The sequence below is a fragment of the Rahnella sp. CJA17(1/100) genome (genome assembly GCF_963881615.1).
Lineage (GTDB): Bacteria > Pseudomonadota > Gammaproteobacteria > Enterobacterales > Enterobacteriaceae > Rahnella > Rahnella aceris.
Window position 1 is genome coordinate 400172 of record NZ_CAWOJA010000011.1, and the last position, 57671, is coordinate 457842.

49 protein-coding genes (2 of these 49 running past the window's edge) are annotated in these 57671 nt (G+C 52.9%); 22 read left to right on the top strand and 27 right to left on the bottom strand.

Annotation, left to right across the window (positions count from 1 at the left end):
* Positions 1–1196, bottom strand: the 5' portion of a protein-coding gene (locus AACU55_RS08160) for an anion permease (RefSeq protein ID WP_013578286.1). 316 nt of this gene lie to the left of the window's left edge; the window shows 1196 of its 1512 coding nt (coding positions 1–1196); its start codon is at positions 1194–1196; its stop codon lies off the left edge, out of view.
* Positions 1197–1935: 739 nt separating this feature from the next.
* Between AACU55_RS08160 and AACU55_RS08165 the strand changes: the two genes are divergently transcribed.
* Positions 1936–4713 (top strand): flavocytochrome c, encoded by a 2778-nt coding sequence (locus tag AACU55_RS08165; RefSeq protein ID WP_134705387.1) that lies wholly within the window; start codon positions 1936–1938, stop codon positions 4711–4713.
* Positions 4714–4737: 24 nt separating this feature from the next.
* On the top strand, positions 4738–5700 hold the full coding sequence (locus tag AACU55_RS08170) for an FAD:protein FMN transferase (RefSeq protein WP_134705388.1): 963 nt from the start codon (positions 4738–4740) through the stop codon (positions 5698–5700).
* On the opposite strand, the gene dcuR is transcribed toward AACU55_RS08170, so the two are convergent.
* The 3 genes from dcuR to AACU55_RS08185 all read right to left on the bottom strand — a co-directional run bounded on the left by dcuR (position 5694) and on the right by AACU55_RS08185 (position 8586).
* On the bottom strand, positions 5694–6413 hold the full coding sequence (dcuR, locus tag AACU55_RS08175; RefSeq protein WP_014416701.1) for a two-component system response regulator DcuR: 720 nt from the start codon (positions 6411–6413) through the stop codon (positions 5694–5696). The genes AACU55_RS08170 and dcuR overlap by 7 nt on opposite strands.
* A complete protein-coding gene (locus AACU55_RS08180; protein ID WP_134705389.1) occupies positions 6410–8029 on the bottom strand; it encodes a sensor histidine kinase in 1620 nt (539 codons plus the stop codon). Before AACU55_RS08180 ends, dcuR begins: the two co-directional genes overlap by 4 nt.
* A gap of 239 nt (positions 8030–8268) precedes the next feature.
* The gene (locus AACU55_RS08185; protein ID WP_013578291.1) at positions 8269–8586 is read right to left on the bottom strand and encodes an RcnB family protein; all 318 of its coding nucleotides are present in this window, start codon (positions 8584–8586) and stop codon (positions 8269–8271) included.
* A gap of 329 nt (positions 8587–8915) precedes the next feature.
* Between AACU55_RS08185 and AACU55_RS08190 the strand changes: the two genes are divergently transcribed.
* A complete protein-coding gene (locus AACU55_RS08190; protein WP_013578292.1) occupies positions 8916–9821 on the top strand; it encodes an SDR family oxidoreductase in 906 nt (301 codons plus the stop codon).
* Positions 9822–10135: 314 nt separating this feature from the next.
* Complete coding sequence (locus AACU55_RS08195) at positions 10136–10357, top strand: hypothetical protein (protein WP_013578293.1); 222 nt, start codon at positions 10136–10138, stop codon at positions 10355–10357.
* A gap of 205 nt (positions 10358–10562) precedes the next feature.
* Here AACU55_RS08195 and AACU55_RS08200 read toward each other — a convergent pair whose 3' ends face one another.
* Positions 10563–11471: a MurR/RpiR family transcriptional regulator gene (locus tag AACU55_RS08200; RefSeq protein ID WP_013578295.1), complete on the bottom strand. Its 909-nt coding sequence runs from the start codon at positions 11469–11471 to the stop codon at positions 10563–10565.
* Positions 11472–11814: 343 nt separating this feature from the next.
* On the opposite strand from AACU55_RS08200, the gene AACU55_RS08205 reads away from it, so the two are divergent.
* The 3 genes from AACU55_RS08205 to AACU55_RS08215 all read left to right on the top strand — a co-directional run bounded on the left by AACU55_RS08205 (position 11815) and on the right by AACU55_RS08215 (position 16890).
* Positions 11815–13944 (top strand): TonB-dependent siderophore receptor, encoded by a 2130-nt coding sequence (locus AACU55_RS08205; protein WP_134705391.1) that lies wholly within the window; start codon positions 11815–11817, stop codon positions 13942–13944.
* 37 nt (positions 13945–13981) lie between these two features.
* Positions 13982–15073 (top strand): ABC transporter substrate-binding protein, encoded by a 1092-nt coding sequence (locus AACU55_RS08210; protein WP_013578297.1) that lies wholly within the window; start codon positions 13982–13984, stop codon positions 15071–15073.
* A gap of 263 nt (positions 15074–15336) precedes the next feature.
* Entirely contained in the window at positions 15337–16890 is a 1554-nt protein-coding gene (locus tag AACU55_RS08215; RefSeq protein WP_013578298.1) for a peptide MFS transporter, read from the top strand.
* 69 nt (positions 16891–16959) lie between these two features.
* On the opposite strand, the gene arsC is transcribed toward AACU55_RS08215, so the two are convergent.
* From arsC to AACU55_RS08230, 3 genes are read right to left on the bottom strand one after another with little or no spacing between them, the layout of a single operon-like run.
* A complete protein-coding gene (gene arsC / locus AACU55_RS08220) occupies positions 16960–17391 on the bottom strand; it encodes a glutaredoxin-dependent arsenate reductase (protein WP_037032937.1) in 432 nt (143 codons plus the stop codon).
* A 51-nt stretch (positions 17392–17442) separates the two neighbouring features.
* Positions 17443–18732 carry an arsenic transporter gene (locus AACU55_RS08225; protein WP_112151381.1) on the bottom strand — a complete coding sequence of 430 codons (1290 nt, stop codon included), beginning with the start codon at positions 18730–18732 and terminating at the stop codon, positions 17443–17445.
* A gap of 44 nt (positions 18733–18776) precedes the next feature.
* Positions 18777–19097: a metalloregulator ArsR/SmtB family transcription factor gene (locus tag AACU55_RS08230; protein ID WP_013578301.1), complete on the bottom strand. Its 321-nt coding sequence runs from the start codon at positions 19095–19097 to the stop codon at positions 18777–18779.
* Between the two features lie 279 nt (positions 19098–19376).
* Between AACU55_RS08230 and AACU55_RS08235 the strand changes: the two genes are divergently transcribed.
* Positions 19377–20711 (top strand): glycoside hydrolase family 10 protein, encoded by a 1335-nt coding sequence (locus AACU55_RS08235; RefSeq protein WP_049804369.1) that lies wholly within the window; start codon positions 19377–19379, stop codon positions 20709–20711.
* Between the two features lie 70 nt (positions 20712–20781).
* On the opposite strand, the gene fhuE is transcribed toward AACU55_RS08235, so the two are convergent.
* Both fhuE and AACU55_RS08245 read right to left on the bottom strand, forming a co-directional pair.
* Complete coding sequence (gene fhuE / locus AACU55_RS08240) at positions 20782–22992, bottom strand: ferric-rhodotorulic acid/ferric-coprogen receptor FhuE (RefSeq protein WP_134705392.1); 2211 nt, start codon at positions 22990–22992, stop codon at positions 20782–20784.
* Between the two features lie 219 nt (positions 22993–23211).
* On the bottom strand, positions 23212–24606 hold the full coding sequence (locus tag AACU55_RS08245) for a M24 family metallopeptidase (protein ID WP_134705393.1): 1395 nt from the start codon (positions 24604–24606) through the stop codon (positions 23212–23214).
* 134 nt (positions 24607–24740) lie between these two features.
* Here AACU55_RS08245 and AACU55_RS08250 point away from each other — a divergent pair, with 134 nt between their 5' ends.
* On the top strand, positions 24741–25373 hold the full coding sequence (locus tag AACU55_RS08250; RefSeq protein WP_037032943.1) for a helix-turn-helix domain-containing protein: 633 nt from the start codon (positions 24741–24743) through the stop codon (positions 25371–25373).
* A 52-nt stretch (positions 25374–25425) separates the two neighbouring features.
* Here the strand turns inward: AACU55_RS08250 and AACU55_RS08255 are convergent, their stop codons facing one another.
* Positions 25426–25815 carry a YebG family protein gene (locus AACU55_RS08255; RefSeq protein WP_134705394.1) on the bottom strand — a complete coding sequence of 130 codons (390 nt, stop codon included), beginning with the start codon at positions 25813–25815 and terminating at the stop codon, positions 25426–25428.
* Between the two features lie 194 nt (positions 25816–26009).
* Here AACU55_RS08255 and AACU55_RS08260 point away from each other — a divergent pair, with 194 nt between their 5' ends.
* Positions 26010–26474 carry a GNAT family N-acetyltransferase gene (locus AACU55_RS08260; protein WP_134705395.1) on the top strand — a complete coding sequence of 155 codons (465 nt, stop codon included), beginning with the start codon at positions 26010–26012 and terminating at the stop codon, positions 26472–26474.
* Positions 26475–26589: 115 nt separating this feature from the next.
* Here the strand turns inward: AACU55_RS08260 and AACU55_RS08265 are convergent, their stop codons facing one another.
* A complete protein-coding gene (locus AACU55_RS08265) occupies positions 26590–27465 on the bottom strand; it encodes a LysR family transcriptional regulator (protein WP_134705396.1) in 876 nt (291 codons plus the stop codon).
* Positions 27466–27579: 114 nt separating this feature from the next.
* Between AACU55_RS08265 and AACU55_RS08270 the strand changes: the two genes are divergently transcribed.
* Entirely contained in the window at positions 27580–28569 is a 990-nt protein-coding gene (locus AACU55_RS08270; protein ID WP_134705397.1) for a nitrilase family protein, read from the top strand.
* Between the two features lie 43 nt (positions 28570–28612).
* Here AACU55_RS08270 and AACU55_RS08275 read toward each other — a convergent pair whose 3' ends face one another.
* Both AACU55_RS08275 and AACU55_RS08280 read right to left on the bottom strand, forming a co-directional pair.
* Complete coding sequence (locus AACU55_RS08275) at positions 28613–29011, bottom strand: YybH family protein (RefSeq protein WP_013577715.1); 399 nt, start codon at positions 29009–29011, stop codon at positions 28613–28615.
* 3 nt (positions 29012–29014) lie between these two features.
* Positions 29015–29740 carry a sulfite exporter TauE/SafE family protein gene (locus AACU55_RS08280; protein WP_134705462.1) on the bottom strand — a complete coding sequence of 242 codons (726 nt, stop codon included), beginning with the start codon at positions 29738–29740 and terminating at the stop codon, positions 29015–29017.
* A 107-nt stretch (positions 29741–29847) separates the two neighbouring features.
* Between AACU55_RS08280 and AACU55_RS08285 the strand changes: the two genes are divergently transcribed.
* A complete protein-coding gene (locus AACU55_RS08285) occupies positions 29848–30738 on the top strand; it encodes a LysR substrate-binding domain-containing protein (RefSeq protein ID WP_134705398.1) in 891 nt (296 codons plus the stop codon).
* On the opposite strand, the gene AACU55_RS08290 is transcribed toward AACU55_RS08285, so the two are convergent.
* The 11 genes from AACU55_RS08290 to AACU55_RS08340 form a co-directional block, all read right to left on the bottom strand.
* Positions 30729–32399, bottom strand: coding sequence for an alpha,alpha-trehalase (locus AACU55_RS08290; protein ID WP_013577718.1), 1671 nt, complete (start codon positions 32397–32399; stop codon positions 30729–30731). The two genes, AACU55_RS08285 and AACU55_RS08290, sit on opposite strands and share 10 nt — an antisense overlap.
* A gap of 27 nt (positions 32400–32426) precedes the next feature.
* Positions 32427–33833: an alpha,alpha-trehalose-phosphate synthase gene (otsA, locus tag AACU55_RS08295; RefSeq protein ID WP_037032955.1), complete on the bottom strand. Its 1407-nt coding sequence runs from the start codon at positions 33831–33833 to the stop codon at positions 32427–32429.
* Complete coding sequence (otsB, locus tag AACU55_RS08300; protein WP_191996262.1) at positions 33830–34624, bottom strand: trehalose-phosphatase; 795 nt, start codon at positions 34622–34624, stop codon at positions 33830–33832. Before otsB ends, otsA begins: the two co-directional genes overlap by 4 nt.
* A 180-nt stretch (positions 34625–34804) precedes the next feature.
* Entirely contained in the window at positions 34805–35170 is a 366-nt protein-coding gene (locus tag AACU55_RS08305; protein ID WP_013577721.1) for a DUF2493 domain-containing protein, read from the bottom strand.
* Between the two features lie 31 nt (positions 35171–35201).
* Positions 35202–36875, bottom strand: a complete 1674-nt coding sequence (locus AACU55_RS08310; RefSeq protein WP_134705399.1) for a Na/Pi cotransporter family protein — start codon at positions 36873–36875, stop codon at positions 35202–35204.
* A 121-nt stretch (positions 36876–36996) separates the two neighbouring features.
* Entirely contained in the window at positions 36997–39711 is a 2715-nt protein-coding gene (gene mgtA, locus AACU55_RS08315; RefSeq protein WP_134705400.1) for a magnesium-translocating P-type ATPase, read from the bottom strand.
* A 308-nt stretch (positions 39712–40019) separates the two neighbouring features.
* Positions 40020–40265, bottom strand: a complete 246-nt coding sequence (locus tag AACU55_RS08320) for a hypothetical protein (RefSeq protein ID WP_013577724.1) — start codon at positions 40263–40265, stop codon at positions 40020–40022.
* A gap of 345 nt (positions 40266–40610) precedes the next feature.
* Positions 40611–41291, bottom strand: a complete 681-nt coding sequence (locus AACU55_RS08325) for an oligogalacturonate-specific porin KdgM family protein (RefSeq protein ID WP_037032959.1) — start codon at positions 41289–41291, stop codon at positions 40611–40613.
* 68 nt (positions 41292–41359) lie between these two features.
* A complete protein-coding gene (locus tag AACU55_RS08330; protein WP_134705401.1) occupies positions 41360–43528 on the bottom strand; it encodes a right-handed parallel beta-helix repeat-containing protein in 2169 nt (722 codons plus the stop codon).
* A gap of 85 nt (positions 43529–43613) precedes the next feature.
* Positions 43614–45179 (bottom strand): MFS transporter, encoded by a 1566-nt coding sequence (locus tag AACU55_RS08335; RefSeq protein WP_134705402.1) that lies wholly within the window; start codon positions 45177–45179, stop codon positions 43614–43616.
* A gap of 385 nt (positions 45180–45564) precedes the next feature.
* Positions 45565–46545 (bottom strand): VirK/YbjX family protein, encoded by a 981-nt coding sequence (locus AACU55_RS08340; RefSeq protein WP_051930974.1) that lies wholly within the window; start codon positions 46543–46545, stop codon positions 45565–45567.
* Between the two features lie 296 nt (positions 46546–46841).
* Here AACU55_RS08340 and phoC point away from each other — a divergent pair, with 296 nt between their 5' ends.
* The 4 genes from phoC (at position 46842) to AACU55_RS08360 (ending at position 49065) form a co-directional block, all read left to right on the top strand.
* A complete protein-coding gene (gene phoC, locus AACU55_RS08345) occupies positions 46842–47579 on the top strand; it encodes an acid phosphatase PhoC (protein ID WP_013577729.1) in 738 nt (245 codons plus the stop codon).
* A 168-nt stretch (positions 47580–47747) separates the two neighbouring features.
* Positions 47748–48239, top strand: a complete 492-nt coding sequence (locus AACU55_RS08350) for an Hcp family type VI secretion system effector (RefSeq protein WP_013577730.1) — start codon at positions 47748–47750, stop codon at positions 48237–48239.
* Positions 48240–48251: 12 nt separating this feature from the next.
* The gene (locus tag AACU55_RS08355) at positions 48252–48776 is read left to right on the top strand and encodes a DUF2778 domain-containing protein (RefSeq protein WP_134705403.1); all 525 of its coding nucleotides are present in this window, start codon (positions 48252–48254) and stop codon (positions 48774–48776) included.
* Positions 48754–49065 carry a hypothetical protein gene (locus AACU55_RS08360; protein WP_013577732.1) on the top strand — a complete coding sequence of 104 codons (312 nt, stop codon included), beginning with the start codon at positions 48754–48756 and terminating at the stop codon, positions 49063–49065. The genes AACU55_RS08355 and AACU55_RS08360 overlap by 23 nt, the downstream gene beginning before the upstream one ends.
* A 51-nt stretch (positions 49066–49116) precedes the next feature.
* Here AACU55_RS08360 and AACU55_RS08365 read toward each other — a convergent pair whose 3' ends face one another.
* A complete protein-coding gene (locus AACU55_RS08365; RefSeq protein WP_134705404.1) occupies positions 49117–50199 on the bottom strand; it encodes an oxidoreductase in 1083 nt (360 codons plus the stop codon).
* 221 nt (positions 50200–50420) lie between these two features.
* On the opposite strand from AACU55_RS08365, the gene AACU55_RS08370 reads away from it, so the two are divergent.
* A complete protein-coding gene (locus tag AACU55_RS08370; RefSeq protein ID WP_134705405.1) occupies positions 50421–51488 on the top strand; it encodes a sugar ABC transporter substrate-binding protein in 1068 nt (355 codons plus the stop codon).
* Between the two features lie 9 nt (positions 51489–51497).
* Positions 51498–52745: an LVIVD repeat-containing protein gene (locus tag AACU55_RS08375; protein WP_134705406.1), complete on the top strand. Its 1248-nt coding sequence runs from the start codon at positions 51498–51500 to the stop codon at positions 52743–52745.
* 20 nt (positions 52746–52765) lie between these two features.
* Here AACU55_RS08375 and AACU55_RS08380 read toward each other — a convergent pair whose 3' ends face one another.
* A complete protein-coding gene (locus tag AACU55_RS08380) occupies positions 52766–53689 on the bottom strand; it encodes a DMT family transporter (protein WP_037032964.1) in 924 nt (307 codons plus the stop codon).
* 140 nt (positions 53690–53829) lie between these two features.
* Between AACU55_RS08380 and AACU55_RS08385 the strand changes: the two genes are divergently transcribed.
* The 4 genes from AACU55_RS08385 to AACU55_RS08400 form a co-directional block, all read left to right on the top strand.
* Complete coding sequence (locus AACU55_RS08385) at positions 53830–54552, top strand: 2-phosphosulfolactate phosphatase (RefSeq protein ID WP_134705407.1); 723 nt, start codon at positions 53830–53832, stop codon at positions 54550–54552.
* A 129-nt stretch (positions 54553–54681) separates the two neighbouring features.
* Positions 54682–56127: a DHA2 family efflux MFS transporter permease subunit gene (locus AACU55_RS08390; protein WP_134705408.1), complete on the top strand. Its 1446-nt coding sequence runs from the start codon at positions 54682–54684 to the stop codon at positions 56125–56127.
* 50 nt (positions 56128–56177) lie between these two features.
* Positions 56178–57068, top strand: coding sequence for a dihydrodipicolinate synthase family protein (locus AACU55_RS08395; protein WP_134705409.1), 891 nt, complete (start codon positions 56178–56180; stop codon positions 57066–57068).
* A 243-nt stretch (positions 57069–57311) separates the two neighbouring features.
* Positions 57312–57671 carry the 5' portion of a hypothetical protein gene (locus tag AACU55_RS08400; RefSeq protein ID WP_013577740.1) on the top strand. 48 nt of this gene lie beyond the right edge of the window, so the window shows 360 of its 408 coding nt (coding positions 1–360); it begins with the start codon at positions 57312–57314; the stop codon falls past the right edge of the window.

Genomic DNA, 57671 nt, shown 5'->3' on the forward strand with positions numbered 1-57671 from the left:
GCAATTGTCGCCGCGCCCGGGGAGATACCGCCCATCAGTGCTGCGCCTTCTTTACCCAGCCAGGCGATGAAACCGGTGCGGGATAAGCCGTCAGCCAGCGCTACCAGCGTGGCGAACCAGGCGAAGGTATTCCAGGCCGGTTTGTTGCTGGTGATGTCGTTCCAGTTCAGAACGCCGGTCCACAGCATCAGTACTACGACCAGCAAAGCAGCCATGGCCGGTTCGATAAAGCTCGCAGCGAAAATCCACATCGCCAGCGCACAGCAGACGAACACCAGCAGCAGGATTTCGTGACGGGACATTCTGCCCAGTTTTGCCAGTTCTGCGGTTGCCCAGCGCGGCACTTCGTCATTGATTTTCACTTCCGGCGGGTAGAACCAGTACGCCAGCAGCGGCATAGTCAACAGAAGCAGCAGACCGACCGGCAGGAAGGCGATGAACCAGGTGCCCCACGAAATGTTGATACCGGTTACGCTGTTCACGATACCCAGTGCCAGCAGGTTAGGCGCCAGTGCAGACAGGAACATTGAACTGGTGATACAGGCTGCGGTGATCGCCACCCACATCAGGTAAGAACCGATTTTACGTGCGCTCGGGTCGTTCGGTTTTGAGCCATACAACGGCGGCAGGTTAGCAATGATCGGGTAGATCGTGCCGCCACTGCGCGCGGTGTTGGACGGTGTGAAGGGTGCCAGTAACAGATCAGCAAAGGTGATGGCATAACCGAGCGTCAGGCTGCGGCGGCCAAGATATTTCACCAGAATCAGCGCCAGACGGCGGCCGAACTGGGTTTTATCGTAGCCGGCGGCAAACATGAACGCGCCGAAGATTAACCATACCGTGGAGTTGCCAAAACCACTGACCGCCCATTTGAAGGACTGTGCTGCGGTTTTGAATTTAGGATCCGCCAGCTCAGCCGGGCTGAAAAGCAACCACTGGCTGAAAAGGGCGATGACCACCACACCGGTTAAGCCGATAACGGCCCCCGGCAATGGCTCGAAGATCAGACCGATAATGACGCCCACAAAGATGGCGAAGAAGTGCCAGGCATGAGGTTCCAGACCGGCAGGTACAGGAACGAGCAGCAACAGCACGGACACCAGCACGGGAAGTACCATAAAGATCCAGCGATTTTTTTTGCCGGATTCGGCTTTTTTCGCTGGTTCTTTCACCGCAGTTTTTGATATTTCGCTCATAATATTTATCTTAGGTAGTTAGGAATATTGTGATGATGCATAGGTAAGATGTCGTTTGGTTTTTTTAGTTACTTAATCTTTTTTTTAATTATTCAATAGTGGCATGTTAATTGCCTCGTTATTGTTATTTTTGTTAAGTGCTTACTATTCCCCGTAAGAGGGAGGAAATGTTTATATAATGCGTTTTCTCTATTTTTAACTGTTGATCTTGATCAACAAAATACGGTGCTGAATTCTTTTTTAAATCGGATGAAACCGTTATGCAGAGCCTGCCTGATTAATTAAAGGGCAATTTGTGACGGGGGTATCTTTCGGGGTAACGGAAAGCAAAAAATGGAGTAGGGCAAAATGAGAGTCATTCACAGCCACATTGCCTCATCAGGCGATCCGCCACCTCTTGCCAGCGGGCGGGTTCCGTGATCTGCCGAAGGGAAAAGCCCGGAGGATGTAATAATCATCTCATCAGTTAAATACAAATAAGATTGTAGTTTGCATTAATGTGATTATTTAATTTAACAGTTAACATAATTTTAATATAACAGGTGTTAAGTTAATAGATAAATAGTTAATTAACTAATGTAATAAGTTTTGGAAGTAAAAATAAACTTATATTAATAGCATGACATCGGCATTGAAATAAAAACAACGAATAATAAATCAATACTCCATTGCGCTTATCTCAAATAGCGCGCCGATAACGAATTCAGAATTTAAAACCTTAAAGTTTGGAGTAATTATTATGAGCACCAACCACCTGTTATTAAGTCCGTTCACTCTGCCCAATGGTACTGAGTTGAAAAACCGCATTCTGATGGCGCCAATGACCACCTGCACCGGCTTTTACGACGGCACCGTCACCAGCGAGCTGGTTGAATATTACCGCGCCCGTGCTGGCAGCATCGGCACCGTGATTGTTGAATGCTGTTTTGTCGATGATAAAGGTCTGGCATTCCCCGGCGCTATCGGTATCGATAACGACAGCAAAATCGACGGTCTGGCAAAAATCGCCGCAGCCGTGAAATCTCAGGGCTCAAAAGCCCTTTTGCAGATTTATCACGGTGGCCGCATGAGCGAGCCAAAACTGATTGGTGGCCAGCAGCCGGTCGCGCCAAGCGCACTGGCGGCACCACGTGACGGTGCGGCCACACCGGTGGCACTGACGGCAGATGAAGTTGACGGCATGATCACCAAATTCGGTGAAGGCGTGCGTCGTGCGATTGAAGCCGGTTTTGACGGCGTGGAAATCCACGGCGCGAATACCTATCTGATCCAGCAATTCTTCTCGCCGAATTCCAACCAGCGTGACGACAAATGGGGCGGCAGCCGCGAAAACCGCGCCCGCTTCCCGCTGGCTGTTCTCGATATCACCCATGAGATGGCGAAGAAATACGCCGATTCCTCTTTCATCATCGGCTATCGTTTCTCACCAGAAGAGCTGGAAGAACCGGGGATCCGTTTTGCCGACACGATGTATCTGCTGGAACAGCTTGCTGCCCGCGGGCTGGATTACCTGCATTTCTCCCTCGGTTACTCGCTGCGTCCTTCCATTGTTGATACCACGGATCCAACGCCACTGATCGACAAATATGTCACGATGCGTTCCGACACACTGGCCAAAATTCCGGTGATGGGCGTGGGCGGTATCGTGAATAAATCCGATGCGGAAATGGCGCTTGAACACGGCTATGACATGATCGCCATCGGTAAAGCCTGCATCGCTTATCCGGACTGGACTGACCGTATCGCAGCCGATCAGAAACTCGACCTGTTTATTGACAGCACACAACGCGAAGCGCTGACCATTCCTGAACCGCTGTGGCGTTTCTCGCTGGTGGACGCGATGATCCGCGACATGAGCATGACCTCGAAGAAATTCAAAGCCGGTGTGTTCCGGGAAAAAGTGCAGGATCCTGCACATGAACTGGCCGTTAACGTCAGTCTGGAAACCGACCGCATTACGGATATCGCGCTGGAAGCGGGCGCGGACACGGATGTGGAATTCACCACCAGCTTTGAAATTATCCGCAGCCGTATTCTCGACGCTAACAGCCCGCACGTCGATGCGGTGACCGGCGCAACGGAACAGAGTGAAGCGGTGAAAAAAGCCGTTTCCAAAGCCATCGCCAAATCCTGCAAAGCGCAGTTGCTGGAAGAGGGCGGCAGCCTGAATGAACCACAAAACTACGACGTTGTGGTCGTCGGCAGCGGCGGTGCCGGTCTGGCGGCAGCGATTCAGGCCTGTGACGAAGGGGCGAAAGTCCTGATCGTCGAGAAAATGTCGACCATCGGCGGTAACACCATTAAAGCGTCGGTCGGTATGAACGCCGCGGAAACCCGTTATCAGCGCCTGAAAGGTATCGAAGACAGCAAAGAGCTGTTCTATCAGGAAACCCTGAAAGGCGGTCAGTTCAAAAACAATACTGTGCTGCTTAAAGAGTTCATCGAACGTGCGCCGCAGGCGGTGGAATGGCTGGCCGATCACCATATTGAACTGAGTGACATCACCATTACCGGCGGGATGAGCATCGACCGCACGCACCGTCCGGCGGACCGCAGTGCAGTGGGCGGCTTCCTGATCAGCGGTCTGGTGAAGAATCTTAACAAACGTAATATCGACGTGATGCTCGATACGTCGGTCACTGAAATCCGTTATGCCGATGGTGCGGTACAGGGCGTGCAGTTGCTCAATGACGACAATGAAGTGCTGATGATTAATGCCAAAAGCGTGATCGTCGCCACCGGCGGTTTCAGCGCCAACCGCGAAATGGTGGTGAAATATCGCCCTGAACTGGACGGTTTCGTGACCACCAACCACAAAGGCGCCACCGGTAGCGGCATCGCCATTCTGCAGAATATTGGCGCAGGCACGGTGGATATGGGCGAAATTCAGATCCACCCGACAGTTGAACAAACCACGTCTTATCTGATTTCAGAGGCCATTCGTGGCGGCGGGGCGATTCTGGTCAGCCAGGCGGGAAAACGTTTCTTCAACGAAATGGAAACCCGCGACAAAGTATCGGCGAACATCATCGCATTGCCGGAGAAATTTGCTTACGTGGTGTTTGACGAGCAGGTGCGCCTGAACAATAAAGCGGCTGATGAATACATTGCGAAAGGGTTTGTTATCAGCGGCAGTTCACCACGTGATCTGGCGGCGAAACTGGAAATGAACTCCGATGCCTTCCTGGCAACGCTGGAAAGTTACAACGTCGCCGTGGATAAACAGCACGACACGGAGTTTGGCCGTAAAACTGCGCTGCGTCACCCGATCAATCAGGGGCCGTTCTATGCTATCCGTATCGCACCCGGCGTGCATCACACCATGGGTGGCGTAACCATCAACACCGAAACCTGCGTGCTGGACGCGCAGCAACAGGTGCTCGGCGGCGCATTTGCGGCGGGTGAAGTGGTTGGCGGTATCCACGGCGGCAACCGTATCGGCGGTAATGCCGTTGCAGATATCATTATCTTCGGTATCCTTGCAGGGCAAAACGCCGCGAAATTCGCGATGCGGTAACCGTTTATCACGCAGGGTATTACAATGACGCCAGACGATCGTGTTTATGCTTATTCCGCTGTTTTGATGGGTTCACCCATTCTTCTCAAGCTGTTTGAACATAACGAAAGTCTGGCGTCTGGCGTTTTCAGGCTGATCAAATTGCAGGAAAACACCTTCACGGTGAACCGCGCGCACTCCGATATTATGGCGATTAACCATGCCGCAGGACGTGACCCTGTCACCGTCAGCGAACCGGTCTATGCATTAATCCGCCGTGCGAAAGCCATCAGTTGCCTGCCGGACAGCCATTTTAATTTCACCATCGGCCCGCTGGTCAAGCGCTGGAAAATCGGCTTCAACGGTCACACCATCCCGGCGGCTCAGGATATCAAGACATTGCTGGCGCTGACCGATCCTGAAGACGTGATCCTCGATGAACAAACCCGTTCGGTGTTTCTGCAAAAAGCCGGAATGGAAATCGACCTCGGAGCGATTGCCAAAGGTTATATCGCCGATGTCGTGCGGGATTACCTGCGGGAACAACAGGTTGAGAACGCATTAATCAATCTGGGCGGTAACGTACAAACGCTGGGTTCCGGTGCGGAAGGGACATGGGCGATTGGGCTGAAAAAACCGTTTTCGGACCCGGACGCGCTGATCGGTGTGATCAACGTCATCGGTAAATCGGTGGTGACGTCCGGTATTTACGAGCGTTATTTCGAACTGGACGGTCACTGTTATCATCATATCCTTGACCCGAAAACCGGTTATCCGCTGGATAACGAACTGCTCAGCGTGACCATTATTTCTGAGGATTCAATAGACGGGGATATCTGGACAACGTTGCTGTACGGGATGGGCGTGGAGAAGAGTCTGGCATATATGTCGCAGATTCCGCACATCGAGGCGATTTTCGTCACCCGCGACGGGCGGATTATCTTGTCATCTCAGCGGCAGTTTACCTTCATGCCACTGGATGACTGTTATCGTCTGGTGACTTACTGACAGTACTGCTTCAGCAACGAGTAGTGATCGGCCTGCAGACGGTAACGATATACCGGCCGGCCCGTGACGCCGTAGTGAATGCTGGTGAACAAAATGTTCATCTGTGCCAGCCAGATCAGGTATTTACGACAAGACACCCGCGAAATATTCACTGACGTTGCCAGTTCATCCGTGGAAAATTCCATTGTCGGATGGGCATCAATCCACTGACACAAGGTGCGTAATGTCTGCAGCGTTAAGCCTTTCGGCAACTTTTTGGTGTCCGCCGCCGCAGTATTGTTGCCGTGGATCAGCCGGTCAACGTCTGACTGTTCGTAATACTGCTGATTATCCATCAGTGTTTTCTTCTGCTGCCAGCCGGTCAGTGCTTCCTCGAAACGGGAAAACTGGAACGGTTTGATCAGATAATCCACCACGCCATAATTAAGCGATTTTTTGATGGTTTCTGCATCTGCAGCCGAAGAAATGACAATGACGTCGACAGGCCGTCGGGCGTTACGCAGTTCAGGCAGCAAATCCAGCCCGTTATCCTGCTGCATATAGACGTCGAGCAAAATCAGATCGATAGACAGTTCTGAATTCAGTACCAGATCTTTCGCCTGTTGCAGCGTCGACGCGGTGCCGCAGCACGCGAAGCCGTCAATCTGGCCGACATAACATCGGTTCAGCTCTGCCACCATGGCATCATCATCAACTATCAGTACATTGATCAAGAATTTGTCCTCTCGGCATCCCAGGGAAGTTGTACAAAAAATTGAGTGTAAACATCAGGTTCCGATTCTACAGTAATCGTTCCGCCGAGGCTTTCCACTTGCTGTTTAGCAAGAAAAAGTCCCATGCCCCGCTGATCGCCTTTCGACGACACACCCTTTTCGAATATTGCGTCAATATTTTCCGGCTGAATGCCCGGCCCGTCATCACTGACGATGCAGGCCAGCGAACCATTCTGATAGTGCAGCAAGACGCTGACTTCACCATCAGGCTGATCGCCAAGCGCATCCAGCGCATTTTCAATCAGATTGCCCAGCACGGTAATCAGTGCTGCCACCTGATCTTCATTATTATTATCCGGCAGCAGACTGTCATCGCTGAGCGTTAACAGATGCCGGGTGTCCGATGCGCGGTTCATCTTGCTGAGCAGGAAACCGGCAATCACCGGAGACTTTATTTTCAGCAACAGTGAACCGATTTCCGCCTGATAGTTATTGGCCGTTTTGAGAATGTAATCCTCAAGCTGAGCATAACTTTTCATGTGCAGTAATCCGAGGATCACATGCAGTTTGTTCATGAATTCATGCGAACGTTCACGCAACGAATCTGCATAGTTTACCATGCCGCTCAGGCGCTGCATTAACTGGCTGACTTCGGTTTTATCCCTGAATGTGCATATCGCGCCAATGATGACGCCGTTGTTGCGTACCGGTACGGTGTTGCTCAGCAGCAAACGCCCCTTGAAGTTGATTTCTTCGTCACGGCGCGGCACGCCGGTATTGAGCACATCGCGAAGGTTGGCGATAAGTGGCAGGGAATCGGCGTCCGGCGTTACGTCGATGGCGGTTTCACGGAAAGTCTGCCGCGCCGTCTGGTTGATCAGCGTGACATGCGCCTGATCGTCGACGGCTATCACCCCTTCTTTGATCGACTGCAACATCGCCTGACGTTGTTCAAACAGCGTCGAAATTTCATAAGGTTCCAGCCCGAACAAAATACGTTTGAGCAATTTCACCAGACAGCAAGTGCCCAGCGCGCCGACCATCAGGCCGAAAAGCACCGTCCACAGAATACTCCAGCGACTTTTATTGATTTGCTCAGTGACTTTGACCAGCGAAATCCCGATGGCAACCACACCGATTTGCTTATGGTGGTCATCATAGACCGGCGTGAATACGCGCAGCGCTTTGTCGAGCGTACCTTTGTTGATGGAGACATTTTCGTTGCCGAGCAGCGCCGGATTAATGTCATCGCCGATAAAATGATGACTGATCACATCCGCATTCGGATGCGAATAACGGATGCCATCCATATTGGTGACCACAATAAAGAGCAGGTCATTACGTTTTTGCACTGCGCTGGCGATGGGCTGAATAATATTACTGTCAGGAGGCAGCAGCAGAGCGCGTTTTGTTTCGGGCAAATCTGCCATGGTTCTGGCGACGGCCAGGGCCTTTTCTTTCACACCATCGCGGGTGGTGTCGCTCACCTGAACAAAATAGAGCATATGGACAACCAGCAAAACAGACGCAATCACGGCGCTTATCATCAGGCTGACTGACGTGCTGAGTTTCATGGGGTGCTTGCGCACGGAATGGCGTTGCTGCGAGTCGCTCATGGGAGCCCCGGAGAGAATAGAGCCAAATGCTCATTGATAATTTTGATGGTTCGCGTTGTTCATCCGGTGGTATGGCGTAGAACTCTGCGTGAACCATCCCTGTTCACGCGTAATGATATGTTTATTTGCTTGATACTTCCGCTATTTATTACTTTCGAAAGTGCGATTTACGGTGCGGGAACCTCAATAAAAAAGGCCCGAATCTCTTCAGGCCTTATCTTTGCAATCCTGATGACAGATTACTGGAAGTAAATATCGCCGTTTTCGGCTTTGAGGATCTTCCCGTCGGTGTCGGTGATCAGCGCGTAGCTGCCGCCGATGTAAGTCCAGTGGCTGCCCGCATCGGGTGCAGGCAGGTGACGTTCCTGCCAGCCGACGATTTCATAGGGTTTGGTGCGGTACAGCGCAGGCACCTGATCGCCGATGGAATACAATTTGGAATCATCGTAGAACGATTTGATTTCATGTGAGTTTGACGCGGCAAATGCCGTGTTAGCCAGAGGTAACAACGATGAAACAACCAGGGCTGATAACATAACAATTTTAGAATGACGCATAGATTATCCCGTTAAAACCATCAACTTAATGCCTGCCTCGGTGATATGCCGCCAGTCCGTTGTATGAGCAGTAAAGCCGAAGCCTGTGCTTTTTCTGTAGGGCAGGATAATAACGAGAAAGTGAGCGCAGGCTGGGAGGTTTTTTTGTGTCGAAATGCAAATGGCGCAACAGCCAGCCCGGTCATGATGACATTTAAGGCTGTGCTGTTGCTGATATGACTTCAGAACCGTCCGATGATTTCAACCAGCCTGTCTGTATGTTCTATGGTTAAGGTTCATTCATTTTCTACATGCGTTTTGTAGATTCATTTTAAAAATAAGGAGTGTTTATGAACAACAAAACAATCCCGATCTCCCTGAATGAACCTCACGTTGATGCGTATCCGACGCCGCCGTTTGAGCATCAGAAGCAGCCGTTTCCGGGGCTGGCCAGCAAAATGCACCCGGTACCCGATCATGGCGAAAAAACCTACAAAGGCAGTGCCCGGCTGGAAGGCCGTAAAGCGCTGATCACTGGCGGTGACTCCGGCATTGGTCGTGCGGTGGCGATTGCCTTCGCCCGCGAAGGTGCGCAGGTCGCCATCAATTATCTGCCGGACGAAGAGCCCGATGCCAAAGAAGTGGTCGATCTGTTATGGGCCGAAGGGCGGAAAGTGATCGCCATTCCGGGCGATATCCGTGACGAGAAATTCTGCCAGCAACTGGTGAAAGAGGCCGAAGAGAAACTCGGCGGGCTGGATCTGCTGGTCAATAACGCCGGTCGTCAGCAGTTCTGTGATTCGATTAAGGATCTGACCACTGAAGCGTTTGACGCCACGTTCAAAACTAACGTGTATGCGATGTTCTGGATAACCAAAGCGGCGCTGGAATTCATTCCTCGCGGCGGTTCGATCATTAATACCACCTCCGTGCAGGCGTTTTTACCGAGCGATAACTTGCTCGATTATTCATCAACCAAAGCCTCGATCATGGCCTTCACCAAAGGGCTGGCTAAACAGCTCGCGGAGGACGGCATCCGCGTGAACGGCGTTGCACCGGGGCCATACTGGACGCCGTTGCAGATTTCAGGCGGTCAGCCGCAGGAAAAAATTGAGTCATTTGGTGAGCAGGCTCCCCTGAAACGTCCGGGGCAACCCGCGGAAATCGCCGCGATATACGTGACGCTGGCCTCAAACGACAACAGCTATTCCTCAGGACAAATCTGGTGTTCTGATGGGGGAACCGGCACGGTATAAGCCACCTTCAGCAACGCCAAAGCCCGTCATTGACGGGCTTTTTTATTCAGGCATTTTCCCGCGCATCGGTACGTCATAAATAATTACGTTGCTAATGAATTCGTCATAACCCGTCATCTTTACTCATCTTTTACAGGTACCAGATAACCACTGCTTTTATTCTTCGTGTCTGTGTGATTACCCGCGCTCTGCATGCGGGCTTTTTTTTGCCTTAAAATGCTTTGATAGATATCGATTTCATAATAAGCAATCAGATTATTCCAATTATGCTATATTTGAAGGAATCATTTTCTTTTTTGTGCAGAGTGCATCACATGCCGGATATCAAAATTGTTTGCGAGCAATGCGGGGCAGATCGTTTCATCGCCGCAGTGAACTCGCCCCTGGCAGAGACCGTACATTCTCTGATTTGTGCCGTTTGCCAACACCCGGTGCGGGTGGAAGAAGTTGTTATCTTCAGGGACGGTATGTACATCAGCGGTTCCTATGACACTTTCCTGACCGAACCTGGCAAATTGCATAATTTTATTCTCTGAATATTCAGCGTTCGTTTTGCCTTACTGGCAATAAACATTGAAGCGCAAACAGACAAAGATATCACCATGATTAATGTCAGCCCGCCCAGTTGCCCCCGGCCCATGCCTGCTCCTGCAAATAACGACGAGATAAACAGCAGGACTGGTGTCCGGTGTTTCCCCGTTACCATTTTTAGTGCCAGTTCAGTATCACAGGTCGTCTGGCCTACACGCCGTCCTGCAACTTTCTGATTTTATTCGCGGATTTCAGAGACTGATTGAGATCCTGAATGCGCTTCATGGTTTTCAGGGTCCGCGATGCGGTAGCCGAGGCAAGGGATAAAATCAGCATTTCAAGACAGACCAGTACCGTGCCATGGAGCGGCATGCGGCCATTTTCACCACCGCGCGGAACATTGATGACAATATCAGCTTGCTTTGCAAAAAAAGAATCACTGGCGTTGGTCAGTAAAATGAGGGGGATATTCAGACGCTTTGCTTCCTGTATTGCCGTTCTGCCCTCACGATGAGCACTTTTCTGCGCCATCATGATCAGAACATCACCGCGTTGCAGGTTTATGAGCTGTTCCGCCAGCGCAATGCCTGAGCGGTTAAGTGATACTGCCGGAATGCCAATCCGGCTAAAAAGCCGTGTGCTGTAGTCCGCTAAAATGCCTGAAGCGTTCAGACCAAACACCGCCACCTGGCGCGCATTAATCAGCAGCGCGATAGCTTCAGAAATGGCCTGCCGGTTAGCGGGCTCCGCCAGCGTATCGCAGGCACGTTTATGCCCGTCGAGAACGAAGTTGATACCCGAATTGATATCGCTGGCCAGTTCGCTGACCGTCGTGCTCATCTTCTCTTCCGAGTTCACCGCCGTACCAAACCAGGCTTCCAGCGTCTTTTTCATGTCGCGTAATCCGGCGAAACCGAGTGCCTGAACGGCGCGTACTACAGTGGCATCCGAAACTTCTGTCGCGGCTGCAATATCCATTGCCGTGGCTTCCAGCGCCGATTCACGGTTGTTGTGGATATAAGACACTACCGCCTGCAAGCCGGGAGACAGTGAGGGCGCCCGGGCGCGGTAGCGTTCACCGAAAACATCAATACGTCTTTTTACCGGAATGGCAGCCATGTAATTTTACCGATCCTTTTAGTTTTGAAAGGCTTACCGGTGAATGCAAAGCATTCACACTGTGGGTTTATTTTAACAATGTAGCGTTTTTAGCAGCAAAAATATTCAAATTCTTCTGTGCTGAACCGGAACCCTGTGCGGCTGAAACGTCGGGTTTCAATAAAAATTATTTAAAAACAGTTTGTTAAGTTCTGCTGAAAGCAAGATGCCTGCCGTAAAGTCATGATTTCTTCCTGTAGCAAAATTCTGAAACATATCATTTACTACTACATATCTGCATGTTGGAATGATTATCAATTGCATTACGGGGAAGTGCGTTATATTTAACACCGGGTTGATTGAAATGAATAATAAAAAACTGTTTGATTTTAAAAGAAAAGGCCATCCGGCGATTCTTGCTGCTATTTATGGCGTTGCGATGCTGGCGCCTGTTACGGGGTATTCAGCCGCAGACAGCGACACGCTGACCATCACCGGAAATGAGGCGAATGATCAGGGATACAGCGCAGGCACCAGTTCTGTTGCCAGTAAAACGCCCACACCGCGCCTTAACGAGGCACAATCGGTCAGCGTCGTGACCCGACAACAACTTGACGATTATCAGGCCACAAGTCTTTCTGATGCGATGCGTTTTGTCAGCGGTGTCAGTGAGGGGAATACACTCGCGGGCACGGAAGATGGATTTGTCCGGCGTGGTTTTGGTTCCAACTCTGATGGTTCCATTTATCGCGACGGCGTCCGCAGCAGTCAGGGTCTCAATTTTGATGCCACCACCGAGCGGGTTGAAGTGCTGAAAGGTTCCGCGTCATTACTCTACGGGATCCAAAACCCCGGGGGTGTCATCAACCTGGTCAGTAAAAAACCGCAGTATGACTGGCACACCAAAGTCAGCGGACGTTACGCCAGTGAAGGTGGCGGAGCAGGGACAGTGGATGTCACCGGCCCGCTGGGTAATGGTTTTGCTTTTCGCATGATTGCGGAAAAACAGGATCAGGATTACTGGCGTAATTTTGGCAGTGATAAACACACCCTGATTTCGCCTTCACTGCAATGGTACGGCGAAAAGGCCAGTTTCCTGATCAGCTATTCTGATTACCGCTACGACATTCCATACGATCGCGGAACCGCTTTTATTAACGGTAAACCGATCGATATCGGCTATAAGGACCGGCTGGATGAAAAGTCAAACCGCGCCTGGGGTCATAATAAAACGCTGAACGCCCATTATGACTGGCAGTTCAGCGATGACTGGAGCACCCGCCTGACGCTGGGATGGAACCAACGCCGCTACAATAATGACGAAGTCAGGGTGACAGCGGTTAACGCGACAACCGGCGCCGTGACGCGCAGGGCGGATGCCAATCGCGGTTTTAATCACAAGACCAAATATGTTTCCTGGGATCTGCTGGGTTCACAGGACATTCTGGGTATGAATCATGATCTTGTGCTGGGCACTGATTATGAGATGAACCAGACTTATCGTGCGCATCAATACCAGGGCAAAGCCAACAGCAGCTTCAACTTTATGGATCCGCAATACGACATTCTCTCCCCGGTCGCCGACAGCACGACTGAGAATACGGCTAACGGCAATAACCTGAACCGGATACACAGTCGTTCGGTGTATGCCAAAGACAGCATTTCACTGACACCGGACTGGATTGCGGTGCTTGGCGGCCGTTATCAACATTATGAGCAGCGAGCCTCAAAAGGTTTTGATCCCGTCGTTCAGACGCTTGATTCCGAAGGGAATAAGTTTTTACCTCAGGCCGGTCTGATTTATAAAGTCACGCCAGAGGTGTCTCTTTACAGCAGCGTCAGCAAATCCTTTACGCCTTCAACGGATGTAGACGATGACGGCAACGTAGGAAAACCTGAACAGGGCACGACCTGGGAAGTGGGCAGTAAATGGCAGATTACGCCACGCATGTTTGCCAGCGTGGCGCTGTACCGTATCGATGAGCGGGACATGTCACTGAGCATTAACGGCGAAACACGCGCCATTGATAAAGCACGTTCCAGCGGGGCGGAATTTGAGCTTAATGGTGAGATCCTTCCTGACTGGGAAGTCAGTGCCAATTACAGCTATGACAAAGCCGAAATTGTGGATGACGGTGAAAACTCTGCGAATAACGGCAACCGTTTGCAGAATGCGCCGCGCCATTCGGGCGCACTCTATCTGAGCCATAATCTGGTGATTGACGGCCTGCCGGGTGATTTCCGTGTCGGCGGCGGGGCGCGTTATGTCGGCACCCGTGCGGGAGACCCGGAGAACAGTTTCACGTTACCTGATTATGTTGTGGCTGACAGTTTTGTTGCGTGGAACAACCGTCTGTTCGGGGAGAAGACGCAGCTGAAACTCAACCTGAATAACCTGTTTAACAAACATTATTACACGTCCAGCGGCGGTAACCTGCGCGTGCGCGAAGGTGAAACCCGTAATCTTATGGTGCAGGCAAGTGTTGAATTCTGATCTGCGGTTGACGCCGCGAGCGCGTAGATATTCTGTTATGACGGTGCTGTTTATGTTGTTGCTGACGGGCTTTGGCGTACAGGCCCGCACTGTCATCGATATCGACGGTAATCATGTGGACATTCCCGATAATCCGCAACGTATCGTGCTGGGCGAAAGCCGGATGCTTTATACGCTGGCCCTTCTGGAAACGGGTGATCCTGTCAGACGGATTGTCGGCTGGCCACTCGATCTGAAGAAGTATGACAGCCAGACCTGGGACATTTTTGCGCAGCGTTTTCCGCATATATTGACGATTCCGTCGCTGGGGTTGGGGGGAACAAATGATATGAACCCTGAAAAGGTGCTGGCGCTGAAACCAGATCTGGTGATCCTGCCCAGCCTTGCGCGCTATGACGATGCCGATTTGCGTCTTAAAGAAATGCTCAACGCTGCGCATATCCCGATAGTGAAAATCGATCTTCGTGTCCATCTGCTGAAAAATACTACGCGCAGTGTGAGTATTCTGGGCGAGGTGCTTAACCAGACTGCACGCGCCCAGGCATTTAATCACTTTTACGATACTCATATGCAGGTTATCCATGATCGTCTGGCCGCTTATTCCGGCCACAAACCGACGGTGCTGCTTCAGTTACATCTTGGACGTCGCAATGAATGTTGCGTGACTGCCGTGAAAGGCAGTCTTGGTGAACTGCTGAATTTTGCCGGAGGAGATAATATTGCCAGCAAAACGGTGCAGGGTGTCTTTGGCCAGCTGAATGAAGAAACGGTTATCATGGCGCAACCTGAGGTTTATTTCGCCACGGGTGCAGGTTCTCCTGATGATCAGAATGATTTGAAACTGGGGCCCGCCATATCACCGGAAATGGCACAACAAAGTCTGCGGGAACTGACTGCCAGGCAGAATGGATTGCGTGAACTTAAAGCGTTGCATAACGGCCGCACCGGGATGATATGGCACAATTTCTACCTCAGCCCGTGGCATGTTGCCGCGACCGAGTTCATGGCAAAAACCCTTTATCCCGATGTGTTTGCGGATATCGAACCTGAGCAGACATTAAAACAGATCTTTCATGACTATCTGCCAATCCCCTATACCGGCACATATTTTGCCAACGGCAGCCGGTGAAGGGGTGTTGTTCTGAATGCATATTTTATCCTGAGGGGCTTTTTTCTTCGTAAATTCACCTGCCATGTCCGGTTTTTTGCCGCTATAAAATCTGTAAAAGTGGACATTAGTCGACTTTTCCTCTAAAACTTCTGCGGTTAATGCCAGACAATACCGGTATTCGGCAATCAAATAATAAGCGCTGAATGCTTAAGAGCGGCTGCAAGGCAGCCGCCGGGCAAGGGTATTCACAACGATTACGACAGACTTTCTCTGGAGAATTTATGCATTCCTCTGTTAATAAAAACGAAAGCCGGACCTTCTTCGGCCATCCTTATCCGCTCGGTTCATTGTTCTTCACTGAAATGTGGGAGCGGTTCTCGTTTTATGGCATCCGTCCTTTACTGATCCTGTTTATGGCGGCGACGGTTTACGACGGCGGTATGGGGCTTGCGCGTGAAAACGCATCAGCTATCGTCGGTATATTTGCTGGCTGTATGTATCTGGCGGCGCTGCCGGGCGGCTGGCTGGCAGATAACTGGCTCGGGCAGCAGAGGGCGGTCTGGTACGGATCGATTCTGATTGCGCTCGGCCACCTGTCGATTGCGCTTTCCGCTTTCATGGGCGACAGCCTGTTCTTTATCGGCCTGATGTTTATTGTTCTCGGCTCCGGCCTGTTCAAAACGTGCATCTCGGTCATGGTGGGCACGCTGTATAAAAAAGGTGATGCGCGTCGTGACGGCGGTTTCTCACTGTTTTATATGGGCATTAACATGGGGTCGTTTATCGCGCCGCTGATTTCCGGCTGGCTGATAAAAACGCATGGCTGGCATTGGGGCTTTGGTATCGGGGGTATCGGTATGCTGGTGGCGCTGATTATCTTCCGTCTGTACGCCGTGCCAGCCATGAAACGTTACGACAGCGAAGTGGGGCTGGATTCCACCTGGAACAGTCCGGTTGCTAAGAAAAACGGTGTGGGTGTCTGGCTGCTGGCGCTGGCCGCCGGTGTGGCAATCATCGTTGCGCTGATCTCGCAGGGCGTGATCGTCATTAACCCGGTTGCTGTCGCCAGCGTGCTGGTGTATGTGATTGCGGCGTCCGTTGCGCTCTATTTTATCTATCTGTTCCTGTTTGCCGGACTGAACCGGAAAGAGCGGGCCCGACTGCTGGTGTGCTTTATTTTGCTGGTCTCGGCTGCTTTCTTCTGGTCTGCGTTTGAGCAGAAGCCGACCTCGTTCAACCTGTTCGCCAACGACTACACCAACCGCATGATCGGTGATTTTGAAATTCCTGCCGTCTGGTTCCAGTCCATCAATGCGTTGTTTATCATCCTGCTGGCACCGGTATTCAGCTGGGCATGGCCGTTGCTGGCGCGTAAAAACGTGCGCCCGAGCAGCATCACCAAGTTCATCATCGGCATTTTATGCGCGGCGGCGGGCTTCGGGATCATGATGATGGCTGCCCAGAACGTGCTGAACAGCGGCGGGGCAGGTGTATCGCCATTATGGCTGGTGGGCAGCATTCTGATGCTGACGCTCGGTGAGCTGTGCCTGAGTCCGATTGGTCTGGCGACCATGACGTTGCTGGCGCCGGAAAGAATGCGCGGTCAGATGATGGGCCTGTGGTTCTGTGCCAGTGCGCTGGGGAATCTGGCGGCCGGTTTGATTGGCGGACATGTAAAAGCCGATCAACTGGATATGCTGCCTGACCTGTTCGCCCGTTGCTCCATTGCGTTGCTGATCTGCGCTGCGGTGCTGTTCGTCCTTATCATTCCGGTTCGCAGAATGCTGGAAAACGCCCAGTCTAAGACAGAACAAAAACCGGTGTCACATGCCTGATGGCGGGTAAGGTGTTTGTCGAATACCGCTAAGAATCAATAAGGCCGGTCTGATGACCGGCCTTATTTTTTAGATTTTCGTTATACGTTTGCCGTTTTCATCAATAACCGCTTCACCGTCTTCCTTGGTGAACGCGCCACGTTGCGCATCAGGCAAGATTGCTAATACCTCCTCAGAAGGGCGGCATAACCGGGTGCCCAGCGGCGTGACAACCACCGGCCGGTTGATCAGAATCGGGTACTGCAACATGAAGTCGATCAGTTGATCGTCGCTGAAATGATTGTCTGCCAGTTTTAATTGCTCATACGGCTCGACATTTTTGCGTAACAACGCCCGCACGGGAATGCCCATATCCGCAATCAGTTTTACCAGTTCTTCACGGGCCGGTGGGGTTTCAAGATAAAAAATCACGGTGGGCTCAGCGCCGCTGTTGCGGATCAGCTCAAGGGTATTGCGCGATGTGCCACAGGCCGGGTTGTGATAAATAGTGATATTGCTCATCAGGGGGTTCTCTTTTTCAATCTTAGTGTGAGGTCAGGCGTTAAACATCCGTTACAGCGCCACAGACAACCGCAGCGCTAAAGCTGCCAGCGTGACAAACAGCACAGGCAGGGTCATGACAATGCCCACCCGGAAGTAATATCCCCAGGTAATCGTCATATTCTTCTGTGACAATACATGCAGCCATAACAATGTTGCCAGGCTGCCAATCGGGGTGATTTTTGGCCCCAGATCGCTGCCGATCACGTTGGCATAAATCATCGCCTCTTTAATGACTCCCGTGGCTGTGCTGCCATCAATCGACAGCGCCCCGATCAGCACGGTCGGCATATTGTTCATGATGGAAGAGAGGAAGGCGGTGATAAAGCCGGTTCCCAGCGTAGAGGCCCATAAACCCTGTTCTGCCAGCTGATTCAGCACGGCAGACAGGGCGTGCGTCAGCCCGGCATTACGTAAACCATACACCACCAGATACATACCCAGCGAGAAGATGACGATTTGCCACGGCGCGCCGCGCAGCACTTTGCCGGTATTAATGACGTGACCTTTCCTGGCGATAATATAAAGGATCAGTGCACCGACAGCGGCGACCAGGCTGACCGGTACGCCGAGGGGTTCAAGACCAAAGAAACCCGCCAGCAGAAGGATCAGAACCAGCCAGCCTGCTTTGAAGGTGCTGGCATCGCGGACAGCCTCAGCAGGCTGTTTCAGCAGAGAAATATCGTAAACCGGCGGGATGTCTTTGCGGAAAAACAGGTGCAGCATGACCAGTGTTGTCGCAATGGCCGCCAGATTAACCGGGCCCATGACGGACGCATATTCCGTGAAGCCCAGGTTGAAGAAATCAGCCGAGACAATATTCACCAGATTTGAGACGATCAGCGGCAGGCTGGCAACATCCGCGATAAACCCGGCTGCCATGACAAAGGCTAATGTCGCGCCGCGACTGAAACCCAGAGCCAGCAGCATCGCCATGACAATTGGCGTCAGAATCAGTGCGGCACCATCATTGGCGAACAGGGCAGCGACCATCGCGCCCAGTAAAATAATCCAGGTAAATAACAGACGCCCGCGTCCGTTTCCCCAGCGTGCAACATGCAGTGCCGCCCACTCGAAGAAACCCGATTCATCCAGCAGCAGGCTGATAATGATAACGGCAATAAAAGTGGCCGTTGCATTCCAGACTATTTGCCAGACAACCGGAATATCACCCGGATGAACGACCCCCGTCAGTAATGCCAGACCCGCGCCCAGCATGGCGCTCCAGCCAATGCCCAGCCCGCGGGGCTGCCAGATAACCAGAATCAGGGTGAGTAAAAAAATAGTACCTGCCAGCAACATGATCGACTCCGTACATATTTGTTATAGTGAATGTGTTTATGGTTTTAACATGAAACCGGTGACTTATTATTCAGCTTGCGGCGTATGTTTTCGCGGTCACAGTTCCATGCAGAATCGATAATCGCCGCTGACCATGCAGGCATTTGTGGTGAGAGGCGGTAATGTACCCATTTTCCTTCCCGGCGGTCTGTGACCAGTCCGGCTTCACGTAACAGCGCGATGTGACGGGAAATCTTAGGTTGTGATTCCGCCGTTGCGGCACAGATATCGCAAACGCAAAGCTCTCCTGATTCCCTGAGAAGCATCACAATAGTCGAGCGCGTTTCGTCGGCAAGCAGTTTAAAAAGCTGCGCAGGCTGTAACATATTGAGTCCCGTTGTGGAGTAATAAAACATATGCTAATCCATATATGATGGCTTTCAAAGCACAGATTTCAGAAATGAACTCAGGGAAATATGGCGCCTGCTTTCGGTGCGCATAATCATGATTATGTTAAATTGAATATCAGATTCCAGAAATCGGAATCCTGGCAGGTTTGCAGATTGCGCTGACGTCAGCGCTAAGTGCATGAGTGATTGACTTTAATTTCAATAATAAGAAAATGTTTCTTTTCGCGCGACGACCAGACATCACCGGAGTTTATCATCGCTTTTTCCCGTCATTTTCCTTGCGTCACCGCCGTCAAACACCCTGGTGCCGTTGTGGCTTTTGCGCTGTTACTGGTGGCTGGCTGTGCCTCGACACCGCCAAAATCACTGGTGACGCCGCTGCCGCCAGTGGCGAAGCACCCTCTTCCTGGTCAACCTGTGCAGAGTCATGAACCCGTGCGCGGCGTCTGGCTGGCGACCGTTTCCCGCCTCGACTGGCCACCGGTTAATTCGGTGAATGCCGGCAGTGCGTCTTTGCGCATCAGCCAGCAGCAGCAAGCGCTGACTGCCAAGCTGGATAAGCTTAAAAGTCTGGGCATCAATACGGTGTTCTTCCAGGTAAAACCTGACGGCACTGCGTTCTGGCCTTCAAAAATTTTGCCGTGGTCAGATATGCTGACGGGCAAAATTGGTCAGGATCCGGGTTATGATCCGTTGCAGTTTATGCTCGATGAAGCGCACAAACGCGGGATGAAAGTCCATGCGTGGTTTAACCCTTACCGTGTGTCGGTGAACACCAAACCTTCGACTGTGGCGGAACTGAATCAGACATTGCCACTGCACCCTGCCAGCGTGTTTGTGCTGCACCGCGACTGGATCCGAACCTCCGGGGATCGTTTCGTGGTGGACCCTGGTATTCCTGAGGCGCGCGACTGGATCACCAGCATCGTGGCGGAAGTGGTGGCGCGTTATCCTGTCGATGGTGTGCAGTTTGATGATTATTTTTATTCCGAATCACCGGGTTCCTCGCTGGATGACAGCCTGACGTTCCGGAAGTACGGTCAGGGTTACGCTTCAAAAGCCGACTGGCGGCGTCACAATACCCAGATGCTGATTGAGCAGGTTTCACGCACCATAAAACAGCTGAAACCGGGTGTGGAATTTGGCGTCAGTCCGGCGGGTGTCTGGCGTAACGTGTCGCATGATCCGGCAGGTTCACAAACTTCCGGCGCAGCGGCTTACGATGAAGCCTATGCGGATACCCGCCTGTGGGTGCAACAAGGTTTGCTCGATTATATTGCGCCGCAACTGTACTGGCCATTCTCCCGCAAGGCGGCGCGTTATGACGTGCTGGCAAACTGGTGGGCAAATGTGGTCAAGCCCACACATACGCGGCTCTACATTGGTGTGGCGTTGTATAAAGTGGGTGAACCGTCCAAAAATGAACCGGACTGGATGGTCAGCGGCGGCGTGCCGGAGCTGAAGAAACAGCTCGATATGAATGAATCCGTACCGCAAATTAACGGCACGATTTTGTTCCGCGAAAACTACCTCAACCAGCCGCAGACGCTGGACGCGGTCCGTTACCTGAAAAGCCGCTGGGGAAGCTGAAATAAGACAGTAAGGCACCGCCTGAACACGCAGGCGGTGCCTTTTTTTTATTACGCGTTAAACCTTCATATCAGAACGTGTAATTTGCGCTGACCGAGACATTGCGCGGTTCACCGTAAACGGCGTAATCGCTGAGCCACGAGTAGTACGTGCGGTCAAACAGGTTGTTGATGTTGGCCTGCACGGACAGCTGTTTTGTCACCTGATAACGCGTGAACAGGTCCACCAGCGCGGTGCTGCCCTGCGATACACGATGCGTTTCGCCGTCCGGCCCGGTGGCATCCTGGAAGGTGCGGTTCTGCCAGTTTACACCGCCGCCGACGGTCAGATCCGGCATCATCGGTAGCTGGTAGCGGCTGAATAATTTCAGCTGGGTCTGCGGCATATTGCTGTTGAGACGGCTGCCGGTTTCGTCTTTCGCCACATAACGCGTCGCACCAAAGGTCATTTGCAGGTTGTCGGTCACCGCGCCGTTGATCTCAAACTCAGCGCCTTTGCTGACGGTGCCGCTGACCGCGACATACGCCTGCTCGCTGGAGCCGTTAACATAATTGCTGCCATCTTCCTGTGCCACGTTATCCTGTTCGATACGGAATACTGCCATTGTGGCGGTCAGACGACCGTCCATCCACGCGGATTTAAGCCCGGTTTCGTAATTTTTCCCGGTGGTTGGGGACAGATAATGGCCGTTAATATCGCGGTCAGTCTGCGGCTGGAAGATGGACGTATAACTGGCGTATGCCGACCAGGTGTCGTTGATGTCATACACCAGACCGCCGTATGGCGTGATGTTGTTCTTGCTCATGCTGCCGCTGCTGCCATTGGTGCTCCATTGGGTATAACGTGCGCCAACGATCAGCGAAAGCGGATCCGCCAGTGAGAAGCGGGTGGCAAAATAACCGGCTTTCTGGCGGATGACATCGTCCGCATTCAGATACCAGTCTCCCCACTCCGGCTCGCTGACATTGCCGTTCCAGCTGTTGCCAAAACTGCCAATTGTGTCGCTGTCGAGGGCACCGTCTGCGCTGTAAGTCTGGTTGTGCTGGCGGCTGTAACTGACGCCAGCCACCATCTGGTGCTGACGGCCAAACAGTTCAAACGGCCCGGTGGCGTAAGTGTCGATGGAATCCACTTTGCGCGTGCCACGGTCTTTACTGCCAAAACCGCTGAGACCAGTGCCCGTCGTGTGATCCGGGAAATCCATCAGATACAGCAATTTATCATTAAACGTTTGCTCGCCATGTGTGCCGTTTACACGGAATGTCCAGCCGTTATCAAAGTCATGTTTAACGTTGGCGAACACTTTACGCGACTGAATGGCATAATTCGTCCAGTCGGCGGAAGTGTTGGTACTGCGGTCATAATGCGTGCGCGAGCCGTCTGTGTACCAGGTTGGCAGGCCGCCCCAGGTCGGGTTGCCGGTGTTATTTTCCTGATAATCGTAACCGAGCGACACGGTGGTGTTATCGGTCACATCGGCATCCACTACGCCGTAGAAGAATTTTTTACGCTTGTGATAGCGATCCAGCCAGCTGTCCTGATCCTGATAACCGGCTACCACGCGCCCGCGCACCGAACCTTCCTGATTCAGCGGGCCGGAAGCATCGAGCACGTAACGCTGTTTGTTCCAGCTTCCGTAACTGGCGCTGATATCGCCGGTGAATTCTTTGCTGTCGGCGTGTTTACGCACCATGTTGACAGAGGCGGCCGGATTGCCCGCCCCGGTCATCAGGCCTGTGGCGCCACGCACCACTTCGATGCGGTCATAAATCGCGGTGTCTTCGGCGGCATCACCAAAATTCCAGGTGTCGCTGACGGACGTTGGAATGTCGTCGTAGGTGTAATTATTGATGTAAAAACCGCGGGAGAAATAAGATACGCGTTCGCTGTCGATAACTTCCGTCGAGATGCCGGTGGTGTTATTCAGCACGTCGCCCACCGACTGGAGGTTCTGATCCTGCATGCGCTGTTTGGTGATCACACTGACCGACTGCGGAATATCGCGCGGCGTCAGGTTCATTTTGGTGCCCGCAGTGGTGGTTTTAACCGCGTAATCCTGCCCGTCGCTGGCAGCGGCGGTCGCCGAACCTTCAATCACCATATCCTGCTGCGAGCCGGATGCGGCGGTATTCGCGGTGCCTGTCGTCCCACTGCCGGTTTCAGCGGCCTGCACCGGATTCACCAGAACAAAAATCGCCAGCGCCAGTGTGGAAACCGTAAATGTTTTTCTTACCTTTAACGCACCCTGCTGCACGTCATATACCCTGCCATTCAAAGACATAACACATTCCCATAGCAATTTTTTAAGGGCGAGTCTGTTTCTATTTATTGTTTTAACCAGAACAGCTCGAAATGAGAATGTGAATAGTAATTATTAACATTAACCCTGTCGCGCAGAGGATTCATCTTAATAAGTAACAAATTATGAATGCAAAAAATTCAGAGGAAAATAAGAACCCGGCGAAGAACTTCACCGGGTTTAATGGCGAGGCAAATTGTTTTACGTCCGCACCAAAGCCCGCGACTTATCCAGCAGGAAAGGCCGCAGGTAACCGACAGTATTGGAAAGCAGAATCACGTCTTCGGAAAGGCGAATACTCAGCACGTCCGTCAGGTATTTTTTACGGGTGACCATACGCTGCCAGACCTCCGGGAACTGCGTTTCCAGCTCTTTTCGCAGTGATTCATCTGCCAGCCCTACCGTATCTTCGATGCTGCTGCCACCATAGCCGGGTAATGACGGAATAATATCAATCTGAAACAACATGCCACTTTCAAACGGGATCACTGAGCCACCGTATACCGGAGAACACAGCCACTCCTCATCTGCAACCAGATGACCGGGATTGAGATGCCAGTGATAGATGCTCTGTGGCAGCGTTTGCTCAACAAGCTGATAAAGCTCGCCGCCGGTCAGCCCGATGCGCAGTGCTTCAAGCCAGGTTACTACCGTGTGGTAATAGGGTATCGCGAGCCGCTGCAACCAGTCCGAAACCTCTTCCGGTAATTCATTTTCCGCCGCCACCACATACGCCGCACGGCTGGTGAGGCCTCCTTTGTATCCGGCGGTGAGCGAAAACTTATCGCCATGCCGGATAGTTTTGTCGGAAGGATACAGATTCGCATGGGCGAAACGCTCACCCGTCGCGGCAATCATAATCACGTTCCCGTGCTGGCCTTCTCCTGCCAGTAACTGACCGATTTCTTTTTCTGATTTGCCGGGTGCAATCGTATCCAGCGCCGCAAGCACCTGAGTGGAGGCCAGGTTGGCGCCGTATTCATAAAACGCCACTTCATTAGCGGTATTAATCCGCCGTGCACCGTTTTCTGGCGAGGTAAACAGACCGGTGGCGTTTACCACATCTCCAGCCACGCCTGCGGCCTTTCGGACTGCGTCGAGGATAAACGCGGGCACATCAAAGGTGGTTTTATCCGTGACAGGGTCACATCTGAACAGTTTCCAGCCTGCGATGCCAACGTGCTGCGCGTCAGTAATACCGGCAGATTTAAGCAAATCGTGCAGCGGCTGATGATGTTTCATCGGCTGGTTGGGCAGGGAAAACACCGGCGCATGCAGGCAGCGACCGGCGTTGCGCGCATGGGGAACCAGTTTCAGATTTTCATTCCCCATAACATAAGTCAGCTCACCGGTCGCGCGCACCACCAGCAAGGCTTCTTCAAAGCGCGGGATAAAACCCGCAAGATATTCGAAATTGCCGCCGTGTTCTTTGTCGGCATAAATCACCAGGCTGTCGAGCTGATGCTGTTGCATCGCGTGAAGGATATGACGCAGGCGTGACGCCATGGTTTCATCGGATAATACCGGGGTGGAAATATGAGGGTAAGTCGCGGGAGCCGGGAGGGTTTTCAGTGAATACTCATGTTCAGCTTTCATTGCGTGTCCTTTTGCATGGCGGGGGAAAGAGGATTATGCCTCAAACGGCTTCTTAAGGCCGCATTCACCGGACAGGGAACTCTGCTAAATTTAAGGTAATTCCCTGCTGTTGCTGCCTGACGAGGTTAATAACGATGGTTACCGAGAGTGATAAGGGCAAAGACCTCAGTCAGGCTACCGCTGAGCTATTTGCCGAGCTTATTCCCTATCTCCAGTTCCGTACTGTCCCCGCGGGCTCGCGCTTCCATCTGTATGAGAAGGGGGAATTTTATTGTTATTTCATCCGTAAAGGCTGGTTTAAAACCTTTCATAACGACGAACCTGTGCTGATAGGCACGTTGTCAGTGCCGGGCATCATTGGTATTGGCGGTGCGGTGCCCTCAGAGGCCAGAATGTTTATTCAGGCGCAGGATGAATCTGAGATTGCCGTCTCCACCGTGGCGGAGATGCATGCCCTGATTGATCGTCTGGAGTTGTGGGAGCCAATGGCAAAGCACTTTTTCAGGATGACCAACAATCTCTATGTCAAAAGCACAATGCTGACGGCACCGACATCCTATGAAATTCTGCGCCACCAGCTCATGGAACTCATGAAAGAACCGCCGGAAATACGCGAAAATATTCCTGCTGCCCATTACATTCAGCTTAAGACGCACCTTTCACGCAGCACGATCATGAAAGTGCTTTCACAATTGAAACAGGGGGGATATGTGAGGCTGCACAACGGTATTCTGAAAGAAGTGATCCGTTTGCCACTGAAATACTGAGCGTGGTATCAGGGGGGAAGAAAGCGTGCCGTTACGCACGCTGTTCTCTCTGTTACGCGGCTTTTACCGCACGGACTTTTTTGGCCGTGGCAGGTTTTTCGGCAACATTTTCTTCGGCAGCATTTTCTTCAACAGCCACGTTTTCTGCGACCACTTCTTCTGCTTCTGCTGGCGTTTCAGCGGCGGGCTGGTGTGCGATTTCTGCTTCCGGCAATTTGCTGGTGCGCAGAATATGCTGGACGGTGTCTTTCTGCTCGGCGAGGTGAAGTGCAATGTTTTCCGCCAGTGCTTCATCCATCCCGATATTGCTCTGTAACAGCCATTCAGTAAAAGCATCCGCCATGTCCAGCATCTTGTCGTAAGCGTCTGCTTCTTTCTTATTGGCAAAAGTCATTTTCTCTTCACCTTTTCTGACCACAACAAATTTTGTTTCAACAGCCATGATTCGCTCCTTATACTGTAATTATATACAGCATACCAATAATCAGTGCAGGATACATCATCCGGCCTGATTTTTATAGTGCGGCGCGTCAAAGGCCGGGCACAATACCCTGGCCACTATAACGCGGGTGAATTTCTCAGCGTGAGCCGGTAAGGTAGAAAACGACCTGTTTTCAACGAACTTGTGAGGTTCCCGTGACAAACCTGAAAGCTGTATGCAACTGGACCAAAGACACTTATCTGATCACTACCGACTTTCAAAAACTGGATATTCCGGCAATTCACGCCTACCTGACCCGGTCAAGCTGGGCGCCGGGCATTGACGAACAGACAGTTCGCGCTGGCGCAGAACACAGCCTGAACTTCGGGTTGTTCGACGACGGAAAACAGATCGGTTACGCCCGCTTTATCACGGACTACGCCACCTTTGCTTACCTGTGTGATGTCTATGTGCTGGAAGATTATCAGGGGAAAAATCTGGGCGCATGGCTGATCGAATGTGTGCAGTCGCATCCGGTCACAGCAAAACTTCGCCGGATGGCACTCTTTACTTCCACCGCGCCGTGGTTGTACCAAAAGTTTGGTTACACACCGGTTAACGAACCTGACTACACCTGGGTCATCACCCGGCCAGGAATTTACCTGAACAAAGACGGGTAGTTCAGGCTTTCCTGAACGCAGGGCTGGAAACAGAAACTGAATTCTGGCCAGGGTCTTTCGCATTGGTGAACTCATCGCCGTCGGCCTGATGGCGCGGGCCACATTCCGGACCGTTCTATATACAGGCAGCGGCTTTGAGATTTTCAGTCACCATCCGCACAAAGTTATCGCGAATGACATCTTCATTCCGGGCGTCCCATGCAATCCCCACCTGCCAGCGTGTCGCACGGCCGGTGAGCGGAAGTATTTTCAGCTCCGGCGGCGCAATATGCACGACGCTTTCGGGTAGCAATGCCACGCCGATGCCGGCCGCTACCAGTGCGACAATAGTCTGGATATCCTCCGCCAGTTGAACCGATGAAACATGAAACAGATTTTCCTGTAAAAAACGGTCTGTCTGCGCATTCAGACCCCCCGCCCGCTCAGTATACAAACGCAGTAACGGACGGTTCCTGAGCCGTTCACTCATATCCTCGCCGTTATCTTCAGACACTACCAGCACCAGTTTATCCTCAAACAGCGCGTGGTAACGGAGCGGTGCAGGCGGCGGGACACGCACAAAACCAATGTGCAGTTCCCCGCGTTGCAGCATGTCGTATTGCTGCGCGGAAGGCAGGTCTTCCAGCGTGATATCCACGCCGGGATACGCTGCGCGGAATTTCGCAATACATTGTGGCGCCAGGATGAAACTCGACAGGCCGAATCCGGCCGCCAGCAGCCCTTCTCCCCCCTTTTCAACCTGGCTGGCATGTTGCATAAACGCGGCCATTTGTCGCAATACTTTCTCCGCTTCCGGCAAAAGCCGCTGGCCTGCGGCTGTCAGCGCACTGCCGTGTCGTCCGCGGGCAAAAAGCGCCACGTTCAGCGTCGATTCCAGCAGATTGATCTGTTTGGTGAGTGCCGGTTGTGAAACGGAAAGCGCCTGTGCTGCCTGCGCATAATTCCCTTTTTCAGCCAGTGTGACAAAAGCCCTGAGCAAACGTGTGTTCACTTTATGTATTCCATTGGGTTATCAGATTTGGAAATCATTTCATTATAAAGTTATCAGTCGCATTGCTCTAATACCAGCGTCAACCGAAATCCCTGAAGACGTATGGAGAAGATCATGTCGGACCCCAAAACACTCAAAGCAGCGGTCATTCAATTTCAGCATCAGGCGGGTAACAAAAAATATAACCTGTTAATTATGGAGCGTTTTATCGAAAAATCGGCTATTGAAGGCGTCAATATTTTGGCCTTTCCGGAAATGTGTATCACCGGTTACTGGCACGTGCCCAAACTCGATGCTGCTGGCGTTCAGGCACTGGCGGAGCCAGCCGACACCGGCCCCTCTGTTGCGCTGATCCGCTCGCTGGCCGTGAAACATCAGATGCTGATTGGCGCCGGATTTATCGAACGTGCCGCTGACGGGCGTCTGTATAATGCCTACGCCGCCTGCATGCCTGACGGTTCGGTACACATCCACCGCAAAATGCACGCCTTTGAGCATGAGGCTTTCAGTTGCGGCGACAGTTATACCGTGTTCGGGACCCCCTGGGGCGTGAAGGTCGGGATCCTCATCTGCTGGGACAACAATCTGGTGGAGAATGCCCGAGCCACCGCCCTGCTGGGTGCAGATATTTTACTGGCACCGCATCAGACCGGCGGCACACATTCACGCAGCCCGCACGGCATGAAACCGATACCGCTGGCATTGTGGCAGCAGCGTGCTGAACGCAAAGAAGAGATTACCGCAGCGTTTAAAGGTCCCAGCGGCCGGGAATGGCTGATGCGCTGGTTGCCCTCACGCGCTCACGATAACGGCATGTTTATTTTGTTCAGTAACGGCGTCGGTGCGGATGATGATGAAGTACGCACCGGTAACGCGATGATCCTCGACCCTTATGGCCGGATCGTCGATGAAACCTGGGTTGCTGCGGATGCGATGGTCAGCGCGGATCTGGATTTATCGCTGATCCCGATGAGTACCGGCAGGCGCTGGATGGCAGGCCGCAGACCCGATTTGTATCATATTCTGACTGAATATCAGGGCTATGAGCGGGATGCAATGACGGCACGTTTTTCTGAGGAATTACCGGGGATCCCAAAACGCTAAATCACCGTGGATTGATGAAGCGAAAAAGGCTCCTTGCGGAGCCTTATTCCTGATCCAACAGCGATGTGCCGTATGAATTATCGATGGTACACAGCCAGCGACCGTCCGGTTCATGGCGGAAAACATAGGTGGCACGGCGGGTAGTGGTCACCTTTCCGCCCTGTCCGTCGGGAAAATGCAGCACCGTTTCCATGATCACCAGCGCATCCTCTGCCCCTTCAATCACCTGCATTTCGCCCTGTTCTACCACCAGCTGATCCTGAAAATAATCCGAGATGGCGATAAAGGCTTTGCGGATGTCGGTTTTGCCGCGGGCAATCATGCCCGGTTTAATTACCAGCGCCGCCTCTTCGGCATAATGCGCCATCAGTGCGTCAAAATCCCTGACGGATATGGCTTTGTCACAGGCTTCGATAACCTGGCGGATCGGGTGTGTACTCATCCGTTAATGTCCTTTTGCTGAGTTCCAGAGTAAAGAGATGGCCGCCAGAAATAACATGATGTCGATCAGGCGATTGAAGGATGTCTCTGACATCTTAATAACAAATTTTTTGCCAATAAGCATCCCTGTCGTCAGTGTGCCACCCACCAGCAAGCCGCTCAAAAACACCGGCCACGGCATTGCACCAATCACGCTGAACGCTGAGGCTTTGGCGAAATAAATCGCGAACGAGGCGGCAGCCTCGGTGGAAAGCAGCGCGCCTTTCACCAGCCCGTAACCGGCGAAAACCGGAATGGTCAGCGGGCCGGTTGAAAATACCACACCGGTCAGAAACCCTGTCAGCGCGCCTGCCATCGCCAGTTGCGCGCTGCTGAGGGTAAAAGCCCGGTAACGGGCGTAATGACGCAAAGGGATCAGCAACAAGAAGAACGCGCCGATACACATATTCGACAGCGTGGCGGGCATTTCCCACAGGGTATTTGCGCCGAGAACGGCGGCGGGGATGCCGGGCATGGCGTACAGCAAAAATGCCCGAATGTTGATGTCTTTGCGCCAGAGAAGCACGCGGGAGATATTGCCGACAATAGCGGCAATCGCCATCACCGGAATCGCAGTTTTCGGGCCGAAAGTATACGTCAGCGCCGGCAACAGCATGATGGAACTGCCGGTGCCGACAACGCCGCTGATCACACCCGCCAGTATGCCCGTCAGAGCAATCACCACATACATCACGTCACATTTCCTTTTCTCAGGGGGAATGCGGGCGATGATAGCGTTTAGGAAATGGCGTAACCCGTGATAAAAAGTCACATAATCGTGATTAAAAAGGAACGACCATGCATGCCCTTCCCCCGATAACGGCCCTCCGCGCCTTTCTTGTCGCCTGCCATGCCGGGAGTTTTACCGCCGCAGCGCAGGAGTTATGCATTACGCACGGCGCGGTAAGCCGCCATATTCAGGGGGTGGAAAAGTGGTTTGGGGTGAATTTATTTCGTAAAGAAGGCCAGCGGCGGGTGCCGACACCTTATGCGCTGACGCTGGCACGCGAGCTGGGCAGTGCGTTCGATACCCTGTCGGATATCGCCCTGCGCTACGGTAATGGCGGGCGGAATAACGTGTTCAATGTCAGCGTGCCAACCACCATGAGCCTGAAATGGCTGCTGCCTCGCCTTGATGATTTTTATACGCAATTTCCTGAGGCAAATCTGCAAATCTCTACGGCCAATACCGAGCAGTTACACATTGTGGGGCATTACGATTTGCTGATCCGTCGTGAAACCAGTGCCACGGAATATTCCGCGATCCCTTTTCTGGCTGATACCCATTGCCTGATGGCCTCCCCGGCGCTGCTCAAACGCTTTCCGCTGGATACGCCGGAGGACGTGCTGAAATGTCCGCGCATTGAAACCCTCACCCGTCCCGGACACTGGAATTTATGGCTGGCGGCGGCCGGACTGGAGAAACCGCCGGTCAGCGGCTTTCGCCGTTACGATCATTTTCACGTTTCGTTGCATGCGATGCTGGAAGGAATTGGCGTCGGGCTGGGGCCGGTCAGTACGTTGTCGGCGGAAATCCGTCGCGGGAATCTGATACCGCTGTTCCCGCAGATTACCGTCGCGCCCTGCCATTACCACGCCCTGACGCCAGTGGGCGTGCAGAAAACCCTGCTCCACCAGGCGTTTGAACGCTGGCTGGTGGCACAGGGTGAATGCGGGAATCAGTCGTAATTCTCACCATATAAACCAATCAACCGCCGCACGACGCCGTTGGTCCAGCCGAATCCGTCCTGCAGCGGATATTCCCCGCCGCCGCCTTCGCGGGATGTGTCGCCTGAAATGTGGTATTTCTCAATCAGTTTATGGTGTTGCTGATAATACTGATTCACGGTTTTCAGCCAGTTACGGGCAATTTCATCGCCCAGCACATCATTGCCGTATTGCTTAAAGCCCTGAATCGCCATCCATTGCAGCGGTGCCCAGCCGTTGGGTTTATCCCACTGTTGACCGGTTTCATATTCTGTCGCCATGATACCGCCGGGTGTGAGTAAGCGGGTACGCACGGCGTCTGACAGACGTTCGGCCTGATAATGGCTGGCAAGTCCGACATACAAAGGCACCACGCTGGCGGCAGAAAACAGCGCCATTTGCTGACGGTGCCAGTCGTAATCACGGAAACAACCTTCGTTGTCATCCCACAGATAACAGTTGATGGCCTCGCGGCGTGTTTCGGCTTTCCGGCGGAATAACGTTTCGGTGACTTTATCCCCTTTCAGTCCGGAAATATTGGCAATGGTACTTTCCAGCTTGTGCAGAAACGCATTCAGATCCACCGGGATAAATTGCGTGGTGCGGATGCTGGCGAGACGATGCCCGTCACGCAACCAGCGCGACGAATAATCCCAGCCGGATTCCGCGCCAGCGCGCAAATCGCGGTAAACCTCATTTGCCGGGCGGCTCGAAAGTTTTGCGGTTTCGACATCTTCGCGCCACGATTCATCGCGCGGTGTGTCCCTGTCATCCCAGTAACGGTTGAGCAGCGTGCCATCCGGCAGGCAAACCACATGCCGGTAAGCCTGATTCGGCGCCAGAGAATCCGCGCCGTCCATCCAGAACTCATATTCCATTTTCAGATGGTCAAGGTAACGCCGCGCACCGCGCACGCCGTCTTCCTCGAACAGTTCGACCATCAGCGCAAACACCGGTGGCTGGGAACGGCTGAGATAATACGTGCGGTTGCCGTTAGGAATATGGCCGTACATCTCGATAATCCAGGCGAAATTATCCGCCATGGTGCGCAACAGATCATTACGGCCACTTTCCGCCAGCCCTAACATCGAAAAGTAAGAATCCCAGTAATAGGTTTCACTGAAACGCCCGCCCGGCACCACATAGGCCTGGGGTAACGGCATCAGTGACGACCAGGGCACGTGGTCTTCCGGCTGGCGCGTGAGCACCGGCCACAGTTTGTCGATGTGCTCTTTCAGCGAATCGCCGGGGTCGGAGACGTATTCATCATCACGATGTTCCGGCAGCCAGAAATGCGCGTCCACAAATCGTTTCAGGTTGAAGCCCGGATGGTTTTTTATCCGCCGATAACGCAGCAATATGTCCAGCGGATCCATTTTCGGCGGGCAGTCGGGAAAGGTTTTGCTGTCCTCGAAAAGCCCTGAAGATTGCACACTGGTAAACAATTCCAGATAACGGTCGGCAGGCGTTAAGGCATCAGAAGGCGGCAAACCTTCGATCATCCCCGGCTCCGGTTCTGCATCCATCATCCGGTCAAGGATCAGTTCAATGGGCTCGAGCTCGCTCAGACGCGTCTCTTCGCTATCAGCGTTTTCGCTGTCAAACAGCGCATTTTCATTCGTCTGGTAATTCGCATTTTGCATATGCAGCAAGCCTCTTGCTTAGAAAGTTTATGCGACAGCGTTGTTTTTTTCTCCCTGTGGCGAAATGGCGTATAAATCGCGCAAATAGGTTTCGCCCCAGTTCGCAATATCATTTTTACGCAGCACCGCCATCATGTCGTTATAACGCTCAAGCCGTTCTTCCAGCGGCATGGTCAGCGCTTTATCCAGCGCCGCCGCCACGTCATCACGGTCATAAGGGTTGACGATCAGCGCCGACGTTAGTTCATTCGCCGCACCGGCAAATTGTGACAAAACAAGAACGCCGGGATCTGTCGGATCCTGCGCGGCGACATATTCTTTCGCCACCAGATTCATGCCATCACGCAGCGGCGTTACCAGCCCGACATCCGTCAGACGGAATAATTTCATCAGCAGGCTGCGCTGGAAATGCTGGTTGAGGTAAAACAGCGGCGTCTGGTTGATGCCACCGTATTTACCGTTGATGCGCCCCACTTCGGTTTCCAGCTGATGACGAAGTTCCTGATAAGCCTGCACGTCGCCGCGTGATGTCGGAGCGATTTGCGAATAGCGCACTTTACCGCGATGCTGCGGGAATTTTTCCAGCAATGCCTCAAAGGCCAGAAAACGTTCCGGCAGCCCTTTGGTGTAATCGAGACGCTCGCAGGAAATGATGTTTTTCGCTTCGCGAAGTTCGCGTTCCATCGCCGCCATTTTCGGTGGCAGCGGGCCTTCGGCCATTTCCTTAATACTTTCCGGCGCAATGCTGATCGGGTATACGCCAGTGGCAAAGGTTTTGCCAAATGCCTGATGCTGATGCGCGTCGCAATCTTCAATATCGGTCAGTGCCTTGAGATTATCCAGAAACGCCAGGCGGTCACCTTCGGTCTGGAAGCCCAGTAAATCATACTCACACATCATTTTGAGCAATTCATCGTGCGTCGGCACCGCATTAAAAATTTCCGGGGTCGGGAACGGAATATGCAGGAAGAAACCTATGCGGTTTTTTACGCCGAGTTTGCGCAGCGCAGCGGCAAACGGCAGTAAATGATAATCGTGGATCCACAAGATATCGTCTGCTTTGATCAGCGGCTGCAATCTTTTCGCCAGCATGTCATTGACCCGGCAGTAACCGTCCCAGGCTTCACGCTGGAAATCCACCAGATCAATACGATAATGAAGTGCTGGCCAAAGTACGGCATTGGAAAACTGGCAGTAATACAGATCGTAATCGTTTTGATTAAGCGGAACCGAAGCGTAAGTAATGCCGTCATCTTCCATCAGATTCAGGTCATCCTCTTCTTCGCCCGATATTTCACTTATCTCACCATTCCAGCCAAACCAGAGGCCTGATGTATTTTTCAGCGCATCCAGAATGCCCACGGCCAGTCCACCGGCGGATTTGGATCCGTCAGGAATGGCAATTCGGTTAGAGACAACCACCAGGCGACTCATAATTCAGACTCCTTGTTAAATGTTAATGTGTGACGTTGTAACGCCTCGATCCAACGGTAAACATCGCGAACGGTTTTGACGCGATAATGCGCCAGACTTGAACCTTCGCCGACTTTCACCGTGATCCCCTGCATGGCGTTAACCACTTCGAACCCTTTTTCATCGGTCAGGTCATCGCCGACGAATACCGGAATACGCCCGGAAAATGGCGTCTGTTGCATGAACGTATAAATCGCTGCGCCTTTATCTTTTCCGCGGGGTTTAATCTCGAGAACGCATTTACCCGGCTGAAGAACAAGCTCAGGGAATTTTGCCACCACGGATTCAGCCAGTGCTAATACCTGCTGCTGATGCAGCATCGCCTGACGATAATGCAAAGCAAAAGCCATGCCTTTGGTTTCGAGCAAGGTACCCGGCAGTGCGGCCATGCCCGCTTCGAGGGTCTGTTGCACCGCTTGCGCCACATCATCGGGTAAGGTGACACGGTGCAGAGTGCCGTTGCCGTCGCGCATTTCAGCCCCATGAACGCCCGCAGCAGGGAGAACCAGCGGGCTGACCAACTGATCAAGCTGTTCCACCGGACGCCCCGACACCAGCGCCAGCGCGCCGGAAGAGGCCGCAAACAGCGTTTGCAGATGATCACGAACTTCAGCGGGGATGGTGACGGCATCCGGTTCAGCGCGGATTTCAGCCAGTGTGCCATCGACATCGAAAAAGAAGGCGTATTGGCGACTGTCCAATACAGGGAGAAGCGGTGTTTCGGTTGTATTTTCCTGAATTTCTGCAGTCAAAGTGACTCTCCTTTTAATGAGTTACAGCTCAACGCGTCATTGCGTTGAAAACCTCTGAAATGAATTATCAATAGGTAAATATAGCTCTGAACAGGAGAGTTGCAGCGATTATCAGATTAATCCAGACCGCGTCAGACGGGCATTCCCGGCAAAAATCCCTGCCGGATGCCCGTCCGGGGGTTAAGAACCGGGGCCGGTTTCTGCCGCATTGACTATCACACTGATGCCGGAATGCTGCGCCAGTTTTATGCAATCCTGCGTGTCCTCTCCGCCGGAAAAAGCCAGCACCACATCCGGCTGGCTGTCTTTCATCATAAATAGATTGCGGCGTATTTCGGCGTATTTACCGTGCAGTGACCAGTTAGCGGGATAACGGACAATGTGCACATCGGCGGTGCGTGCCCAGCGTTCGATCATCGCGCCCAGCGACTGATGTCCGCCATGGATCAGCACGCTTATCGGGTGTGATTGCGAAAACGCATCCAGTGCCCGTTGTACCCTGTTGATATCTGCATAAAAGCGCCCCGCGCAAATCAGTACCCTCATGTTCTATCCTTCTGTTTTTATCATTTTGTTTTTACTTCCGGGTGTCTGTGGCGTCATCGCTCAGGCGATCAATCACCGGATACGCCACCGCAGCAATGTGATGATGAACGCGCCGGTAATCACGCAGCACACGCTGGAAAATATCGCCGGATTCAGCCCAGGCATTTTTATCATCACGCAGATTTTTGAAATGCTCGCGGCTTGCCCTGGCTTCAATCTGGCGGATCACCTCTTTGCGCGAAACCAGCTGATGCGCGGCTGAGAGATCTTCACCCAGGAATGCGGTGACCGCCAGGCGCTGGCTGTTCAGGATCTCTGTGTGCAGCAAGCCAATGTTGTGCAGTTCAACGTCGCTGAAAGGTGCATTGCGGCGGGCACGGCGTGTCGCCAGCTCGGTGAGGCTGGTGGAAAGAATGTCTCCGGCGTGCTCAATGTTAATCACAAACATCAGGATTTCCTGCGCGCGGTCGGCATCGCTGTCACTCAGCCCTTCCTGTCCTAAATCCGCCAGATAGGCGCGGATTGCCGCACTCAAACCGTCAAGCGAATGATCTAACCGGCGGATTTCAGCCGCAGACTGATTATCAGCAGTCTTGAATAACGTCCGCAGCCGTTCGAGCATCAGGTTAAGCATGTCGGCCAGCCGCAGGGATTCACGCACTGAATTGGAAAGCCCGATATAAGCCACATCAAGCCCGGTTTCGTCGAGATACACCGGCATTTCTGCATCAGCGGCAGGTTGTTCCTCCGGGAAAATCCTTTCCAGCACACGGGCCAGCGGGCCGGTCAGCCCGATAAATACCCCGGCCAGCACGGCGCTGAACGCGGTGTGAAACCACACAACAAGTTGCGGCGTGGTCAGCGAAAGACCTGCGGCAACATGGCTGAGCAGCGGCATCAGGGCCAGCGCGAAAACACAGCCCGCGCCGCGCACCAGCAGATTACCCAGCGGCAGACGGCGCGCCACCGCCGAACCGGCGTTCAGCACCGGCGGCAGTGCGCCACCGATATTGGCACCCAGCACCAGCACCATGGCGGTCACCGGCGTCATCACGCCCGTGGCGGCGAGTGAGGCAATCAGCAAAATCACTGCCACGCTGGAATGGCACACCAGCGTGAGAATGATGGCCACCATCAGGGCAATCAGCGTATCGCCTTCTAATCCCTGCATCACGGCGCTGAATACTTCCGTGTTTTCGATGTGTCCGAGTGTGGCACTCAGCAGGCTAAGTGCCAGCAACATCAGCCCGAGGCCGATCAGCGCACAGCCTGCACTTTCAAACCCGGAATGGTCGCGCATTTTGAACACGACAAAACCGCTCAGTATCAGCAACGGTATGGCGATCGCGGTGTTGAAACTCATCAGTTGCACCACCAGGGTGGAACCGACATTTGCGCCGAGCATGACCGCCAGCGCGGGCGCCAGACTTAGCGTGCCCGCGGCGGTAAAAGAGGTGGCCATCAGGCTGACTGCGGTGCTGCTTTGCAGCAAACCGGTAATACCGATCCCGGCGAGCAACGCCATCCAGCGGCTGGACAGATGATGGCCCATCCAGTGGCGTAACGGTGTGCCGAAGCCACGTTGCAGCGCGGTCGAAATCATGTGAGATCCCCACAGCAGCAGCGCAATAGCGCCTGCCAGATTGACCAGCAGCGTAGTGCCGGATTGGGGTGTCATGGTTGTTACAGTGTGGGTCATAGACATAGCGGCTCCCCTTTTTCAGGGTTGTCATTGTTATTCGTTACAGCGGTTAACGCGCATCACAGCGGGTGCAGGTGCCGTCATCGTGACGGCACCCGGTTTCTGCGGATAACAGTTCAGCAGATCAGAACCACTGTTTGAAACGGCGGATATACATTGTTTTCATACCTTGTGCCACGCAGCAGTAAGCCAGCAGCGTACCGGCCAGCCACGGGAAGTATTCCCACGGCAGCGCCTGCAATCCGACAATCGGTCCGAGCGGAGAGAACGGCACGTAGATACCGACCGCCATGACCAGACCGGTCATCAGCATCACCGGCCAGGCGGCAGTGCTCTGAATGAACGGGATCTTCCGGGTGCGCAACATATGCACCACCAGTGTTTGTGACAGCAGCCCTTCCACAAACCAGCCAGACTGGAACAGCGTCTGCATCGATTCACTGTTGGCGCTGAACACAAACCACATCAGCGCAAAGGTGGTCATATCGAAAATCGATGAGGTCGGGCCAATCCATTCCATAAAGCGGCCGATGTTTTTTGCGTCCCACTTACGCGGTTTTTTCAGGAACTCCTTGTCGATTTTGTCCCACGGCAGAGCCAGCTGTGAGATGTCATACATCAGGTTTTGCAGCAGCAAATGAATCGCCAGCATCGGCAGGAACGGAATAAACGCACTGGCGACCAGCACAGAGAACACGTTGCCGAAGTTAGAACTGGCCGTCATATTGAGGTATTTCATGATATTGCCGAAAGTCTCGCGCCCTTTCAGCACGCCCTCTTCCAGCACCATCAGGCTTTTTTCCAGCAGGATAATATCGGCTGACTCTTTGGCGATATCGGTGCCGCTGTCGACGGAAATGCCGACATCAGCATCCCGCAGTGCAGGCGCGTCGTTGATCCCGTCGCCCAAAAACCCGACAGTGTGGCCGTTAGCCTGCAACGCTTTCAGCACGCGGGATTTTTGCAGCGGCGTCAGCTTGGCAAACACCGTGCGTTCTTCCACCAGCTGGCGCAGTGAGGTGTCATCGAGGCGTTCAACCTGCGAGCCGAGTAACGGTTCACCCGGCTCCAGACCGACCTGACGGCAGATACGGCTGGTCACGATGGCGTTATCGCCGGTCAGCACTTTCACCGTCACACCGATATCACGCAGTGCGGCAATCGCCGGACCCGCAGATTCTTTCGGCGGATCAAGGAAGGTCAGGAATCCGCTGATGATCAGATCATGCTCATCGTCAGTGCCATACTGTTTTTTGACGTCGCCTTTCGGGATCGCCCGGGTCGCCACCACCAGCACGCGGAAGCCATCCTGGTTGTAGTCGTTGGCCATCGCCAGTAACGCGTCACGACGTGAAGGATTCAGTGCTACCACTTTGCCGTTTTCATGCATATGGGTGGAAATACTGAGCATTTCTTCCACCGCGCCTTTGCACACCAGCAGGTGATTCTCCAGCGGATCCTTCACCACGATCGACAGGCGACGACGGATAAAATCGAACGGCATTTCATCGACCTTGCGGTAGCCCTGCGGCCTGACGAAGCCCGGTGTGTTTTCGGAGAAGTAAATCACTGCCTGATCCATCAGGTTTTTGATGCCGCTCTGATGAAAACTGTTCAGCCACGCCAGTTGCAGCACGGAATCATTGTTCTGACCGTGCGTATCGATGTGGTGCTCAAGAATGATTTTATCTTGCGTCAGCGTGCCGGTTTTGTCCGTACACAGCACGTCCATGGCGCCAAGGTTCTGGATAGCGTTCAGGCGTTTTACGACCACTTTGCGCTTCGCCATTGCCACAGCGCCTTTCGCCAGATTGGCGCTGACGATCATTGGCAGCATTTCCGGCGTCAGACCCACGGCTACCGCCACCGCGAACAGCAGCGCGTCCCACCATTCACCTTTAGTAATGCCGTTGAGCAGGAACACCACCGGCACCATTACCAGCATGAAACGGATCAGCAACCAGCTGACGCTGTTCACGCCGCGATCAAAGGCCGTTTGAGCGCGGGTACCGACAATGGCTTTGGCAAGCGATCCGAAATACGTCCGTGCGCCGGTCGCCACGACCACCGCCTGCGCGGTGCCACTGACCACGTTGGTGCCCATGAAACAGATGTTGGGAATATCCAGCAGGTTTTCGTTTTCCTCATTGAGGGCGCTGGCCGATTTAGGGGCGACATCGCCCATCGTGTCGTATTTTTCGACCGGCAACGCTTCACCGGTCAGCACCGCCTGACTGATAAATAAGTCACGGGATTCGATCAGCCGTACATCGGCCGGGATCATATCCCCGGCGTAAAGCTGCACGATGTCACCGACCACCAACTGACGCATCGGGATGTCACACTGTTTGCCCTGCCTGCCCGGCATGTCGCGGCGCAACACGGTGGCAGTGGTGCGAACCATGGCTTTCAGCGCTTCGGCGGATTTTGCCGAACGGTATTCCTGCCAGAAACGCACCAGCCCGCTGAGGCCGACCATCGCGCAAATGATGTAAACCGACACCAGATCCGTTTCTTCTCCGGCGCGCAGCGGCAGCCAGTAATCGGTAAAGAAGCTGATTATCGCCAGCACGGCGAGCACATAAATAAACGGGTTGTTGAATGCTTTGATTAACTGAACCAGCGCGTGAGGTGGCCTGTCGTGTGCCACTTCGTTGTAGCCTTCTTTCTCCAGCCGTTTCGCCGCTTCCCCATGCGTGAGGCCCGCGCGGCTGGCATTAACATTAATCAGCGTCACGTCAATGCCGTTTTTGGCTTCCTGAGCCGCGCGCATGGAGAGCGCCTGTTTCTTTCTTTCTGCCGTTTTTCTTTCGAGTGTATTGTTGTTTTGTACAGTCATGGTGGTACTCCTGTCACCGGATAACGTGCAGGGGAATAATGTCGCCTGTTATTTCAGGCAGTAAAAACCCTTCACGTTATTTCAGTGATCGGTATTAAATTCATATCGCGCAGAATTCCCCGCCGTTTATTATCCTTTAATTAAAAAGGGCCTAAACAGAGTGAAATCGATAGTGTGTCTTTTATTGACGCGTAACTTCCCTGAGTTTTTTATTACGCGAAGAATTTCTATTTCGCGGATAATAAAAAGACAGAGCCGTCAGGCATCAGTCAGGACGATGTTCAGCGCAGCGTAATGCCGGGACTGAATCAGATGAGGGATAACCGACTTTGTGGTTCTTCGCTGTCAGAAACGATGCAACGTTGCTCCAGTTGACCGGTGACAGGGCTGACACGCCATGTGGTGATGCGTGCGTTCACCCTGCTGATTTTAGAAGAAAAAATGGATGGAGAGTCTTTCTTATGCGCAGCCAGCGTCCGGTCGCGGGACGGGCGTACACGCAAAGTGGATGTCAGGGTTTTGACATCAGAAAAAAGGGTAGATTTGAACTTCATAACACACCTCGGGACCGTGACATTCAGGTTGAGGTGAGATTACACGAGAGCATCAGGCTCTGGTGAGGCACACCCAAACGGTGAAATGATCACAATCGATTTTATGTTTACTGTTCCGGTGCGCTATTTCAGCGTCATCCGGCAAGTTACTGGTTACAGTGTCCATTAGTCTCTTATGTAAAGTTAATAAAGGCCGCTACTTCCGGCTCGTGCAATTTACCCATGCGCCATATTATTGTCAACCCGCAAAAACTGCTTAATATGTTTCGTTTATATTTCAGTGAGGAAATAGCCGGACAGCATGCGCTGACCGGCTGACAGACGTCACACCGTAATGTGATAACGTCAGAAATTATATTGGATCCCCAGGCGTAAACGGGTTTGCCTTTCGTCGGTGGTTTTCCTGACCGAAACATCACCGATCTCGGCATAAGGCGTCCATTGCTTGTTAATATTATATGCGACCTTTAAATCCTGCTCATAATCCCATTTGTCGTTGTCATACAGGATCTGATCGCTGTGTTTATAAATATAGTTATATTCAAATCGCCAGTCTGCCAGACGGTAACCCAGCCATATTTCGCCGCGATTGGTTTTACGGTCTTCGGTATTTTCTTTGGTATAACGGGTATATTCATAACGATAACGGGCATTGAAATAAATGCCGCTGTCAAAGGTATATCCCGCAGTTAAAAAGGGTTTGTAGATACTGCTGTCAGAGCTGGACTCCAGCGTGAATCCCGGCTGGATGAACACTTCTGGCGTCACTTTAACCTGATAGCTGATGGTGCTTTCTGTACCATTATCTACCAGATTATTAAAGGGTTTGTTCTCATTGTCGCCGCCGGATTTCCATTTAGCCTCCAGCGAGAAACCGAACCCGTTGGCGAAGCGGTGGGAGACCAGCGCCCTGTCTTTATGTTGTTTACTGTCATCGAGCCATTCGTGGCGAAGGTCAATTGTGACGGCCTGACTGCTGGCGCTGGCCAGCAGTAAACCGCAGATCATCAGTCTGCTATTTTTCATTTTTATAAGTCCCAGAGATATTGAGTAGTATTGTTTTATATAAAGCATTGACTATTAATAACGCCGCTTTATTTGTTTTTCAAAAAGTCAGCATAATTAAATCCGCCGTCTGAAAGACGGGTAATCGGATCCGGCAACCGCAGAGAAATATAATCTCCCGGTTTAATTTCCTGATGCTTTGTATTCACCGTTTTGTGGTCAGCGTAAAAATAATTGCTGTTATCCACATTACCGGTCACGGCATCGTCATACTTTCCTGCGGTGGTGCGCAGCGAAATGTTGTCCTTAAAAGTGCCCTGCTTGTCAGCCGTGGTGTATGGCGAAGGCCGGAACAGGAAGTTGAAGCGTTTGTTATCGACTGCGCGGTTGTCTTCGATAACCAGCGCGCCCGGATTGAAGTTGTCGGTAAAGCCGTCCATGCCGTTGCCTACCGCGACGTTGTGACGCACCACATGGCTGACCGGTAATCCTTCGCCACCCAGTTTGAAACCATTGCTGCCGTTGTTCACTGACAGGCTGTGCTCAATGGTCACACTGCCGTTCGGGCCGTCTTCGATTTTGTTGAACAGGTCGAAACCATCGTCAATATTGTCGTGGGAATAACAGTTCACCAGCCGGTTACCCTCGCCCACGCGCATTTTGACGGCAAATCCGTCGGCGTTCTTGCGCCCCGGATCCTGATTTCCCCAGGACTCAGCATTGCTGATGAGATTATGGCTGGCCCATAATGCCCGCCCGACGCCGTCCGGCGATGCCACCCAGATGCCGGTATCGTCGGCGTGATGCGCCTTCACGCGGTCGATATGGTTATAGCTTCCGGCAATATGAAAGCTTTTTTGCGTAATGGTAATGCCCTGAATATTCCAGTAGCTGGCATTGAGTGTCAGGCCGTTAAACACTACGTTGTCGCCCTGTGCACGCAGGGTTTTCCGGTTTTTGTCGGTGCCGCTGGCGGTTGCCGGGATCACGCTTTCCGGATAATCACCCTCTTTCAGCCACAGCGTGCCGCCCGGTGCTAAAAGATTAACGGCACTGTTAAAATCCAGCGGATGTTCAGCCGAGCCGTCATTACCTGCCGCGCCAGCCGGTGAAACATACAACTGGTCAGGATTGCTGACCAGCGCCATACTCACCGCAAATTCCTGCGTCACCGGTTTGCCGTCTGCCGGTGTGTAGGTTATTTTCAGCGCTGTCACCGGTTGTTCAGCATGAAACGCAACCGCGACCACTTCACCACCGCGTACCGCTTTTTGCGGCAACAGCGGTTTGCCATTCTGAGCAACCTGCACCTGTCCGTCACCGTTAGTACGTAACTGGAACACGCTGTCGCGGCGGGTAATGACCGGCGATGACATCACCTCAATACGCGCATTAAGTGACGGTGTCACATACGGCGCAGAGGGCTGAGTATGCGCTTCGCTGAGTGTCAGCTTTGCGTGATCTACCGTCATTTTGGCATTGCGTGAGGCGAAGAAACCGACGTAATAACCGGTTTTATCCAGTTGTGTCACGCTGTCCGCGCGCTGCACGGATTTGCTTACCCACTGATCGCTGCCTTGTGGCGCATAGGCGACGGTAAAACCGTTGTCCGTGCGGGTCAGTCGCAGCGAAAAACGGGCTGGCGTACTCAGCGGATGATAGCTTTCACGTACCATGCTGATGCCGGTATTTCCCCAGGGTTGCTGTACGCCCTGACGGGCAATCATCGCCAGCACCGGCGGTTTATCGCCGATGGCCATGACACTGTTCATCACCATATTTGATGCTGCCGGTAACTCCTCAATCCCCGGTTTGGTCACCGGCTCACGCGGATTGCCCAGAATATCGCGTACCAGTAATCCGGCCCCTTCCTGCCCGGCGGGTTTCGCACCATTTTCCGGCCCGAACTGGTTGAGTGTGATCTCCGCTTCAAGCTGGAAATTCACCTCCGCCGGTAAGCGTGTATAGAAATAAGTTAAGCCGTCGTGACTGTTACCGACTTTGCCGCCACGGCTTTCGAGTGTGAACGGCGTGCTGAGCACGGTGCCCGCCGCCGGAACTGCTTTGCCATCTGCCAGTAAGGTTTCGTTCATGCCGATTTTCTCCGGCAGAACGTTGGTGGCGAAATTGACGTCGGTTGACTGACCAAATGTGATGCTGTGCCAGACCAGTTTGCCGGTATCCGGCAATGCAGCGGCCAGGCTTTGTGCGCTCATTCCGAGGGAGAGCGCGACAATGACAAATTTTGATGCCCACATAATCGTTCTTATCCTAAAAACGTGAGGGGTCACTGGCCGGTGACCCGGCCAGTCGGAAAGTAGAGAAATAGAGTTAAATCAGGCGTTAAGGTTGTTGTGTGGTGCTCACCATCGGTTTGGGTTCGGTGACCTCAACGGCAGGCGTATCGAAAATTTTGCGGCAGACGACGCTGTTACCCCAGCACTGTTCATACGGATAACCAATCAGTTCTTCCATCACCGCCCGTACTTCCGGCTGAACCTGGCTAATCTGCCCGCCCGCTTTGATACGTGCTACTTCGCCCAGCACCACAAGGTGAGTTTTGCGGTTCAGTTTCATCTGATTACTGAACACGATAGCCATCAGCGCCAGCGCAATAACACCGATACAGAACACCAGCGCAATCGCCATCACCGCACTTTCAGGCTGGGTATGAGATTTGGACTGGAAGCCGTAGAAGCTCAAAATCGCACCCATCACGAAAACAATCACCGAGCGCATCAGTTTGCCGGAGAAGGTCATCGCACCGGCGTAAATCCCCTCGCGGCGACGACCGGTGAAGGCTTCATCAATGTCCGCCAGGAAGGTATAAACCGTCCACGGAATGTAATACACGCCGCCGGTACCGATACCGAAGATGACCGTGATAGTCAGCATGGCCGCTGTGGCATATTGCTGCGGCAGATGCAGGACGTGCAGCAGGCTGTAGCAAATGACCGAGAAAATCACGATGCCCAGCGCCAGAATGTAAGGCTTGCTGAAGCCGTGCCTGACGCAGATGCCGATAAATATCGCGGTAGAGAACAGTTGCAGCATCGAGTTCAGGCTGCTCAGACCGGCAACCATTGTCGGATCATATTGCAGCACGAAAATAATGAAGTAGGTGAAAACGGAAGCAAACAGCCATTCGGCCCCGAAGCCACACAGATACATGCCCAGATGCTTACGGAACACACGCAGGTGGAATGTCGATTTCATGTCGCGAACCAGCGTCAGCATGGTTTTGCCGAGGGTCATTTTCTTCTCATCGACCGGCGTGGTTTCTTCTACCGGGCGTTCCCAGGAAGAGAGATACAACATGCCCAGGGCGATAAACAAGATCACGCCATACGTCAGTGCGGTGTAGAAAAACGGCTGCGCGGAGTCTTTGCCGTAGATCAGAATGAACTGGCCCGGAATGAACGCGGCGAGGAAGTTCGCTACTTTGCCGAAAATCGCTTTATAGCCGGTCAGTTTTGAACGGGCGGAGAAATCGGTGGTCATTTCGGTCGCGAGCGTTTCATACGGCACCATCACCGAGGTGTAAATCAGCTCGAATATCACGTAAGTCGAGAGGTAATACCAGAATCCGAAGCCTTCAACCCACAGCAACGGATAGAACATCATCAGTGGCACGCCCAGTAAAATGAAGAAACGGCGGCGGCCAAAACGTTTGCCGAGGCGTGTTTTACCAAAGTTATCCGAGAGATAACCCATCAGCGGGTTACTGATGGCATCGATGATGCTGGCGACGGAGAAGATCGCCGATGCCTGTAGCAGCGTCAGGCCACAAAATGTGGTGTAGAAGTACAGCAGCCAGATCCCGGCGATCGCCAGTGCACCGCTGCCCAACAGATTTCCGCCGCCATACGCCAGCTGATGTTTAAATAAAATAGGTTTTTCTGCGTTCATAGGTTATCCGCCCAGAGAGATATTTATAAAATGAACCGGTGTTTTGTTTTTATAGAGATGACGTTTTATATAGGCGGGATGAATGAATAGATGTGAATAACATCACATTTAAAACAGCAGGGGGCGGCTGGCGATAAGATTTTGCGATACGTGTAACATTCCTCACCATCAAAAATACACAATTCACGAGATGGTTCAGATCGTATTAGTTTTAAATCGAATGATTAACTGACTATTGCTCTACAAAACCGCCACTTAACCCATGCGGAAATTTTACATTCGCATCAGAATTTTCGTTGAAGGTCAGGCATAAGCGTTGGGGGACTGAACAAAAGGCCGTTCCCTGGCCCCTGATACAGCGGGTGATTTACGGGTAAATCTGAGGTCAGGCGTTCAGTAAAGACGCTGTGCTCTCATGCAATTCATCAAGCAAGGTATAACGCTTGCGGTATTCGGAACGTTTCTTGCTGGCAATCTCTTCCATCGGTTTGCGCGGCAGTTCCAGTGGTACGTGATATAAGGCTGAAGACGCGGGCGTGGCGCTGATGGAATCCCAGAATTCGTTATAACTGGCGACAAACACGTTTTTCTTGCGGTGACGGTAGCGCAGGCTGCGGAACACATGGCCGGTATCGCTGACCGCAAGAATGCGCTGCACGCCGGTTTCGGCCGCGACACGTTGCAGGCTTTCCAGCAGCAGGCGTTTCGGGAACAATCCGTAACAGGATTTGGTCGCCTGCTTAATCACTTCATGTGGCGTTGAGCGGTGTGCCCCCTGGAAACCGCCGATAATCAGTGTCCTCCCTTGCGGACGTTTCACAATGCTAAACGTCAGCGCCGCAAGCAACGTGTCCTCCATATAAAGGAACATGTTGGCCTCGCCTTCGCGCTCGGATTTGCCGATGGAACCCAGCACCACCTGGAAAGCTTCACCGTCTTTGCCGGTGAACCGGGTGATGGTGTTGCCGGTTGCGCTCAGAAAGGTATTGCGCAGGCGGACGTTTTCCAGGTTTTTGACGAATGCGTAGTGATCAACCAGTGCATCAGCACGTCCGGCAGAATGTAAACCGAGGTGCAGATACGGCTTATGAATTTTACTCGGCAATTTGGTCTGTACGGTGAAAGCTTCCTGCCAGACCGGCTCAGCAGCCATCTTATTCAACACCTTCAGGGTATCGAGCGGATGCAGTAAGGTGCGCACGGCGTATTTGACCCGGAACATCCGGTCGCGCCACAGGTTGTCCGGCACGCACGTTCCGCTCAGAAGATCGACAAACAGGCTGAATCCGCTGGTTTTTTTTATGGTGTGTTCAACGGGATACGCTTCGCTGAGTGATTCGGTTTCATTGAGAGGGATGTGTTCCATGATCTATTTCCGCTGCCTGAAATAATCACGGTATCACCTGGTTTTTAAACCTCTTTACAACATGGTTTTAAAGATAAGCGAGGTTGTCGGAATAAGTGCGGGCCGTTTAGCTGCCGTTTATCCGGGGTGACTGAAAGCAGTCTCACTGCCTGATATCTATTGATATGCGTGATGAGTTTCTCGTTTTCGGACATCATACAAACGCTATTGCACAGAATTTGGTTAACTTAGAAATGTTGGGAAATGTTACGAAAATGAATTCGTGATGATCATTCAGCAGTTGTAAGGAAACTTTGATGAAAATTATTACTACTTTTTGCCTCGCCAGTCTTTTCACTGTCAATGCGTTTGCCCTGACCGGCAACGATGCGACCACCAAACCAGACCTCTACTACTTAAAAAACGATCAGGCGATTAACAGTCTGGCGCTGCTTCCGCCACCACCCGCAGTGGGCAGTATTGCTTTTTTGAACGATCAGGCCATGTATGAACAGGGTCGTCTGCTGCGCTCAACTGAACGTGGCAAACTGGCGGCAGAAGATGCCAACCTGAGTGCGGGGGGTGTCGCGAACGCCTTCTCCGGTGCCTTTGGTTCGCCAATCACCGCCAAAGACACCCCGGAACTGCACAAACTGCTGACCAATATGATTGAAGATGCAGGTGATCTGGCGACGCGTTCCGCCAAAGAAAAGTACATGCGCATTCGTCCGTTTGCCTTCTACGGCGTGCCGACCTGTAACACCACCGAGCAGGATAAACTGTCGAAAAACGGTTCGTATCCTTCCGGCCACACCTCAATTGGCTGGGCCACCGCGCTGGTGCTGACCGAAATTAACCCGCAGCGCCAGGACCAAATCCTGCAACGCGGTTTCGATTTAGGTCAGAGCCGGGTAATTTGCGGCTACCACTGGCAAAGCGATGTCGATGCCGCGCGCATCGTCGGTTCCGCAGTAGTGGCAACCCTGCATACCAACTCTGCTTTCCAGCAACAGTTGCAAAAAGCCAAAGAAGAGTTTGCGAAGCAGCATCCGTAAATATTGCTGGCCTCCCCGGCCTGATCTTCGTAAAAGCTGGGGAGTCTGTAATGCCACATTTCTCATTGATACTAAATTTCTGAAAATTGCTTTTTTGCAACGGTCACTAATTGTTAACTCCCCTTCGCAGGCATAACGTCATTCCTCATTTTAAAAAGGAGTTTCATTATGGCTAGCCCCGCATATCTCTGGCTATACGATGCAAATGGCGCACTACTTTATGGCGGTTCTGAGGTTTTAAGCCGTGAAGGCGCGATCGAGATTCAAAGCTTCACGCATGGTCTTTCCGTACCCTTCGATGGCAATACCGGTCGGCTGACATCTACCCGTGTTCATCAAACCATGGGACTTGTAAAAGAGTTCGATAAATCTACTCCCTACCTCTACCGTGCCGTCGCCACCAGCGAAAAGCTGCAAAAGGCGGTGATTAAATGGTACCGCATTAATGCGGCTGGTATGGAGGAAGAGTTTTTGAATATGACAATGGAAGGCGTGCGTATACTTAACATCAATCCACATATGCACAATTTCAAACAAGCTGACGGACAGGCCAGTATGCCCACGGAGTCCATTGGCCTTGGGTATCAGAAAATTACATGGTTGTACCTCGACGGACATATCAGTTTTACCGATCAGTGGAACTCCAGCATTTACGCATAAACGGAGACAGGGATGATTTCATGCAGAGTGGATTTTAATCGCCTTTATGAGAGTGGAAAAATTGCAAAACTTTATTGTGCTGGGGTTGGGATCTTTCCTGTATTTTCAGGCTTATTCCCGCACACAAACAGAATAGGTTGTGGAGGTAATGAGAATGGGCCAATTCCGACGGGTAAATACTGGATTGTTGACCGCACCAGAGGGGGAGTGAGGTCGAGATTAAAGGAGTACGAAAAGCATATTCGCACGGGTAATGATTACTCATCTTGGTTTGCCCTGTATCGACAAGATGGCTTGATCGATGATTCAACTTATATCGGTGAGACCTTGCGCAGAAGTTTCCGTTTGCATCCATTGCGACCGGATGGTACCGGCGTATCAGATGGGTGTTTAACATTCATGTATCATGCCGATTTTGACAAGCTCAGAAGCGCGTTGTTGAATTCGCACACTAGAGACATCCCAATCATACATCTGAAGGCATATGGAGAAATCGAAGTTACGGGGGATATGAATGCGCCATGCCTTATTCTGTAAGATAGCGGTGCGGCTGGCGCTTTTTATTTTTATAGATTACTACCTGCTGTCGCCCTTCCCCGGCTGGCTGATTGATTATGAATACATCAAATCGATAGCCATCGCGGATTATTTTGATCAACTGATGAAACCAGATTACGGAGCCCCCCCATGGCCTGGATTGCAGGATGATATTTTTGTCGTGTTGCTCTCCGTCACAGGATTAATTCCAACCTTGTTGATAATGGTTATGATTGAGGCAATTGTGAAGGCAGGCATTAAGGTCGTTAAACGTAAAAATATAAAGTAAACCCGGCTGATGCCGGGTTTTTCTGTTCAGGGAATTAAAGACCCCGATGCCTTATTTATTCTCAACAAACTCAAACGCCAGACGCAGTTGTTCGGCGTTGGGGTTTCCCGGCAACAGATGAATGGATTCTCCGGGCTGGAGCGTGCGCTCAATCAGGCGGGAAAGCTGTTTCTCATCATGAATATCCACCTGCAACTGCGCCAGACTGACCGGCAGATTCAGCACTTTGTACAGCGCGGTTAACTGCTGCACCACTTCCGGTTGATTGAGCAGCGCGCTTTGCACCAGAATGCCGTAAGCGACTTTGGTGCCGTGCAGGAAGGCGTCAGTTTGGGGCAGCGCGGTCAGGCCGTTATGCACCGAATGCGCGGCGGCAATGCGCGTATAGCGGTCGCCCAGCCCGCCCACTAATCCGCCGCCCGCAATAATGGCGTCGAGCACATTGAGGAATGGCTGCGTCAGCTGGTTATCGTCCTGCGCCTGCAACGCGGCTTCGCTTTCATTGAGCAACACATCCCGAATGGTCAGCGCGGTATTCAGGCCGAGCTGCACGGTTAAGGGCAGTTTTTCCGGCTGCGGGCTGAGTACCACCGCTTCGTACCATTTCGCCAGCGTATCGCCGATCCCGGCCAGCAGATATTCCTTCGGTGCGCGCAGAATAATGCGCGGTTCGACCAGCACCAGATGGTTGGCGTCGTTGAATATTTCGTAACGCAGCGCCTGCCCTTCGTCGTTATACCACACAGACAATGGCGTCCAGGCCGCACAGGTCGCGGCAATGGTCGGAATGGCCACTACCGGCAAACCGAGACGACGCGCCACCACTTTGGCGGTATCCAGCACCGCACCGCCGCCGATGCCGATCACCACCTGCCGGTCATTGCCGCCGATATGCGCAATGCGCTGTACTTCAGTTTCGCTGCAATGTGCCGCGAACAACACACGCTTCGCCTGCGGGGCAGTAAACGCTTGCGGCAGGAAATCTTGCGCAGCCACTAATGCACGCTCGCCGTAAATCCACAGCGCGTTATCCAGTTGTTGCGGCGTATAAAACTGCACCAGCCGGTCGATGGCACCGGGGAAAGAAAAGTAGTTGGCAGGGCCGGTAACCACACGGATATCTGTATCACTCATGGGGAAATCCTTAATTTAGAAGCTGTTAACATCCTACGCCCGGCCATCCGGATGGCTAATAATCTTTGGCATTAACTTATGCCTTTTCGTTCGTTGCCAAGTGTTACCTCGTCATGAAAACTCGGACAATCAATTCATTAACCCACTATAAAAGCCTGCACAAAGGGCTCGCGTGAATTGTCCTCCCGTTAAATGATGATTAACCACACAGGGTAATAAACATGAAACTGTTCTCCGCGTCGTTACTGGCGTTAAGTTTGCTCTCCGTTTTTCCATCTTTCGCCGCAGATACTCCGCCGGTGCCGAAAGCCATTGCCGATCATAAAGGGCCGGTGCGTATTGCGGTAATCCGCAATCTGGGCTCTGACGATAACACCACGCAGTTTGTGTCCGGCGCTATTCAGGAAGGCCGCAAACTGGGCTTTCAGGTGAATACATTCCTCAGTAACGGTGATGACGCGAAGTTCCAGGATTTCGTCAATCAGGCCATCAGCCAGAAATACGACGGTATTATTTTGTCGCAGGGGCGCGACCCGTATTCCACCGATTTGCTGAAACGTATTACCGCCAGCGGCATTGCGGTATCCGTGTTTGATACCGCCGTGAATGGCGATATTCCCGGCGTGACGGTCACGCAACAGGATGACGCCTCGCTCACCGATCTTTCCGTCGGGCAACTGGTGAAAGATTTCAACGGTAAAGCCAATATCGTCAAACTGTGGGTGGCCGGTTTCCCGCCGATGGAACGTCGTCAGGATGCCTATAAAAAAGTATTAGCCGACAATCCGGGTATTCATGAGCTGGAATCGGTCGGCGCGGTGTCGTCGGATGTTCAGGGCGATACCGCCAATAAAATCGGCGCGCTGCTGGCGAAATACCCGAAAGGCAAAATCGATGCTATCTGGGGAACCTGGGATGCGTTCAGTCAGGGCGCGTATAAAGCCTTGCAGGAGAATGGCCGCACTGAAATCAAACTCTACAGCATCGATATTTCCAATCAGGATATCGGTCTGATGCGCGAAGCCAACAGCCCGTGGAAACTCAGCGTGGCGGTGGATCCGAAACTGATCGGCGCGATCAACCTGCGTCTGGTCGCTAACAAAATTGCCGGTGAAAAAACGCCAGAGACTTATGAATTCAAAGCCTCGGCTATCCCGCAGACGTTGCTGACAAGCAACCCTGATGCGGTAAACGTCGCGTCACTGGCGAAAGTGATCCCGGGCTGGGGTAAATCTGATGATTTCATCGCGCCGTGGTTCGCCACCCTTGAAGCACAGCACAAAAAATAAGGCCGGACTATGACAACGCAATCTCTCCCGACCCCGGAATACAGTCGTAATATGCGACTGATCGGCCACAGCGATCAGGGTGGAAAACCGGACGGTGTGCAGGTAATGGTCCATCGTGGCTACGCGTATATCGGCCACATGGTGTCGCAGGGTTTCTCCATTGTGGATGTGCGTGATGCCAAAAATCCGCGCCCTGCCGGTTTTATCCCCGCACCTTCGGGCACCTGGAATGTGCATTTGCAGGCGCATGACGATTTACTGCTGGTGATCAACGCGCGGGATTTGTTCGCCGACGTGCGTTTTGCCGATGAAAAAGTCTATTACACCCGCTCCGTCAGCGAGACGGTTCAGGGTACGCAGCAGCGTGGCTGGAGCGCCGGTGTGCGTATCTTTGATATTTCGGTGCCCGATCAACCAAAAGAAATCAGCTTTCTCGCGCTGGAAGGTATCGGCGTACATCGCATCTGGTATGTCGGCGGGCGCTGGGCGTACGTTTCAGCCCTGATTGATGGCTACAGCGATTATATTTTCCTGACGATTGATCTGGCCGACCCGCGCAATCCGCAGGTCGCCGGACGCTGGTGGCTGCCGGGGATGCATACCGCAGGCGGTGAAACGCCGGACTGGCCGGAAGGTAAACGTTATGCGCTGCACCATGCCATTATCAGCGGGGATACGGCCTATGCCAGCTGGCGTGACGGCGGCCTGACGTTGCTGGATATCAAAGACCGCAGCGCGCCACAACTGATTTCTCACCGCAACTGGAGTCCGCCATTTGGCGGCGGCACGCATACCGCGCTGCCGTTGCCGGACCGGGATTTGCTGGTCGTGCTCGACGAGGCAGTGCTGGATAATCAGGAAGATGGCGAAAAGCTGATCTGGCTGTTTGACGTGCGCGAGCCGTCGAATCCGGTGAGTATTTCGACCTTTCCGCAGCCGGAGGAACGGGATTACGTCAGCAAAGGGGCGCATTTCGGGCCGCACAATTTGCATGAAAACCGGCCGGGCAGCTTTATCAGTTCAACGCTGATTTTCGCCACCTACCAGAATGCGGGTGTGCGTGCTTACGACATCAGCAATCCGTACCAGCCGAAAGAAACCGGTGCGCTGGTGCCCGCTGCGCCCGTTACCATGATGGATAAACGTCCCGGCAGGCCGCAGGTGATCCAGTCCTGCGACGTGTTTGTCGATGCGCAGGGAATTATCTACAGCACCGACTATAACGGCGGATTATCCATTATCGAATATCTCGGCTAATCCCCTGCCCGCGCCTGAGATTATTTGGTTTCAGGTGCGGGTGTTTTCGGTTTTCCGGCCAGCGATTTTCCCGGACTGAGTACCAGCCAAACCGCCAGACAGATCAGAATGCCTCCGGCAAAGAACCCTTCTGACAGCTTTTCATTAAGCAGCAGATAACCCCACAGAATACCGAACGGCGGGATCAGAAACGTCACGGTCATGCTGCGCAGCGGGCCGATATCGGCTATCAGGCGGAAATACAAAATGTACGCCCATGCCGTACAGATAAACCCGACGGCCAGCACACAGAGCCAGACCAGCGGTTGCGCCCAGGTCACCGGCGCTTCGGTAGCCGAGGTATAAAGGAAAAAGGGCAACAGGAACAGTGTCGCGCCGAGCTGGCTACCGGTCGCCACCAGTTTGGGATCCAACCCGCCGCGTTCGCTGATCCAGCGACGGGTGAGGAAACCGGCCACTGCATAACAGCCGGTCGCCACCAGGCAGGCGATGACGCCCGCCAGTAATTGCGGCACCGATTCCGCGCTGCCGGTGGTGGTGAGCAAGGTAATGCCGAACAGGCCGGTGAGTACACCGAGCGCTTTTTTCAGCGTCACGGTTTCATGAAAGAATAAACCGCCGAGCACGACACCCATCAGCGGCGTGGTGGCGTTGAGAATGGCGGAATAACCGGCGGGTAACCAGCGTGCTGCCAGACAATACATCAGAAAAGGCAAACCGGAGTTGATCACCCCGAGCAGCAGCGAGCGGCCAAATTTATGCTGATAATCACGCGGCGTTCTCAGTACCGCAAGGATCACGACCAGTCCGACAAATCCGAACAGTACGCGAAGAAACGCCGTATTGATGGCACCGAACGCCGGAGCCGCCACGCGCATAAACAGAAAACTGCCACCCCAGATCGCCGCCAGCAGTAGCAATCGGCAATAATCCCCACTTTTCATTCACATCCCCTATTGAACATTGTCTGATGTCTTGTTTTATTGATGCAGGCGAATAACTAAAACGTGTTAATCAGTGTAGTGAATGTTCCGCCCGAAAAACCCTCTTTTTCTTGCTTTGTAATTCTGGTGAAGGCGCTGTAATGACTGATTTCTCACAAGCTGATTTTGACGTGCGTCTGGAATGGGGCGCGCAGGCGGTGGAGCATCTGGCGGCAGATGCCGATTGCATCGTGATTATTGATGTCATGTCGTTTTCTACCTGCGTGAGTATCGCCACCGCGCGCGGTGGAACGGTGTTTCCGTATCCGTGGAAGGATGCCAGCGCGCAGCAATATGCCGCTGAGCGGAATGCGCAGTGCGCGCAATTTGACCGGCGTTTTCAGGGGCCGGGGTTCACCCTTTCGCCCTGCTCTCTGCAGGAAATGGTTAGCGGGACGCGGCTGGTATTGCCTTCGCCGAACGGATCGGCGCTGACCTTTCAAGCTAAAACACACAATGCGGCGATTTTCACTGCCTGCTTGCGCAATCTCACTGCCACGGCGCGTGCCTGTGAAAAGTATCCGCGCATTCTGGTGATCCCCGCCGGTGAAAAATGGCCGGACAATAGTCTTCGCCCGGCGCTTGAAGATCTGGTCGCTGCGGGGGGATTGATTTCACGGCTGCGCAATCGTCAGTTATCAGCAGAAGCCCGCGCGGCGCAGACGGTTTATCAAAACCTGACGCTTGCAGAACTTGCAGATTGCGGCTCAGCACGCGAACTCACCCGACGCGGTTTTGCTGCTGATGTTGCGCTGTGTCTGCAGGAAGATGTCAGTGATTTCGCTTGTCAGTTGCAGGATGATTTTTTCACGTCGGCCCGCTAAGCGTAAAAATCGCTCTTTTTGATCTTCATTTGATCTATAACCCGTATAAAGGTGTGTGATAGGTTTAATACTTATCATCTATCTTTTGCTGCAGCGTGTAGCGAGTGGGTTTTTCCGGGACAGAACACAATGAGCCACAGTAAACCGGATGCATCAGAACATCCGCAGGGAGACTCCGCAGTTAATACCGGGATCTCCGTTATTGCTTTATTGGTTGCCGCTGCTTTCTTCATGGAGTTTATCGACGGTACGGTGATAGCCACCGCACTGCCGCAAATGGCGATTTCTTTCGGGGTATCTGCTGTTGATCTGAATGCCGGGATGAGCGCCTATATGCTCACGCTGGCGGTATTGATCCCCGCCAGCGGCTGGGCGGCGGAACGTTTTGGTGCCCGCAACGTGTTCACGTTTGCGCTCGGCGTTTTCACGCTGGCCTCACTGTTTTGTGCAATGGCCTCCAGCGTCAGTGAATTTATCATTCTGCGTATTATTCAGGGGATCGGCGGCGCGTTGATGGTGCCGGTCGGGCGTCTGACGGTGTTGAAAACGACGCCGAAGCCGCAGCTGATTAAAGCTATTGCCACCCTGACCTGGCCTGCGCTGGTCGCGCCGATCCTCGGGCCACCGCTCGGCGGGTTTATCACCCATTACGCCTCGTGGCACTGGATTTTCTATATCAATGTGCCGCTCGGGATTATCGCGATGATGCTGGCGTGGCGTCTGTTTCCGCAGGAACCTTCCGCGGAGCCGAAGCATTTCGACAAACCGGGGTTTGTACTGACCGGTCTGGCGATGCTTTCGCTGGTGACCGGTCTGGAGCTGATCAGTCAGGACCACATTTTATGGACCGCCGCCATACTGTTGCTGGTGATGGGAGTGGTGCTTTCGGTGCTGGCTATCCGGCATCTTTACCGCGACCCCGAACCGATGGTTCATCTCGGGGCGATAGTCATTCCGACGTTTCGTATCAGTATGGGAGGCGGTTCTCTGTTTCGCGTGACTATCAGCGCCGTGCCGTTCCTGCTGCCGCTGATGTTGCAGGTCGGATTTGGCATGGATCCCTTCCATGCCGGCTTGCTGGTGCTGGCGGTATTTGCCGGTAATCTGGCGATGAAACCGGCCACTACGCCGCTGATCCGTCGTTTCGGTTTTCGCCCGGTGCTGGTGGTTAACGGTCTGCTGAGCGTTTTCTCGCTGTTGTTCTGCGCGTTCCTGACGCCGGACACGCCTGACTGGCTGGTGATGGTATTGCTGTTTCTCGGCGGCCTGAGCCGTTCGATGCAGTTCACCGGCATCAGCACGCTGGCGTTTTCCGACGTGCCTGCGAAACAAATGGCCGATGCCAATACCCTGTTCAGCACGGTGTTGCAACTGTCTGTCGGGCTTGGGATTACCGTCGGCGCGCTCGGTACCCGTCTTGGTGAGCAACTGGTTGATGCGCTGGACTGGGCGTCTGTGCCCGGCATGAGTTTCAAAATCTCCTTCGTGGTTATTGCTGTGCTGACGCTGATCGGCTGGCTGGATATGTTGCGCCTGAAACCGGATGCCGGTTCCTCCGTTTCGGGCAAAAAGTGAATCGCTGCTCTATGATGAGTCGTGTTAATTAACCCTTACGGGAGAACCCGATGTTCACAGGATTAAGTGCTTTTCCTCTTACGCCGCTGACTGAAAAAGGCATTGATGAGAAATCTTTTGTCAGGCTGATGGAACGGCTGGTCAGTGCGGGTGTGGACTCCATTGGTGCGCTCGGCTCGACGGGCAGTTATGCCTATCTTAAGCACAGTGAACGCGACCGCGTTGCGCGGCTGGCCGTAGAACACGCCAACGGTATTCCGGTGATGGTCAGTATCGGCTCGGTGCGGACTTCCGATGTATTGCATCTGGCAGAAGATGCCCAGCGGGCAGGTGTCAGCGCCGTGTTGCTGGCACCGGTGTCGTATCAGAAACTGACGCAAGATGAAGTGTTTACGCTGTATGAAACCGTCAGCCGACATCTTTCCGTGCCGTTGTGTGTTTACGACAATCCGGCCACCACGCATTTCGATTTCACCGATGAGCTTTACGGACGTATCGCGCAATTGCCGCATGTTGCCAGTATCAAAATTCCCGGACTTTCAGCGGATCCGCTCGTCACGCGTAAACGGCTTGACCAACTCCGTCGACTTGTCCCTTCTCATGTGACACTTGGCGCGGCGGGCGATCTGGCGGCGGCGACCGTGCTCACCGAAGGCGGCGATGTGTGGTATTCGGTGATTGCCGGATTGTTCCCGGAAATTCCGCTGGCGATCACCCGCGCGGCGCAAAAAGGCGATGCGCAGACTGCGCAGGCGCTGTCTGCTCAGCTGGAGCCGCTCTGGGAACTGTTCCGCCAGCACGGCAGCCTGCGCGTTGTGGCCGCCGCAGCGGAAATTCTTGGCCTGGTATCGGCCCCTTGTCTGCCGTTACCGCTTCAGTCGTTGTCGGCCGATGCCCGTCAGCATCTTACTTCCGTGCTTGATACCTTATTTCAGCACTGAAAAACTGCCTGAAACAGGGTGGATTATTAATTAAGTTCCTTTCTAAATCTAATGACATTCACAGCGTGAATGTCATTATCTTACAGCGTGTTACCCTGCCGTTTTATCCTTGCGTCATATCACTTTTTTCTGATTTTAAGGGGTCGGAATAAATCGCTTTCTATTATTATGCGTCGCGGCTGAAAGGCTATTTTCCGCCGCGCGGAGAGGTTTGTTTTTAACTGAAAGTCAAAAGGAATGATAATGCCATACGGTGATAATGGTCAGGGACTCTTTCGCAGAGGGCAGCTTGAGCAACAAATAATCAGAACCACCAAGTTCTCGATTTACGCGCAGGCGGTGTATTGCGTTAACAGAATGCTGCGCGAGGCCAATGTCGGTATTTCGGAGCAGGCGTACCAAAGCATCTCACGCAATATTACTGCGGTGACAAACGGACGCCTTTACGAAACATCGGCTTCACTTTCAGAAGCGCGGGTATTTGCACGTGATACTGCGGGGGCGATAAAAGCCGGTGATTTTAAATCGGCGGCGATCACAGCCAGTGGCGCTGCGATCAACGCCATTGGCGGGCCGCTGTTTTTTGGTCATTATGACCGTAAC

What these genes read in the sequence shown, in the direction of transcription:
- AACU55_RS08285 (WP_134705398.1), top strand. Translation starts at nt 29,848, where the DNA reads ATGCATGCCCTTCCCCCGATAACGGCCCTCCGCGCCTTTCTTGTCGCC.
- AACU55_RS08190 (WP_013578292.1), top strand. Translation starts at nt 8,916, where the DNA reads ATGAACAACAAAACAATCCCGATCTCCCTGAATGAACCTCACGTTGAT.
- AACU55_RS08165 (WP_134705387.1), top strand. Translation starts at nt 1,936, where the DNA reads ATGAGCACCAACCACCTGTTATTAAGTCCGTTCACTCTGCCCAATGGT.
- AACU55_RS08390 (WP_134705408.1), top strand. Translation starts at nt 54,682, where the DNA reads ATGAGCCACAGTAAACCGGATGCATCAGAACATCCGCAGGGAGACTCC.
- AACU55_RS08200 (WP_013578295.1), bottom strand. Translation starts at nt 11,471, where the DNA reads ATGGCTGCCATTCCGGTAAAAAGACGTATTGATGTTTTCGGTGAACGC.
- AACU55_RS08320 (WP_013577724.1), bottom strand. Translation starts at nt 40,265, where the DNA reads ATGAAGTTCAAATCTACCCTTTTTTCTGATGTCAAAACCCTGACATCC.
- AACU55_RS08255 (WP_134705394.1), bottom strand. Translation starts at nt 25,815, where the DNA reads ATGGCTGTTGAAACAAAATTTGTTGTGGTCAGAAAAGGTGAAGAGAAA.
- AACU55_RS08395 (WP_134705409.1), top strand. Translation starts at nt 56,178, where the DNA reads ATGTTCACAGGATTAAGTGCTTTTCCTCTTACGCCGCTGACTGAAAAA.
- AACU55_RS08380 (WP_037032964.1), bottom strand. Translation starts at nt 53,689, where the DNA reads ATGAAAAGTGGGGATTATTGCCGATTGCTACTGCTGGCGGCGATCTGG.
- AACU55_RS08310 (WP_134705399.1), bottom strand. Translation starts at nt 36,875, where the DNA reads ATGTCTATGACCCACACTGTAACAACCATGACACCCCAATCCGGCACT.
- AACU55_RS08280 (WP_134705462.1), bottom strand. Translation starts at nt 29,740, where the DNA reads ATGTATGTGGTGATTGCTCTGACGGGCATACTGGCGGGTGTGATCAGC.
- AACU55_RS08365 (WP_134705404.1), bottom strand. Translation starts at nt 50,199, where the DNA reads ATGAGTGATACAGATATCCGTGTGGTTACCGGCCCTGCCAACTACTTT.
- AACU55_RS08340 (WP_051930974.1), bottom strand. Translation starts at nt 46,545, where the DNA reads ATGGAACACATCCCTCTCAATGAAACCGAATCACTCAGCGAAGCGTAT.
- AACU55_RS08375 (WP_134705406.1), top strand. Translation starts at nt 51,498, where the DNA reads ATGACAACGCAATCTCTCCCGACCCCGGAATACAGTCGTAATATGCGA.
- mgtA (WP_134705400.1), bottom strand. Translation starts at nt 39,711, where the DNA reads ATGACTGTACAAAACAACAATACACTCGAAAGAAAAACGGCAGAAAGA.
- arsC (WP_037032937.1), bottom strand. Translation starts at nt 17,391, where the DNA reads ATGAGCAATATCACTATTTATCACAACCCGGCCTGTGGCACATCGCGC.
- AACU55_RS08270 (WP_134705397.1), top strand. Translation starts at nt 27,580, where the DNA reads ATGTCGGACCCCAAAACACTCAAAGCAGCGGTCATTCAATTTCAGCAT.
- AACU55_RS08250 (WP_037032943.1), top strand. Translation starts at nt 24,741, where the DNA reads ATGGTTACCGAGAGTGATAAGGGCAAAGACCTCAGTCAGGCTACCGCT.
- AACU55_RS08330 (WP_134705401.1), bottom strand. Translation starts at nt 43,528, where the DNA reads ATGTGGGCATCAAAATTTGTCATTGTCGCGCTCTCCCTCGGAATGAGC.
- AACU55_RS08305 (WP_013577721.1), bottom strand. Translation starts at nt 35,170, where the DNA reads ATGAGGGTACTGATTTGCGCGGGGCGCTTTTATGCAGATATCAACAGG.
- AACU55_RS08355 (WP_134705403.1), top strand. Translation starts at nt 48,252, where the DNA reads ATGATTTCATGCAGAGTGGATTTTAATCGCCTTTATGAGAGTGGAAAA.
- AACU55_RS08350 (WP_013577730.1), top strand. Translation starts at nt 47,748, where the DNA reads ATGGCTAGCCCCGCATATCTCTGGCTATACGATGCAAATGGCGCACTA.
- otsA (WP_037032955.1), bottom strand. Translation starts at nt 33,833, where the DNA reads ATGAGTCGCCTGGTGGTTGTCTCTAACCGAATTGCCATTCCTGACGGA.
- AACU55_RS08195 (WP_013578293.1), top strand. Translation starts at nt 10,136, where the DNA reads ATGCCGGATATCAAAATTGTTTGCGAGCAATGCGGGGCAGATCGTTTC.
- AACU55_RS08335 (WP_134705402.1), bottom strand. Translation starts at nt 45,179, where the DNA reads ATGAACGCAGAAAAACCTATTTTATTTAAACATCAGCTGGCGTATGGC.
- AACU55_RS08215 (WP_013578298.1), top strand. Translation starts at nt 15,337, where the DNA reads ATGCATTCCTCTGTTAATAAAAACGAAAGCCGGACCTTCTTCGGCCAT.
- AACU55_RS08325 (WP_037032959.1), bottom strand. Translation starts at nt 41,291, where the DNA reads ATGAAAAATAGCAGACTGATGATCTGCGGTTTACTGCTGGCCAGCGCC.
- AACU55_RS08205 (WP_134705391.1), top strand. Translation starts at nt 11,815, where the DNA reads ATGAATAATAAAAAACTGTTTGATTTTAAAAGAAAAGGCCATCCGGCG.
- AACU55_RS08210 (WP_013578297.1), top strand. Translation starts at nt 13,982, where the DNA reads ATGACGGTGCTGTTTATGTTGTTGCTGACGGGCTTTGGCGTACAGGCC.
- AACU55_RS08385 (WP_134705407.1), top strand. Translation starts at nt 53,830, where the DNA reads ATGACTGATTTCTCACAAGCTGATTTTGACGTGCGTCTGGAATGGGGC.
- AACU55_RS08290 (WP_013577718.1), bottom strand. Translation starts at nt 32,399, where the DNA reads ATGCAAAATGCGAATTACCAGACGAATGAAAATGCGCTGTTTGACAGC.
- AACU55_RS08185 (WP_013578291.1), bottom strand. Translation starts at nt 8,586, where the DNA reads ATGCGTCATTCTAAAATTGTTATGTTATCAGCCCTGGTTGTTTCATCG.
- fhuE (WP_134705392.1), bottom strand. Translation starts at nt 22,992, where the DNA reads ATGTCTTTGAATGGCAGGGTATATGACGTGCAGCAGGGTGCGTTAAAG.
- AACU55_RS08245 (WP_134705393.1), bottom strand. Translation starts at nt 24,606, where the DNA reads ATGAAAGCTGAACATGAGTATTCACTGAAAACCCTCCCGGCTCCCGCG.
- phoC (WP_013577729.1), top strand. Translation starts at nt 46,842, where the DNA reads ATGAAAATTATTACTACTTTTTGCCTCGCCAGTCTTTTCACTGTCAAT.
- AACU55_RS08370 (WP_134705405.1), top strand. Translation starts at nt 50,421, where the DNA reads ATGAAACTGTTCTCCGCGTCGTTACTGGCGTTAAGTTTGCTCTCCGTT.
- AACU55_RS08180 (WP_134705389.1), bottom strand. Translation starts at nt 8,029, where the DNA reads ATGAGCGACTCGCAGCAACGCCATTCCGTGCGCAAGCACCCCATGAAA.
- AACU55_RS08225 (WP_112151381.1), bottom strand. Translation starts at nt 18,732, where the DNA reads ATGTTGCTGGCAGGTACTATTTTTTTACTCACCCTGATTCTGGTTATC.
- AACU55_RS08360 (WP_013577732.1), top strand. Translation starts at nt 48,754, where the DNA reads ATGCGCCATGCCTTATTCTGTAAGATAGCGGTGCGGCTGGCGCTTTTT.
- AACU55_RS08230 (WP_013578301.1), bottom strand. Translation starts at nt 19,097, where the DNA reads ATGTTACAGCCTGCGCAGCTTTTTAAACTGCTTGCCGACGAAACGCGC.
- AACU55_RS08170 (WP_134705388.1), top strand. Translation starts at nt 4,738, where the DNA reads ATGACGCCAGACGATCGTGTTTATGCTTATTCCGCTGTTTTGATGGGT.
- AACU55_RS08275 (WP_013577715.1), bottom strand. Translation starts at nt 29,011, where the DNA reads ATGAGTACACACCCGATCCGCCAGGTTATCGAAGCCTGTGACAAAGCC.